The 56,701-nt window shown below is 62.6% G+C and carries 49 protein-coding genes and 3 pseudogenes (2 of these 52 only partly in view); 26 read left to right on the top strand and 26 right to left on the bottom strand.

Annotated features, from left to right (window positions below; genetic code table 11):
• Both AC3WOG_RS05510 and gluQRS read left to right on the top strand, forming a co-directional pair.
• A protein-coding gene (locus tag AC3WOG_RS05510; protein ID WP_492577049.1) for a sulfurtransferase crosses the window boundary here: on the top strand, window positions 1-88 show its end. Its footprint begins 776 nt before the window's first position; the window shows 88 of its 864 coding nt (coding positions 777-864); its start codon lies off the left edge, out of view; the stop codon is at window positions 86-88.
• Window positions 89-306: 218 nt separating this feature from the next.
• A complete protein-coding gene (gene gluQRS, locus AC3WOG_RS05505) occupies window positions 307-1,188 on the top strand; it encodes a tRNA glutamyl-Q(34) synthetase GluQRS (RefSeq protein ID WP_492577048.1) in 882 nt (293 codons plus the stop codon).
• 318 nt (window positions 1,189-1,506) lie between these two features.
• On the opposite strand, the gene AC3WOG_RS05500 is transcribed toward gluQRS, so the two are convergent.
• The 6 genes from AC3WOG_RS05500 to purT all read right to left on the bottom strand — a co-directional run bounded on the left by AC3WOG_RS05500 (window position 1,507) and on the right by purT (window position 8,832).
• Window positions 1,507-2,982 (bottom strand): DEAD/DEAH box helicase, encoded by a 1,476-nt coding sequence (locus AC3WOG_RS05500; RefSeq protein ID WP_492577047.1) that lies wholly within the window; start codon window positions 2,980-2,982, stop codon window positions 1,507-1,509.
• 428 nt (window positions 2,983-3,410) lie between these two features.
• Complete coding sequence (locus tag AC3WOG_RS05495) at window positions 3,411-4,847, bottom strand: aldehyde dehydrogenase family protein (RefSeq protein WP_492577046.1); 1,437 nt, start codon at window positions 4,845-4,847, stop codon at window positions 3,411-3,413.
• A 67-nt stretch (window positions 4,848-4,914) separates the two neighbouring features.
• Window positions 4,915-6,567 (bottom strand): acetolactate synthase large subunit, encoded by a 1,653-nt coding sequence (locus AC3WOG_RS05490; RefSeq protein ID WP_492577045.1) that lies wholly within the window; start codon window positions 6,565-6,567, stop codon window positions 4,915-4,917.
• Between the two features lie 263 nt (window positions 6,568-6,830).
• Window positions 6,831-7,199, bottom strand: coding sequence for an MliC family protein (locus tag AC3WOG_RS05485; protein WP_492577044.1), 369 nt, complete (start codon window positions 7,197-7,199; stop codon window positions 6,831-6,833).
• 81 nt (window positions 7,200-7,280) lie between these two features.
• Entirely contained in the window at window positions 7,281-7,493 is a 213-nt protein-coding gene (locus AC3WOG_RS05480; RefSeq protein WP_492577043.1) for a DUF6726 family protein, read from the bottom strand.
• Window positions 7,494-7,617: 124 nt separating this feature from the next.
• The gene (purT, locus tag AC3WOG_RS05475) at window positions 7,618-8,832 is read right to left on the bottom strand and encodes a formate-dependent phosphoribosylglycinamide formyltransferase (protein ID WP_492577042.1); all 1,215 of its coding nucleotides are present in this window, start codon (window positions 8,830-8,832) and stop codon (window positions 7,618-7,620) included.
• Between the two features lie 412 nt (window positions 8,833-9,244).
• On the opposite strand from purT, the gene AC3WOG_RS05470 reads away from it, so the two are divergent.
• Together AC3WOG_RS05470 and AC3WOG_RS05465 are read left to right on the top strand one after the other, a co-directional pair.
• On the top strand, window positions 9,245-9,790 hold the full coding sequence (locus tag AC3WOG_RS05470) for an META domain-containing protein (protein ID WP_492577041.1): 546 nt from the start codon (window positions 9,245-9,247) through the stop codon (window positions 9,788-9,790).
• 231 nt (window positions 9,791-10,021) lie between these two features.
• Window positions 10,022-13,954, top strand: coding sequence for a DNA translocase FtsK (locus AC3WOG_RS05465; RefSeq protein WP_492577040.1), 3,933 nt, complete (start codon window positions 10,022-10,024; stop codon window positions 13,952-13,954).
• A gap of 100 nt (window positions 13,955-14,054) precedes the next feature.
• Here the strand turns inward: AC3WOG_RS05465 and AC3WOG_RS05460 are convergent, their stop codons facing one another.
• The gene (locus AC3WOG_RS05460; RefSeq protein WP_492577039.1) at window positions 14,055-15,338 is read right to left on the bottom strand and encodes a lactonase family protein; all 1,284 of its coding nucleotides are present in this window, start codon (window positions 15,336-15,338) and stop codon (window positions 14,055-14,057) included.
• A 212-nt stretch (window positions 15,339-15,550) separates the two neighbouring features.
• Between AC3WOG_RS05460 and AC3WOG_RS05455 the strand changes: the two genes are divergently transcribed.
• The gene (locus AC3WOG_RS05455; RefSeq protein ID WP_115104110.1) at window positions 15,551-15,703 is read left to right on the top strand and encodes a DUF3096 domain-containing protein; all 153 of its coding nucleotides are present in this window, start codon (window positions 15,551-15,553) and stop codon (window positions 15,701-15,703) included.
• 215 nt (window positions 15,704-15,918) lie between these two features.
• Here AC3WOG_RS05455 and AC3WOG_RS05450 read toward each other — a convergent pair whose 3' ends face one another.
• A complete protein-coding gene (locus tag AC3WOG_RS05450; protein ID WP_492577038.1) occupies window positions 15,919-16,164 on the bottom strand; it encodes a hypothetical protein in 246 nt (81 codons plus the stop codon).
• A 230-nt stretch (window positions 16,165-16,394) separates the two neighbouring features.
• On the opposite strand from AC3WOG_RS05450, the gene AC3WOG_RS05445 reads away from it, so the two are divergent.
• Both AC3WOG_RS05445 and AC3WOG_RS05440 read left to right on the top strand, forming a co-directional pair.
• Window positions 16,395-18,278, top strand: a complete 1,884-nt coding sequence (locus AC3WOG_RS05445; protein WP_492577037.1) for a glycoside hydrolase family 15 protein — start codon at window positions 16,395-16,397, stop codon at window positions 18,276-18,278.
• A gap of 181 nt (window positions 18,279-18,459) precedes the next feature.
• Window positions 18,460-19,737, top strand: a complete 1,278-nt coding sequence (locus tag AC3WOG_RS05440; protein WP_492577036.1) for a polyhydroxyalkanoate depolymerase — start codon at window positions 18,460-18,462, stop codon at window positions 19,735-19,737.
• An 82-nt stretch (window positions 19,738-19,819) separates the two neighbouring features.
• Here AC3WOG_RS05440 and AC3WOG_RS05435 read toward each other — a convergent pair whose 3' ends face one another.
• Entirely contained in the window at window positions 19,820-20,452 is a 633-nt protein-coding gene (locus tag AC3WOG_RS05435; protein WP_410834448.1) for a TetR/AcrR family transcriptional regulator, read from the bottom strand.
• A gap of 383 nt (window positions 20,453-20,835) precedes the next feature.
• Here AC3WOG_RS05435 and rsxB point away from each other — a divergent pair, with 383 nt between their 5' ends.
• The 3 genes from rsxB to AC3WOG_RS05420 all read left to right on the top strand — a co-directional run bounded on the left by rsxB (window position 20,836) and on the right by AC3WOG_RS05420 (window position 22,957).
• Window positions 20,836-21,684 carry an electron transport complex subunit RsxB gene (rsxB, locus tag AC3WOG_RS05430; RefSeq protein ID WP_492579725.1) on the top strand — a complete coding sequence of 283 codons (849 nt, stop codon included), beginning with the start codon at window positions 20,836-20,838 and terminating at the stop codon, window positions 21,682-21,684.
• 19 nt (window positions 21,685-21,703) lie between these two features.
• Window positions 21,704-22,348: an endonuclease III gene (gene nth, locus AC3WOG_RS05425; RefSeq protein WP_492577035.1), complete on the top strand. Its 645-nt coding sequence runs from the start codon at window positions 21,704-21,706 to the stop codon at window positions 22,346-22,348.
• A 174-nt stretch (window positions 22,349-22,522) separates the two neighbouring features.
• The gene (locus AC3WOG_RS05420; protein ID WP_492577034.1) at window positions 22,523-22,957 is read left to right on the top strand and encodes a DUF1841 family protein; all 435 of its coding nucleotides are present in this window, start codon (window positions 22,523-22,525) and stop codon (window positions 22,955-22,957) included.
• Window positions 22,958-23,078: 121 nt separating this feature from the next.
• On the opposite strand, the gene AC3WOG_RS05415 is transcribed toward AC3WOG_RS05420, so the two are convergent.
• Both AC3WOG_RS05415 and AC3WOG_RS05410 read right to left on the bottom strand, forming a co-directional pair.
• Window positions 23,079-23,462 (bottom strand): c-type cytochrome, encoded by a 384-nt coding sequence (locus AC3WOG_RS05415; RefSeq protein ID WP_492577033.1) that lies wholly within the window; start codon window positions 23,460-23,462, stop codon window positions 23,079-23,081.
• Window positions 23,463-23,509: 47 nt separating this feature from the next.
• On the bottom strand, window positions 23,510-23,878 hold the full coding sequence (locus tag AC3WOG_RS05410) for a c-type cytochrome (protein ID WP_341312828.1): 369 nt from the start codon (window positions 23,876-23,878) through the stop codon (window positions 23,510-23,512).
• 435 nt (window positions 23,879-24,313) lie between these two features.
• Here AC3WOG_RS05410 and AC3WOG_RS05405 point away from each other — a divergent pair, with 435 nt between their 5' ends.
• From AC3WOG_RS05405 to AC3WOG_RS05385, 5 genes are all read left to right on the top strand, one after another.
• Entirely contained in the window at window positions 24,314-25,156 is an 843-nt protein-coding gene (locus AC3WOG_RS05405) for an AAA family ATPase (protein WP_492577032.1), read from the top strand.
• Between the two features lie 98 nt (window positions 25,157-25,254).
• Window positions 25,255-26,430: a vWA domain-containing protein gene (locus AC3WOG_RS05400; protein WP_492577031.1), complete on the top strand. Its 1,176-nt coding sequence runs from the start codon at window positions 25,255-25,257 to the stop codon at window positions 26,428-26,430.
• Between the two features lie 40 nt (window positions 26,431-26,470).
• A complete protein-coding gene (locus AC3WOG_RS05395) occupies window positions 26,471-27,691 on the top strand; it encodes a benzoate/H(+) symporter BenE family transporter (RefSeq protein WP_492577030.1) in 1,221 nt (406 codons plus the stop codon).
• Between the two features lie 245 nt (window positions 27,692-27,936).
• A complete protein-coding gene (gene tal, locus AC3WOG_RS05390) occupies window positions 27,937-28,890 on the top strand; it encodes a transaldolase (RefSeq protein WP_492577029.1) in 954 nt (317 codons plus the stop codon).
• Between the two features lie 234 nt (window positions 28,891-29,124).
• Complete coding sequence (locus AC3WOG_RS05385) at window positions 29,125-29,541, top strand: VOC family protein (RefSeq protein ID WP_492577028.1); 417 nt, start codon at window positions 29,125-29,127, stop codon at window positions 29,539-29,541.
• Window positions 29,542-29,579: 38 nt separating this feature from the next.
• On the opposite strand, the gene AC3WOG_RS05380 is transcribed toward AC3WOG_RS05385, so the two are convergent.
• From AC3WOG_RS05380 to AC3WOG_RS05330, 11 genes are all read right to left on the bottom strand, one after another.
• Window positions 29,580-30,704, bottom strand: a complete 1,125-nt coding sequence (locus AC3WOG_RS05380; RefSeq protein ID WP_492577027.1) for an FUSC family protein — start codon at window positions 30,702-30,704, stop codon at window positions 29,580-29,582.
• Between the two features lie 125 nt (window positions 30,705-30,829).
• On the bottom strand, window positions 30,830-32,380 hold the full coding sequence (gene mctP, locus AC3WOG_RS05375; protein WP_492577026.1) for a monocarboxylate uptake permease MctP: 1,551 nt from the start codon (window positions 32,378-32,380) through the stop codon (window positions 30,830-30,832).
• Window positions 32,380-32,619, bottom strand: a complete 240-nt coding sequence (locus tag AC3WOG_RS05370; RefSeq protein ID WP_492577025.1) for a DUF3311 domain-containing protein — start codon at window positions 32,617-32,619, stop codon at window positions 32,380-32,382. Before AC3WOG_RS05370 ends, mctP begins: the two co-directional genes overlap by 1 nt.
• A gap of 286 nt (window positions 32,620-32,905) precedes the next feature.
• Complete coding sequence (locus AC3WOG_RS05365) at window positions 32,906-33,820, bottom strand: class I SAM-dependent methyltransferase (RefSeq protein ID WP_115104149.1); 915 nt, start codon at window positions 33,818-33,820, stop codon at window positions 32,906-32,908.
• Entirely contained in the window at window positions 33,817-34,290 is a 474-nt protein-coding gene (locus AC3WOG_RS05360; protein ID WP_492577024.1) for a DNA-deoxyinosine glycosylase, read from the bottom strand. The genes AC3WOG_RS05365 and AC3WOG_RS05360 overlap by 4 nt, the downstream gene beginning before the upstream one ends.
• Window positions 34,290-34,985 carry a chorismate--pyruvate lyase family protein gene (locus AC3WOG_RS05355; RefSeq protein WP_492577023.1) on the bottom strand — a complete coding sequence of 232 codons (696 nt, stop codon included), beginning with the start codon at window positions 34,983-34,985 and terminating at the stop codon, window positions 34,290-34,292. Before AC3WOG_RS05355 ends, AC3WOG_RS05360 begins: the two co-directional genes overlap by 1 nt.
• 26 nt (window positions 34,986-35,011) lie before the next feature.
• Entirely contained in the window at window positions 35,012-35,194 is a 183-nt protein-coding gene (locus tag AC3WOG_RS05350) for a hypothetical protein (RefSeq protein ID WP_492577022.1), read from the bottom strand.
• Between the two features lie 75 nt (window positions 35,195-35,269).
• The gene (locus AC3WOG_RS05345; RefSeq protein ID WP_492577021.1) at window positions 35,270-36,406 is read right to left on the bottom strand and encodes a DUF2827 domain-containing protein; all 1,137 of its coding nucleotides are present in this window, start codon (window positions 36,404-36,406) and stop codon (window positions 35,270-35,272) included.
• Between the two features lie 36 nt (window positions 36,407-36,442).
• Window positions 36,443-37,567 carry a DUF2827 domain-containing protein gene (locus AC3WOG_RS05340; RefSeq protein ID WP_492577020.1) on the bottom strand — a complete coding sequence of 375 codons (1,125 nt, stop codon included), beginning with the start codon at window positions 37,565-37,567 and terminating at the stop codon, window positions 36,443-36,445.
• Window positions 37,561-38,706, bottom strand: coding sequence for a DUF2827 family protein (locus tag AC3WOG_RS05335; RefSeq protein ID WP_492577019.1), 1,146 nt, complete (start codon window positions 38,704-38,706; stop codon window positions 37,561-37,563). Before AC3WOG_RS05335 ends, AC3WOG_RS05340 begins: the two co-directional genes overlap by 7 nt.
• A 57-nt stretch (window positions 38,707-38,763) precedes the next feature.
• On the bottom strand, window positions 38,764-39,168 hold the full coding sequence (locus AC3WOG_RS05330) for a YadA family autotransporter adhesin (RefSeq protein WP_492579724.1): 405 nt from the start codon (window positions 39,166-39,168) through the stop codon (window positions 38,764-38,766).
• A 100-nt stretch (window positions 39,169-39,268) separates the two neighbouring features.
• Between AC3WOG_RS05330 and AC3WOG_RS05325 the strand changes: the two genes are divergently transcribed.
• The 5 genes from AC3WOG_RS05325 to AC3WOG_RS05305 are packed head-to-tail and all read left to right on the top strand — an operon-like array spanning window position 39,269 to window position 45,742.
• The gene (locus tag AC3WOG_RS05325) at window positions 39,269-39,598 is read left to right on the top strand and encodes a hypothetical protein (RefSeq protein ID WP_492579860.1); all 330 of its coding nucleotides are present in this window, start codon (window positions 39,269-39,271) and stop codon (window positions 39,596-39,598) included.
• A 15-nt stretch (window positions 39,599-39,613) separates the two neighbouring features.
• Complete coding sequence (locus tag AC3WOG_RS05320; protein WP_492579859.1) at window positions 39,614-43,447, top strand: hypothetical protein; 3,834 nt, start codon at window positions 39,614-39,616, stop codon at window positions 43,445-43,447.
• Window positions 43,448-43,456: 9 nt separating this feature from the next.
• Entirely contained in the window at window positions 43,457-44,182 is a 726-nt protein-coding gene (locus AC3WOG_RS05315; RefSeq protein ID WP_492579858.1) for a hypothetical protein, read from the top strand.
• Window positions 44,183-44,191: 9 nt separating this feature from the next.
• On the top strand, window positions 44,192-44,638 hold the full coding sequence (locus tag AC3WOG_RS05310) for a hypothetical protein (RefSeq protein ID WP_492579857.1): 447 nt from the start codon (window positions 44,192-44,194) through the stop codon (window positions 44,636-44,638).
• A 9-nt stretch (window positions 44,639-44,647) separates the two neighbouring features.
• A complete protein-coding gene (locus AC3WOG_RS05305; RefSeq protein ID WP_492579856.1) occupies window positions 44,648-45,742 on the top strand; it encodes a hypothetical protein in 1,095 nt (364 codons plus the stop codon).
• 530 nt (window positions 45,743-46,272) lie between these two features.
• Here AC3WOG_RS05305 and AC3WOG_RS05300 read toward each other — a convergent pair.
• Together AC3WOG_RS05300 and AC3WOG_RS05295 are read right to left on the bottom strand one after the other, a co-directional pair.
• A pseudogene (locus tag AC3WOG_RS05300) lies at window positions 46,273-46,404 on the bottom strand (ESPR domain-containing protein); the annotation flags it as partial.
• Window positions 46,405-46,428: 24 nt separating this feature from the next.
• A complete protein-coding gene (locus tag AC3WOG_RS05295) occupies window positions 46,429-47,970 on the bottom strand; it encodes a tetratricopeptide repeat protein (RefSeq protein WP_492577018.1) in 1,542 nt (513 codons plus the stop codon).
• 1,123 nt (window positions 47,971-49,093) lie between these two features.
• Here AC3WOG_RS05295 and AC3WOG_RS05290 point away from each other — a divergent pair.
• Complete coding sequence (locus AC3WOG_RS05290) at window positions 49,094-49,291, top strand: recombinase family protein (RefSeq protein ID WP_492577017.1); 198 nt, start codon at window positions 49,094-49,096, stop codon at window positions 49,289-49,291.
• Window positions 49,239-49,603: pseudogene (locus tag AC3WOG_RS05285) on the top strand (Tn3 family transposase); the annotation flags it as partial. The gene AC3WOG_RS05290 and the pseudogene AC3WOG_RS05285, both read left to right, overlap by 53 nt.
• 361 nt (window positions 49,604-49,964) lie before the next feature.
• Here the strand turns inward: AC3WOG_RS05285 and htpG are convergent.
• Both htpG and AC3WOG_RS05275 read right to left on the bottom strand, forming a co-directional pair.
• Window positions 49,965-51,863: a molecular chaperone HtpG gene (gene htpG, locus AC3WOG_RS05280; RefSeq protein ID WP_492577016.1), complete on the bottom strand. Its 1,899-nt coding sequence runs from the start codon at window positions 51,861-51,863 to the stop codon at window positions 49,965-49,967.
• A gap of 152 nt (window positions 51,864-52,015) precedes the next feature.
• Window positions 52,016-53,470: an aminotransferase-like domain-containing protein gene (locus AC3WOG_RS05275; protein ID WP_492577015.1), complete on the bottom strand. Its 1,455-nt coding sequence runs from the start codon at window positions 53,468-53,470 to the stop codon at window positions 52,016-52,018.
• 264 nt (window positions 53,471-53,734) lie between these two features.
• Between AC3WOG_RS05275 and AC3WOG_RS05270 the strand changes: the two genes are divergently transcribed.
• The 4 genes and pseudogenes from AC3WOG_RS05270 to AC3WOG_RS05255 form a co-directional block, all read left to right on the top strand.
• A complete protein-coding gene (locus AC3WOG_RS05270; protein ID WP_492579723.1) occupies window positions 53,735-54,424 on the top strand; it encodes a VOC family protein in 690 nt (229 codons plus the stop codon).
• Between the two features lie 75 nt (window positions 54,425-54,499).
• Window positions 54,500-55,696 carry an aminotransferase-like domain-containing protein gene (locus tag AC3WOG_RS05265; RefSeq protein ID WP_492577014.1) on the top strand — a complete coding sequence of 399 codons (1,197 nt, stop codon included), beginning with the start codon at window positions 54,500-54,502 and terminating at the stop codon, window positions 55,694-55,696.
• Between the two features lie 59 nt (window positions 55,697-55,755).
• A complete protein-coding gene (locus tag AC3WOG_RS05260; protein WP_492577013.1) occupies window positions 55,756-56,220 on the top strand; it encodes a RidA family protein in 465 nt (154 codons plus the stop codon).
• 159 nt (window positions 56,221-56,379) lie between these two features.
• A pseudogene (locus tag AC3WOG_RS05255) lies at window positions 56,380-56,701 on the top strand (PhzF family phenazine biosynthesis protein) (its annotated part continues 80 nt past the right edge of the window); the annotation flags it as partial.

The following is a 56,701-nucleotide window of genomic DNA, read 5'->3' as shown; positions in this document are numbered from 1 at the left end:
ACCGGACGCGCAGCAATCGCCGCTGTATGTAGCGGGCAAGACGTGTCCGGCATGCCATCCGGACGGCAAGGCTGCGCGCGCCGCGTGATGAGAGCAATCGCTTTCGCGCCATGGCGGCGAGGCCTGCCGGCGGTGGTCGGCACGCGGCCCGCGGAGGCGATTCCGGAAGCGATGAGCGCGGTTGTGCGTGCGACTGCGTGTCCGGATGCAGTTGCAGACGCAGACGCGCAATACGACGTCCTGCTTCCACATGGTGCACACTAAAAAGCCGCCACGCTTCGCTCGCAATAACCCAACCATCCAACCATGAACTATTGCGGACGCTTCGCGCCATCGCCTACGGGGCCGCTGCATTTCGGCTCGCTGGTGAGCGCGTTGGCAAGCTGGCTGGACGCGCGTGCGCACGGCGGCGTATGGCTCGTGCGTATCGAAGACATCGACGGCCCGCGCACGGTCCCAGGCGCCGCTGAGGATATTCTCGCGACGCTTGGGCGCTTCGGCATGCGCGCCGACGAGCCGCCGGTCTGGCAAAGCCAGCGCATCGCGCGCTATCAGCAAGCACTGGAGCAATTGAAGGCTACCGGCCTGATCTATCCATGCGGCTGCACGCGCAAGGAGATTGCCGATTCGTTATTGCATGCGCACGCGCGCAACACCACGCTCGCCTACCCCGGCACATGCCGTAACGGCCTGCACGGCAAACCGGCGCGCGCATGGCGTTTGCGCGTGCCGGACGGCGACGCCGCGGTGATCACATTCGAAGACCGTTGGCAGGGCACGCAGACACAGAACCTGGCCACCGAAGTCGGTGATTTCGTATTGAAGCGAGCGGACGGCCAGTGGGCATATCAACTGGCGGTGGTCGTCGACGACGCGGACGCGGGCATCACGCACATTGTGCGAGGCGCGGACCTGATGGATTCGACGGCGCGGCAGATTTACTTGCAACGCTGCCTCGGCGTGCCGACGCCGGCGTATTTGCACGTACCGGTCGTCACGAACGACCAGGGTGAAAAGCTCAGCAAGCAAAACGGCGCAACCGCGCTGGATGCGGACAAACCACTCGAATCGTTAAGCGCAGCCGCACGACATCTGGGACTTGCGTTGGGGAGCGCCGGGCACGCGACACTAGAAGGCTTTTATGCTGCCGCGACGTCGGCATGGGCGCAGCGAATGGGTGTGCGCTGAGGCAGCGGGGAAGCATACGCAGAAACCGATGGACCGAAAAGGCCAACGGAGAAGTACCGCTACGGCGCGCGCAGCGCCGCCGGAAGAATGACTGCTTTGTCACCAGCGCGGAATGTGCGAGAACACAGATTCCAGATGTTCCACTACCGTGATTGCGCGGGGAACCCGCTTAGCATTAGCGGTTTAAAGCCCGCTTTCTTTTGCCTACTTTTCTTTGCGGCGGCAAAGAAAAGTAGGTGCCGCCCCGCACAGGGGCAACGCTAATAAACCACAAAGAAATCAAGAAAAGGCCAAAGACCAAAGCGCAAAAACACAAGATCAGGAGGAAGACTTCCTCGGCATCCCAAACCCACCCAACAGTGCAGCCAACGGCTGCTTGGAAGAAGCCTTCTGCGGTGCCGCAGCCGAAGCAGCAGCATCCTCTACTTTCCGAATGGACGAAGGCGACGGCTCATACGGCTTGAGGAAAAAATCATCCACAGGCTGAGCGCGATGATGATGCGGCCGATCGAACGAACCCGAAGAGCCCGCCCCAGAACGCCGACGCCCCGGCCGTTCATCCCGCCCCTCGCGCCCTTCGCGAGCTTCCCGCCGTGGCGCGCGCTCTTCATGGTGATGCCGCACCGGCGCATCGACGGTCAACCGTTGCACATCCAAAGGCCGCTTGATCAGCTTCTCAATATCAGCAAGCTGCTTGCGTTCATTCGGGCTGCAAAGCGACAAAGCATCGCCGGAAGCCCCAGCACGCCCAGTGCGCCCAATCCGATGCACATAATCTTCTGCATTGAACGGCAGATCGAAATTGATAACGGCAGGCAGCTCGGCAATATCCAGCCCACGCGCCGCCACATCGGTAGCAACCAGAGCCTCGATCTCACCACGCTTGAACGCGTCCAAAGCCTGCATCCGCTCATTCTGCGTCCGGTCGCCGTGAATCGCAGTCGCGACAACCCCATCGCGTTCCAGACTGCGCGCCAGACGGCTCGCGCCAATCTTGCTGTTACAGAACACGATCACCTGCTTGAGGCCGCGCTCACGAATCAACTGAACGACCGCGCCGGTTTTATCACCCTCGGCGACTTCAAAAACGATCTGCGTCACATTAGTCGCAGTCGAATTGCTGCGTGCGACTTCGATCGTCTGCGGGTTGCGCAGATACGTGGCAGCCAGCTTCTTGATTTCGCCCGAGAACGTGGCCGAAAACAGCAGCGTCTGACGCTCCTTCGGCAACAGGTTCAGGATGCGCTGCAAGTCGGGCAAAAAGCCCATGTCGAGCATCCGGTCGGCTTCGTCGAGCACGAGGATCTGCACCTGGCCGAGGTTGGCGGTTTTCTGTTGCACGTGATCGAGCAGACGGCCCGGCGTAGCGATCAGAATTTCGACGCCGCGGCGCAGTTGCTCGGATTGCGGATTCATATCGACGCCGCCGAACACCACGGCGCTGCGCAGCGCCGTGTGTTTGGCATACGCCTGCACATTCGCGGCGACCTGGTCGGCCAGTTCGCGGGTCGGCGTGAGGATCAGCGCGCGCACCGGATGGCGCGCGGGCGATGCGCTCGTGCTGGCCTGCGGCAGCAAGCGCTGGATGATCGGCAGCGAGAAGCTCGCGGTCTTGCCGGTACCGGTTTGCGCGGCGCCCATCATGTCACGGCCAGCCAGCACGACGGGAATCGCCTGCTCCTGGATCGGCGTAGGGATGGTGTAGCCCGATTCTTTGACGGCTTTCAGGATGTCGGGCGCGAGACCGAATTGATCAAAAGTCGCAGTGCTGGGCGTGACGGCTGTGTCGGACATGGTGGCTTTCGCTAAAAATGCGCTTGGCGCGGTGCGCGCGGCAGCGGTCGGAACCGCAGAGGGCATCAGGATGAAGGCGGAGCCACGGCGTTCCGCACGGGACCCGTCAGTATTGCGGGAAACAAATGCGGCCGGCTCCGGCCGGCGGAAACACCCGCCGGAAAGGCCGGTATTGTAGCACTTCAGCAAAAACACTCATGGCGCATCTGCCGGCTTTCTGCTTACGCCTGCGAAAGCCAGTCGGGCTCCGTGGTCAACGGGCCGCCCGTGCAGGCTTTGGCAGATCCGCCACCAGGCACGGCGGCGCCTCGCTGGCAGCGTAGTTGGCGCGCGCGACAGTTGCATGACAGCAGGTTCTTCCCTGCCCTACCGCCGAAGGTCCGCAAGGCGGCAAAGACAACCTCACCGCCGCGCCGCCAAACCACTCGTCACCACGTCTCGCGCATCACCATCAACCGCATCTCGGTCATATCCTCGATCGCGTAGCGCACGCCCTCGCGTCCCAGCCCGGAATCCTTCACGCCGCCGTACGGCATATTGTCGACCCGGAACGACGGAACGTCGTTGATCACCACGCCGCCCACTTCGAGCACGTCCCACGCGCGATGCGCATGCGCGAGCGAATCGGTGAACACGCCGGCTTGCAGGCCGAAGTCGCTGTCGTTGACGGTAGCCAGCGCCGCGTCGAAATCGTCGAAACGCTCCAGTATCGCCACCGGTCCAAAGGCTTCCTTACGATACAGATCGGTATCGCGCTTCACGTCTTCGAGCAGCGTCGCCTCGAACATCGCACCCTCGACCTTGCCGCCCGCGACGATTTTCGCGCCCGCCTCCACCGCGCTCTCCATCCAGCCGGCGAGGCGCCTGGATTCCGACGCTGAGATCATCGGCCCGACGAAGGTCTTCTCGTCCCTGGGATCGCCCATCACCAGCGACTTCGTCTTCGCGACCAGCTCGTCGCGCAGCGCATCGTAGACCTTTGCATGCACCAGAATCCGCTGCACGCCAATGCAACTCTGCCCCGACTGATAGAACGCGCCGAACGCGAGCCGGTCGACCACGTAATCGAGCTTGCCGCCCTGATCGCCGTCGACGATCGCTGCTGCGTTGCCGCCCAACTCCAGAATCACCTTCTTCTTGCCGGCCTTCTTCTTCAGCTCCCAGCCGACCGCCGGCGAACCGGTGAACGACAGCAGCTTGAAGCGCTCGTCGGTGGTGAATAGATCGGCACCGTCCCGATGCGCGGGCAGGATCGAGAACGCGCCCTTCGGCAAGTCGGTTTCCGCCAGAATCTCGCCCATGATCAGTGCGCCGACCGGCGTGCGGCTCGCGGGTTTCAGCACGAACGGCGCGCCCGCCGCGATCGCTGGCGCGATCTTATGCGCGGTCAGATTCAACGGAAAATTGAACGGCGAGATGAACGAGCACGGGCCGATGGGCACGCGCTTCACATAGCCGTGATAGCCCTTCGCGCGCGGCGAAATCTCCAGATTGACGATCTCGCCGTCGATGCGCACCGACTCTTCGGCCGCCACCTTGAACGTGTCGATCAGCCGCGTGACTTCACCCTTCGAGTCGTTGATGGGCTTGCCGGCTTCGATACAGAGCGCGAGCGCCAGTTCGTCGTAACGCTCGCGAAAACGCTTCACGCAGTGCTCCAGCACGGCCTGGCGCTTGAACGGCGGAAACGCGCGCAATGCGGGCATCGCGTCGACGGCGTAGCCGATCGCTTTGTCGATCGCGGCCGCGTCCGCCATCGCGACGCGGGTCGCCACTTCGCCACTGAATTTATCGGTGACTTCGAGATCGGTGTTGGCGGCCACCGCTTCATTCGCGAGGTAGTACGGGTAAGTCTTTTGCAACATGACGGGTTCTCCTTGATCCGATGCCTGACAACAGCAACGCAGCCAGATGCCTACGCCCCGCTGCCGCTCATAGTTGCGCGGAGAGCCGCTTGATCTCGCGATTCAGCACGCGCTCGTTGTCCGAATAGTCGATCGGCAGGTCGATCACATGTACGCCGGGCGTCGCGAAACATTCGCGCAGCAACGGCGCGAACTCGGCGGCCGACTCGATGCGATGCCCCTGCGCGCCATAGCTCTGCGCATAGGCAACGAAATCGGGGTTGCGCAGCGTCATGCCGTAGTCCGGGAAATTCATGTTCTCCTGTTTCCAGCGGATCATGCCGAATGCGTCGTCGCGCAGAATCAGGATCACCAGATCGAGCTTGAGACGCACCGCCGTTTCCAGTTCCTGCGAATTCATCATGAAGCCGCCGTCGCCGCACACGGCCAACACCTTGCGATCGGGATGCACGATCCTGGCGGCGATCGCCGACGGCAAACCGGCACCCATCGAAGCAAGCGCATTGTCGAGCAGCAGCGAATTCGGTTCGTGCGCGCGGTAGTAGCGCGCGAACCAGATCTTGTACATACCGTTGTCCAGACACACGATGCCGTCCACCGGCGTCGTCTCGTAGACGTCGTTGACGATCCGCACCGGATACATCGGGAAGCGGTCGTCGTGCTGGCCTTTCACCAGGTGCTCTTCAAAGTGCTGCTTGATTTCCTTGAAGCGCGTGAAATCCCAATGCTCCTGGCGTTCCTTGAGACTTTCCTTCAGCTGCCACACCGCATTGGCGATATCGCCGACCACTTCAATCTGCGGGAAATACACCGTATCGACTTCCGCACCGAGGAAGTTCACGTGAATCACGGTCTTCTCACCCGCCTCGCCGCTGCGCATGAAGAACGGCGGCTTCTCGATCACGTCGTGGCCCACATTGATGATGCAATCCGCGTGATCGATCGCGCGATGCACGAAGTCGCCGTCGGAAAGCGTTGCGTTGCCGAGCCACATCGGATGCGATTCGTCGATCACGCCCTTGCCCATCTGCGTCGTGAAAAACGGAATGCCGATCTGATCGACGAATTCGCGCAGCATCCTGGTCGTGGTCTTGCGGTTGCCGCCTGCGCCGATCATCAGCAAAGGATGCTTCGCTTTGGTGATCGCTTCGACCGCGCGCGCCACCGCTTTTTCTTCTGCGACCGGGCGGCGGCTGTAGCTCTTCGGGATCGGGTGGCCGTCGCCCTCTTCATGCGCGACGTCCTCGGGCAATTCCAGATGCGTGGCGCCGGGCCGCTCTTCCTCGGCCTGGCGGACCGCCTCGCGCACTGCCGCCGGAATATTGGCAATCGAGACGATCTGCCGCGTGTATTTGGTGAGCGGCTCCATCATCCGCACCACGTCGACGATCTGGAAATGTCCCTGCTTGCTCGACTTGATCGGCTTTTGCCCAGTGACCATCAGCATCGGCATGCCGCCCAGTTGTGCATACGCGGCGGCGGTCACGAAATTGGTCGCGCCCGGCCCGAGGGTGGCGAGACACACGCCGGTGCGTCCGGTGAGACGCCCGTAAGTGGCGGCCATGAAACCGGCCGCCTGTTCGTGACGCGTCAGGATCAGGCGGATTTTCGACCGGCGCAGCGATTCGAGCAGATCGAGATTTTCTTCACCGGGGATACCGAACACATACTCGACACCTTCGGCTTCCAGCGATTTGACGAACAGGTCCGATGCTTTCATGGAGGGTCTCGCTTGATGAAACGACGCGGGCCATCAGCCCGCGCGATAAGGTCCGGGAACGGACGATCGAAGACGGCCACCGCCGCGCCGGCAGCGCACGGCGTAACCTGATGGGCACAGCGGAGGCACGGCGTGACGCAGCGAATGCCATGCCGGACAGCTTACTACTCGAACGGAAAAGATGCGCGCAGACGGGCAATGCCGCAAGGCAGAGGCCTGACAAGGCGGGGGGCGGCATCATGAAGGAAGCCGCCATATCGTGCTCAGCGATTGATGGTGATGCAGTCGGACAGCATCGGCGGCGCGTTTTCGCCGGCCGTTGCGTCGTACAGGTCGGCGCGCGGGCCTTTGGTCCACCACGTGTAGCTACCGGCCTGATACTTCGCGCCGGAAGCCGAGATGGTGTTGACGAACAGCAGTTGCTGGCCCTTCACAGGCACGAGCGCGAAGCTCTGGCCGTTCGCCGTGTTCCAGTACGTCACTTGCAGGATCTTGCCGGTCGCGCAGGTGTATTTGTGCGTTTGCCGGTCTCTGGTCTGCATCTCGGCGAACCGCAATGGCGCGGCCCATGCGTTGCCGTACTGCGTCGCCAGACTCACTACTGCGGTTACCGCAACAAACCATTTCTTCATCGAATGCCTCGATTGTTGTCGCACATCAAGGAGCGTGCCCGAACCGCCCACGGGTCGCGTATAGACCGCGGACAGATCGGTTTATGGATCGATCACGTCGGCGCACGCATCAGTCGGCGCGGCGGCGACGTGGCCGACCAGCGGCACGATCTTCAAACCCGCAGAAGCGATCCGGCACGGCGCGGCGGCGAGGCCGCACCCTGTCATCCCGGCACACAGCGCGAGCACCACGCCGAGTGCGCCAAGACGGCCAAACGTCACACGCCGCGTACTGTTGCGGGATTCCACGGCCATACCTACCTCTACTTCAATGATTCAGGATTCGCGCGTTGCGAGCTTGCAAGGCGCGCGGGTTAGTTCATTGCATGCCGATACGTTCCGGCACGGCTCGGTGCCCTTCAATCCGCTTCGGCGCACTTCACTTCGTGGAGACCGGATGCACCGCCGCCGCGGCCCGCTTCGCCCGCGAGCGTGCTTCGTCGATGTTCTCGCCGGTGGCGAGCGCCACGCCCATGCGGCGCTTGACGAAACTCTCCGGCTTGCCGAAGAGGCGCAGATCCGCATTCGGCACCGCCAACGCCGCCGCGACGCCTTCGAATGCAATGCCCGCTTCCTCCAGACCACCATAAATCACCGCCGACGCGCCCGGCGCGCGCAGCGATGTATCCACCGGCAAACCGAGGATCGCGCGCGCATGCAACTCAAACTCCGAAAAGCGTTGCGAGCACAGCGTGACCAGACCTGTATCGTGCGGACGCGGACTGACTTCCGAGAACCATACGTCATCGCCGCGCACGAAAAGTTCCACGCCGAACAGGCCCCTGCCGCCAAGTGCCGCCGTCACCTTGTGCGCCACTTCGCGCGAGCGTTCGAGCGCGACCGGGCTCATCGGCTGCGGCTGCCACGACTCGACGTAATCGCCCGCCACTTGCACGTGGCCGATCGGGTCGCAGAAATACGTGCTGACCTCGCCGCTCGCCGGATCGATCGCGCGCACGGTCAGCTGGGTGATTTCGTACTCGAAGTCGATAAAGCCCTCGACTATCACGCGGCCGTGATTCACGCGGCCGCCGGCCAGCGCGTATTGCCATGCGGGCTCGACGTCGGCGTCGCTCTTCAACACCGACTGCCCCTTGCCCGACGACGACATCACCGGCTTCACCACGCACGGATAGCCGACCTTGGCGATGCCCGCACGCAGTTCGTCGAGCGAATCGGCGAAAGCGTACGGCGAAGTCGGCAGACCGAGTTCTTCGGCGGCCAGACGCCGGATGCCTTCGCGGTTCATCGTCAGTTGCGTGGCGCGCGCGGTCGGGATCACTTCGGCGAGGCCGTCGGTTTCGATCGCGGCGAGCGCGTCGGTGGCGATCGCCTCGATTTCGGGGACGATCAGATGCGGGCGCTCCGCTTCGACCAGCGCGCGCAACGCGGCGCGGTCGGTCATGTCGATCACGTGCGAGCGGTGCGCGACCTGGTGACCCGGCGCGTTCGGATAGCGGTCGACCGCGATCACTTCGACGCCCAGCCGTTGCAGCGCGATGATCACTTCTTTGCCGAGCTCGCCGGCGCCGAGCAGCATGACGCGCGTGGCGGATTCAGAAAGGGGCGTGCCGATCCGTTGGCCGATCTGCATGGGGTCTCCAGATAAAAAAGTCGGATGAGGGTGGGATTGGGTAGAGCACGATGTTAACATGCGCACCCCGGTGCACACCCCAATGCGCCCCCTCGCCGTGCGTCGCTCGCCGGCCCCGCGCTACGGTCTGCGCGCAGTGCGCGCATCGGCGCTGCTGCTCCCTGAATCTGCCCTTGGCGCGCCGTTGCACTCGCGTGCGGCGAGCGTAGTGCGTTACCCTTACGCCTTCGCCAGTTTGAAGAGGAACGACGCCATGCTCCAAAGCTCCTCCGCGCGACGTGTTGCGCGCTTCATCGCAACATGTTGTGCGCCGTCGAAGGCAACGTTGCCTTCGACGTCCGCCGCCTCGTTGCCCGCAGCGTCGCGGGCCGAGTCGCAAGCCTTGCCACAGGCAAGGCCGCATCAGCCACACATGGCAGCCCGCCGCCGCGCCTTCACCTTGGCCGGCGCGCCGCTGCGTGCTTATGTGCGCACGGCGATCGCCGCGTTGAGCGTGGCCGCGCTATGCAGCGCCTGCGCGATCCCGAAACATCCCGACTCGGAAGCCGCGCCACCCGACCCGTTCAACCCGGCCGCGACGCAGCTGCTCGACGACACCAGCTGGATGCTCTCGGGCTGGAAACAGGCTGACGGCACAGCGCGCGCGATTCCGTCCGCCGATCAGGGCGCGCCGATCACGCTCGTACTCTCGACCGATAAAGGCCAGCGCCACGCCAGCGGCTTTTCCGGCTGCAACCGCTATATGGGCTCGTATGCGCTGAAAGACGGCAAGCTGAGCTTCGGCACGCTGGGCGGCACGCGCATGGCGTGCATGACGCCGGGCGGACAGATCGAAGGCGCGTATCTCAACGCGCTGACGCACATCGACCGTACCGGCGTGCAAATGCGCGAGCCGCAGCAGATGCAGCTGGTGCTCGATAACGGCGACACGCTGACGTTCGACCGCAGCGCAAAATGATCGGACAGTGCGGTTCAGACAATCCGGCGGCCTTATTGCCGCCGATGCTGTCCGCATGACGCGCATGGGTTGCTGCAGCAGCCGTTGTTTTTCACCGACGGCAGGCCGCGCGCCGGCCTGCTTTCCCACTGGACGCAAGCAAACTTGCGTCTGCCATCGAAGCATCGGGCTTCGCCGGTTTAAACTCGACGGGTTGCGCTTTTGCGCGTCCGTCATTCGTTGATGTCTAGCATGCACACGGTAGTTTTCGGCTGGTTCGGCGGGTCAGCCGTCTGGTTCATTCCTCTTTTGTGGCGTCTCGTGAAGTCGGCGCTGCCGGGCGGCGCAGGTTTGCGCGGCCCCGGCACGATCCGCCTATGGCTCGGCTTCGTCTGCGTGATGGTGGCGAGCTGCACGCTGGAGGCGTCGCTGATCGGCGCGGCCGGCGTCAACGGCTTCGGACATGCGCTGGCGGCGGGCTTCGGTCATCTGCTCGGCCATATCGGCACGCCGCTCGCTGCGCTCGCGCTGCTGGCGATCAGCTTGCCCTGGCTGATCGACTTCCGCTGGACCGATGTCGCGGTATGGGCCGACGGCGCGTTCGGCCTCGGCCTGTCGCGCGGCCTCGCCAAACGCGACGAGGAAGCGCGCCGCCATCGCAGCGTCGATGACGGTTCACCGTCGCACGTTTCGCCGTCCACCAATACGATGGCGCCCAAAACCAACGGACGTTATGCCCGCCCGACCGTCTGGCGGCCGCCGGCAAGCGGACGCGGCACGGCGGCGGGTGCAACTGCGGCGGGTGCGGCAGGTGTAGGTGCGGCTTCTCCTGCGGCAGGCAAAGACACGACGGCGCGCGGCGCCGGGTCGAGCTGGCGCGCCGGCGGCGTGAAGCAGCGCGGCCAGGCGCCGCAAACCGAGACGGTTGCGCGAACGCCGGCCGGAACGCCGCCGCGTCAGACGTCGGCGTCGAGGCAGCCGCTGAACCAGGACAAGACCGCAGCGTGGATGCCCGCCGAGCCGGTTGCGCCGGCCGGATGGTTGCGTGATCCGGCGACAGCGCCGCGCGGCCCGGCATCCGCCACTGCATCGGGGCCTCTCGCGGCCTCAGCTCGCGAAGGCGGCTCGCAGGCGGGCCGGCGCGCGGCTGGAGAGCAACGGCCAGCCGGGTCTCTGGGTGTCGGCGCTGCCGCAGCGGGCCTGGCCGGCGCAGCAGTCGCGCCGGCTGTTGCGGTGCAAGCTTCGCAAGCGATGACTGCCGTGCGGACGGTGTCAGGTGCGGCGGCTGGTGCGGCTTCAAGCGCGGCTGCAAGTTCAGCTACCGGCGCGAGCCGTCCGTCCGCCATGCCGGGCTCAGCAGGCGCGGCGCCCGCGGTGTCTTCATCTTCAGGCAGCCGGCCCACGTCCGCCGGACAACCGTTCGCGGCCGCCCCGCGCGCGAACATCGCGTCAACGCCGATTGCGCGTCGCCCGGCTGCTCCGCTCAACTCGCCGGCGCCCAGTTACACGCGGCCGATGCCGACGACGCAGCGAGTCACGCCGCCCGCCAGCGTGCAAGAAACGCTTCGCAGCATCGAGGAAAACACCGCGCGCTGGACTGATCTCGCCGGCGTAAGTCTTGCGCGCGGCACCGGGGCAGAAACCGCGAAGGTGGCGACGGTTCCGCCGGCCTCCGAGGCGCCGTTCGATGCCGGGCAACTGGCCGTCAATTCGTCGATCGCGAGCGAGATCGGACAGGCGCCTGCTGATTTGCCCATGCAAACCGCCGAGGCGCCGGCTGCACAAGTTGCTGTTACGCCCAATCCGGCTGCACAAGCGTTCGAAACCTCAACCGCACACGCGCCCGACAACGCCGCCGCGGTTTCGTCGGCACCCGCGTTTGCTCATGTCGAAGCATTCGCCGCCGCGCCGGCGTCGGGCCCGCTTGCTGAAACCGAAAGCACGGAAGCGTCGGTGCTGCACGCGAGCGTGCCTCCTTCGCCGGATAAAGTCCAAACTGCGCCCGCTCATCAATCTACCCACGCTGTCATCGAAACGCCGCGGATAGAAGTCGCGCCCGAAGTGCCCATGACGGAAAGCAGCGAGCCGGTCGTGCAATGGCCTATCGAGTCGCCGGCAAGCCACATTCCGCAGATCGCGCCCGCCCAAACTCAGGCGCAAGGGCAGGCACCTACCGTCGCGGCAGCGCCGGTCGCCGAAGTCGTCATCGATAAAACCCTGGCGCCTTGGGAAAACAGGAGCGATGCCGTTGCGTCGCTGCGCGCGGCATCGTCGGCGGGCGCGCCGCGCCTGAGCAGCACCACCGCGCCGAGCGACGCCGCGTCCACGCATCACGCCACGCCGTCGCTGCACGTCGTGAGCGCGAGCGAAGCGGCCACGCAAATCGAAGCCGACGCCGCGGACTCCCCCACCCTATCGGACGTGCCGGAAACGTCGGACATCGTGGCCGCCGTCTCGCCGCAAAGCGCATCGCACGCGTCGAACGTGGTTCGCTTCCCCGGCTTCGCGGCGCAAGCCGAACCGCCAGCAACAGCCGATTTCGCCGACGAGCTGACTACCGAACCCACCGCGCCATCGTCCGCGCAATTCACAGCTGAACCATCGGCCGAGCCTGCCGAGCCTGCCGAACCCGCCGTCGTCCCGCGCCCACCGTTGCGCGGCCACAGCCCGGCCAACGGTTTCGAATTCCGCGCGCCAGCCGCGTCGATGGTCGAATTGCCGACGCTCGATCTGCTCGCGCGCGCCGACACCGACGTCGAACCGGTCTCCGAAGAAAAGCTCGCCGAAACCGGTCAGTTGATCGAGCAGCGCCTGCAGGAGTTCAAAGTGCCGGTCACCGTGGTCGGCGCATCGGCGGGTCCGGTCATCACGCGCTTCGAAGTCGAGCCGGCGCTTGGCGTGCGCGGCAGTCAGATCGTCGGCTTGATGAAGGACTTGTCGCGCGGCCTCGGCCTCACGTCGATCCGCGTGGTCGAGACGATTCCCGGCAAGACCTGCATGGGCCTCGAATTGCCGAACGCCAGGCGTCAGACGATCCGGCTCTCCGAAATCCTCGAAGCGAACGTCTACCAGCACTCGCATTCGCAGTTGACGCTGGCGATGGGCAAGGACATCACCGGTCATCCGGTCGTCGCCGATCTGGCGAAGGCGCCGCACATGCTGGTCGCGGGCACGACCGGTTCGGGCAAGTCGGTGGCGATCAACGCGATGATCTGCTCGCTGCTCTACAAGGCGACGCCCGAAGAAGTGCGCCTGATCATGATCGATCCGAAGATGCTGGAACTGTCGGTCTACGAAGGCATTCCGCATCTGCTCGCGCCGGTCGTCACCGACATGAAGCTGGCGGCCAACGCGCTGAACTGGTGTGTCGGCGAAATGGAAAAGCGCTATCGGCTGATGTCGGCGGTCGGCGTGCGCAATCTGGCCGGCTTCAACCAGAAAATCCGCGACACCGAAGCCAACGGCAAGAAGCTCGGCAATCCCTTCTCGCTGACGCCCGAAGCGCCCGAGCCGCTCGCGCCGCTGCCGCTGATCGTGGTGGTGATCGACGAGCTGGCCGACCTGATGATGGTCGCGGGCAAGAAGATCGAAGAGCTGATCGCGCGGCTCGCGCAGAAAGCGCGCGCCGCCGGCATCCACCTGATTCTCGCGACGCAGCGGCCTTCGGTGGATGTGATCACCGGCCTCATCAAGGCGAACATTCCGACGCGGGTCGCGTTCCAGGTGTCGTCGAAGATCGACTCGCGCACGATTCTCGATCAGATGGGCGCCGAATCGCTGCTCGGCCAAGGCGACATGCTGTTCCTGCCGCCGGGCACAGGCTATCCGCAGCGCGTGCACGGCGCATTCGTCGCCGACGAGGAAGTGCACCGGATCGTCGAATATCTGAAGCAGTTCGGCGAGCCGCAATACGAGGAAGGCATTCTCGACGGCCCGGCCACCGAAGGCGCATCGCCGGATCTGTTCGGCGACACGCCGGATGCCGAAGCCGATCCGCTCTACGACGAAGCCGTCGCTTTCGTGGTGCGTACGCGGCGCGCGTCGATCTCGTCGGTGCAGCGGCAATTGCGCATCGGCTATAACCGGGCGGCGCGCCTCGTCGAGCAGATGGAGACAGCGGGCCTGGTGTCGGCGATGGGTATCAACGGCAGTCGCGAAGTGCTCGCGCCTGGGCCGGCTGAATAGACACAGTAAAGCCAACCATAAAAAAGGGCCGCTCGAAGCGGCCCGTTTTTTATCCAACGCGTGTAGTCACATCACGTCACATCACGCGCGTCACCCATCCTCACGACGGCGAAACCAGCTTGAAATCCACCGGCGAGCCGATGTCGATCCGTTTCGGATTTGCTTCGAGCAACCCGGTCTGCCGATCGCGCTTGAACACGTACACGGTATCGCTGTTCTGATTACCGACGATCAGCCAGTTGCCGGTCGGGTCGATCGCGAATTCACGCGGCGACTTGCCGAGGCTCGACTGGTGCCCGACCTTCTTCAGGCGGCCGTTGCCCGGGTCGACCGAGAAGACCACGATGTCGTTCGCATCGCCGCGATTGGATGCATACAAAAAGCGCCCATCCGGCGACAGATGGATCGCCGCGGCGCCCACCGCGCCCTTGAAACCCGGCTCCGTCAGCGACAGCGTCTGCACTTGCGCCAGCTTGCCGTCGTTGTACTCGAAGGTACTGACCGTGGCGGCCAGTTCGCTCGTCAGATACGCATGCTTGCCGTCGACGCCGAACACCAGGTGGCGCGGGCCGGTGCCTGCCTTCTCCTGCGTGTAGCGCCAGTCGGCCGGGCTGAACAGACCACGGCTGCCGTCAGACGTGTAGCGATACGAGTACAGCTTGTCGGCGCCGAGGTCTTGCGCGAACAGGTAGCGGCCGTCCGGCGAGAACACCGTCGAGTGAACGTGCGAGTTGTCCTGGCGGCCCTTCACCGGACCACCGCCTTCGTGATGCACGGTAAGCACCGAGCTACCGACCTGACCGTCCGCCTGCAACGGAAACACCGCGAAGCTGCCGCCCGGGTCGGCGGCCACCGAGTAGTTCGCGCTCAGCAGATACTTGCCGTCCGGCGACAGGCTCAGATAGCACGGATCATTGCCGTCCGACGAGACCTTGTTGAGAAAGGTCAGCTGACCGCTCGCGGCGTCGAAACGAAATGCGCTGACGCCGCCGCGCTGGGTGGCCGGGCCGTTGTCGCCGGGCATTTCGTTGACTGCGTACACGAAGCGGCGGTCGCGGCTGACCACCAGATACGACGGGTTGACCGTCTGTGCGACCGACACACGCGTCGCCTCGCCGGTCTTCGTGTCGAAGCGATAGACGTAGAGCCCTTCGCTCTTGCCGCCCGTATAAGTGCCGACCAGCAGGTCGTAGACGCCGTCGGCGGGAGCCGGGCCGGTATCTTGCGCAAACGCATGCGACGCGACAATCGAGACCATGAGCACGAAACCTTTTATTATCGAGCGGGCGGCGCGCAAAGGAACTGGCCGTCCAGCGGACCATGAAGCAGACGGTAAAGCAGAGCTTGATACCGCACGCACTGCGGCGCGGTTACTACGGAGCATAAGACCTCCAGGACATCGGTTATCTGGTTGATTCGGTTGTATCGGTGTCTCTGGTCTGCCGCGCCATCGGTCGAGCATTATCGTTATCGACGCAAGTATAAAAGCGTTGCGCCGGATCATGCTGCCAATCCGGCTACCGGCGCGCATGTGCAGCATTTGTCGCGCCTGGCGGGTCGTTTTTTCTCAATCGAATCTCACACCACGGAGTCTTCATGAACGTCACACTCAGCCTGGGCCCGCTCGTTTCGTTGATCGCCGGCATTCTGATTCTGGTCATGCCACGCCTGTTGAACTACATCGTCGCGCTCTATCTGATCATCATCGGCATCATTGGGCTCTTCGGCGTGGGGTCGTCGCACTTCTGAGCGGTGGCGGACAGCAGGATGGGATGGACGGCCGGGGGCGCAGTGCGCGCCCGGCGACCGGTCCGCATGAGCGCGGCCGGCGAAGGAATGACACGAGCAAAAGGAACGACGCGAACGACATGAACCGCACACGCGGTGACGGTTGCCGTGATGGTGAACCAGGCTGTAACGCGAAGCGGCAAACTCGCGCGGTAGAAACCCGCGGCGGCGCCCGGTCAGCCGTTCGACAGTTGATCGAGCCGCAGGCGCCCCTGCAGCGACAGCGCGCCGACGGCATAATGGCCGTCACCTTCGCGGTAATGCCGGAAGCAGGCCCGTTCGACCAGAAAGGCCGCGGCGGTCAGCATCCCGTTGCGGGACAGGCCCAGCCGGCCAGGGTCGAGCGGTAGCATCGAATCGTCGGCAAGTTCGCTGGCGGCCGAGAGAATCGTGATGCAATCGGATTTCGACGGGTTCAGCATAGCTTTTGTCCTCCGAGACGGCGTCTACACGCGCCAGGGGCAAGACCGATGCGCTATCGTGAAGGCTGGGCGCGCCGGGTTGAAATCAGAGTGTAGGCAGTGATTTGACAATTTACCAACTCGCGTTTTGCCCCATTGCGCGCTGAACCAAAACGCATCGTACGAGTCCGGTAGTAACAACGACACCAAGCGCGGCGGCCATGGCCTCGCGCACTAGAGACACGCTCCCCATGCCCGCACTCATCGAAGACTATGCGCTCATCGGCGACGGCCACACGGCCGCGCTCGTCTCCCGAGAAGGTTCCGTCGACTGGCTCTGCTGGCCGCGCTTCGACTCCGGCGCCTGCTTCGCCGCCCTACTCGGCACGCCCGAAAACGGCCGCTGGCTGATTTCGCCCGTCTCCGACACGCCGCCAAAAATCACGCGCCGTTATCGCGGCGAAACCCTGGTCCTCGAGACAGATTTCGACACGCCCGAGGGCGCGGTCACGCTGATCGATTTCATGCCGCCGGGCAACGGCTGGTCGGAGATCGTGCGGATCGTGGTCGGCAAGCGCGGCACCGTGCGCATGCGGATGGAACTGGTGCTGCGCTTCGATTACGGCTTCTCGATTCCGTGGGTCGAACGCCTGAAGCAGGACAGCGGCATCAAGGCGATCGTCGGCCCGGATACCGCCGTCCTGCGCACGCCAGTCGAATTGCGCGGCGAGAACATGAAGACCGTCGCCGATTTCACCGTGACCGAAGGCGAGCGGGTACCCTTTTCGCTGGCGTATGCGGCCTCGCATCTGCGCAATCCGCCCGCCCGCGATCCGCACACGGCCCTCGCGCGCACCGAGAATCACTGGCTCGAATGGTCGGCGCGCAGCACGGTCGAGGGCAAGTGGGCCGAGCCGATCCGCCGCTCGCTGATTACGCTGAAGGCGCTCGCGTACGAGCCGACCGGCGGCATCGTCGCGGCGCCCACCACCTCGCTGCCGGAGCAGCTCGGCGGTACGCGCAACTGGGACTACCGCTACTGCTGGCTGCGCGACGCCACCATCACGCTGCTGGCAATGATGCGCGGCGGCTACTACGACGAGGCGCGCGCGTGGCGCACCTGGCTTGGCCGCGTGATGGCAGGCGCGCCGGATCAGTTGCAGATCATGTACGGCATCGCCGGCGAACGGCGCCTGCCCGAGTTCGAAATCGACTGGCTGCCGGGCTACCAGGACGCCAAGCCGGTGCGGATCGGCAACAACGCGGTCGGCCAGCAGCAGCTGGACGTCTACGGCGAAGTGATGAACGCGCTGCATCTGGCGCGCGTCGGCGGCCTGCAGGCGGACGACACCGCGTGGAACGTGCAACGCGCGCTGCTCCGCCACCTCGACACAATCTGGCAAGAGCCCGACGAAGGCATCTGGGAAACGCGCGGCGGCCGCCAGCATTTCACCTTCTCGAAGGTGATGGCGTGGGTCGCCTTCGACCGCGCCATCAAGTCGGCCGAGAAGTTCAAGCTGGACGGCCCGCTCGACGATTGGCGCGCGACCCGCACAAAAATCCACGCGGAGGTCTGCGCAAAGAGCTGGAGTCCGACGCTCAACGCGTTCACCCAGTATTACGGCAGCGATCAGCTCGATGCGAGCGTGTTGCTGCTACCGCTGGTCGGCTTCCTGCCGCCGGACGATCCCCGCGTCAAAGGCACGGTGGCGGCGATCGAAAAAGATCTGATGCACGACGGCTTCGTGATGCGCTACCGCACCACCGAATTTGACGACGGCCTGCCGCCCGGCGAGGGCACCTTCCTCGCGTGCTCGTTCTGGATGGTGGACAACCTCGCGCTGCAAGGCCGCATCGATGAAGCCCATGCGATGTACGAACGGCTGCTCGCGCTCTGCAACGACGTCGGTCTGCTGTCAGAAGAGTACGATCCAACGGCGAAGCGCCTGGTCGGCAATTTCCCGCAGGCGTTTTCGCATGTGGCGCTGGTGCACACCGGTTTGAACCTGATGAAGCACGAGCAGCAGATGGCCGAGGCTACCGGCCAGCCGTCCGATATCGGCGCCACCGAAGCAGCAGAATTCAAAGCTGCGGCAACCCCTGATAGCGGCGCAGCAACATCGCCGGTAGCATGATTAAATGACAGCTTGCGCGTTGTCCGCGCGTAAATTGCTGCATTGCACAAGTGCGCTTTGTTCGATATGATCGACTAGACTGTCGGCCGAAAATCAATGTGCCAGCAACCAATACGGCCCGCCGCAACGCCATACGCGTGTTTGCGAAGCCCCATGCGAACCGCTTAAGAACGGAGCACCCATGCTCTACCAATTGCACGAATTCCAGCGGGCGATGTTGAGCCCCCTCACCGCCTGGGCTCAGGCCGCGTCGAAATCCTTTGCGAATCCGGCCAGTCCCCTTGCCTATGTGCCCGGCGCGACCCGCCTGTCGGCCGGCTACGAACTGCTGTACCGGCTCGGCAAAGATTACGAAAAGCCCGAGTTCAACCTTCATCAAATCGTCAAAGACGGCCATAACATCCCGATCATCGAACAAACGATCATCGAGAAGCCGTTTTGCCGCCTGATGCGCTTCAAGCGTTTCGCGGACGACAGCAGCGCTGTTACCCAATTGAAAGACGAGCCGATCGTGCTGGTGTGCGCACCGTTGTCCGGCCACCACGCCACGCTGCTGCGCGATACCGTGCGTACGTTGCTGCAGGATCACAAGGTCTACCTGACCGACTGGATCGATGCGCGCATGGTGCCGCTCGAAGAAGGCGAATTTCACCTCGACGACTACATCGCCTACATCCAGGAATTCGTCCGTCACATCGGCGCGAAGAATCTGCACGTGATCTCGGTGTGCCAGCCGACCGTGCCGGTACTCGCCGCCATCTCCTTGATGGCGAGCCGCGGCGAAGACACGCCGCGCACCATGACGATGATGGGCGGCCCGATCGACGCGCGTAAGAGCCCGACTTCGGTCAACTCGCTCGCCACGCAGCACTCGTACGAATGGTTCGAAAACAACGTGATCTTCACGGTGCCGCCGAACTATCCGGGCGTGGGCCGCAAGGTTTATCCGGGCTTCCTGCAACACACCGGCTTTGTCGCGATGAATCCGGAACGGCACGCGGCGTCGCACTGGGACTTCTACCAAAGCCTGCTGCGCGGCGACGAAGACGACGCCGAAGCGCATCGCCGCTTCTACGACGAGTACAACGCCGTGCTCGACATGGCCGCCGACTATTACCTGGACACGATCCGCGTGGTGTTCCAGGAATTCCGTCTTGCGGAAGGCACATGGGACGTCGCCGGCGAGCGGGTACGGCCGCAGGACATCAGGAAGACTGCGCTCTTCACGATCGAAGGCGAGTTGGACGATATCTCCGGCGACGGCCAGACTTTCGCCGCGCATGAGTTGTGCAGCAGCATTCCGGAGACGGAGAAGCGTCACTTCACTGCCGAGAAATGCGGCCACTACGGCATTTTCTCGGGCCGCCGCTGGCGCACCATCATCTATCCGCAGTTGCGCGACTTCATCCTCGAGCACAACAAGGCGCCGAAGGTGACAAAGGAAAAAGTCGAAGCCTGAGCACCACGCAGACAGATAGAACAACGGCCTCTTCGGAGGCCGTTGCCGTTTTTTAAGCCGCTGCGCGTCGCTGCCGTGAGGCCTATTTTCGCAACAGATAAGCGAGCAGCAATTCCGTGTTCATCTGCACGAGTTCGCTGCGTTCGCCTGCGCTGCTGAAATCGCGGCCGAGCGTCGCTTCGAGTGTGAAGCGGTTCGACACGATGTAGTAGCCCATGCCGGACAGCGTCACGTAAAAGCGCAACGGATCGACGTTGGTGCGAAACAGCCCGGCGCGCTGGCCGCGCTCAAGAATGCCGCCGAGCGTAGCGACGATCGGCGAGATCATTTCGCGGATGCGCGTCGACTTCTGCATGTAGCGTGCCTCATGCAGATTCTCGTTATTGACGAGACGCAGCAACTCGGGATGATCGCGGTAGTAATCCCAAACAAAATGCGCAAGGCGTGTAACGGCCTCGACCGGCGCGACACCGTTCAGTTCGAGCGTGCGTTCCGCTTCATTGAGCGCGCTGAATGCGTGCTCGAGTACAGCAGTGAAAAGCTGCTCCTTGCTACCGAAGTAGTAGTAGAGCATGCGTTCATTAGTTTCCGCGCGGCGGGCGATCTGATCGACGCGTGCGCCGAACAACCCACCATTTGCAAACTCTTCGGCCGCCGCAAGCAGAATGCGGCGCCGCGTGCCTTCAGGATCTCTTTTGATTTTCGGCTGATTCATGGTGGCATCGTCTTCGTGAGCCGCGTTATCCGGATCGCGCCGCCGGCCTCTCCTCGGGCCTTGCACCGACAGCACTGAACGGGCTGGTTGGGGGAACACCCTTCTGCGGTCTTTCGAAAAAGCGCTTCGATTATGGCACATGGATTGCGGATCGCAATTGGGGAAATCGGCGATAATGTGCTATTTAGTTCAAGCTTGGCGCGAGCAGACGCTTGTGTGGATTCGACTCCACGCGCGCCTCTATTTACGCCTGTATTTGCCTATATTGGCGTGTGTTAGCACGCTTTCGCCGCGCTTTTGTGTTGCCCCAGCCCGCCGCGTGTTTTCCCCAGGCCGCGTTCGGCAAGCTGTGCGACCGCGAGGCAAGCCCCAACGTCGTCACCGTGACCAATTCCATAACACTCGCAGACCGCATCGAGGATCTGCTGCCTCAAACGCAATGCACGAAGTGCGGCTATCCCGCATGCCGTCCGTACGCCGAAGCAGTCGCCAGCGGCGAGGCCAATTACAACCAATGCCCACCGGGCGGCGCCGAAGGCGTCGCGCGCCTCGCCGCGTTGCTCGGCAAGCCGGTGATTCCGCTCAATTCCGCCAACGGCGTCGAACGTCCGCGTCCTTTGGCGGTTATCGACGAACAACTTTGCATCGGCTGCACGTTGTGTATGCAGGCCTGTCCGGTCGATGCAATAGTTGGCGCACCGAAACAGATGCACACGGTAATCGCGGCACTCTGCACTGGCTGCGACTTGTGTGTGCCGCCTTGTCCGGTCGACTGCATCGCGATGCCGCCCGTCACTGGTGAAGCAACCGGCTGGGACGCTTGGAGCCAGTCCCAGGCCGACGCCGCGCGTGAACGCCACGACCGGCGCGAGGCGCGTCTTGCGCGCGAACGCGAAGCCGCCGAAGCGCGTGCTGCAGCGCGGCGAGCCGCGAGCAGCGCGCCTGCGCACGGCGCTGGAACCGGCGCTGCGGCTTCGGCCGATGCATCGCCTGCGGCGCCCGCGGCGTCTGTAACGGACGACGCCGAAGCGAAAAAACGCGCGATCATTCAGGCCGCGCTCGATCGCGCGCGCAAGAAGAAAGAAGAACTGGCCGCCAAAGGCCAAGGTCCGCTGAACACCGAGCATGTCAGCGCCGACGTCCAGGCGCAGATCGATGCCGCCGAAGCACGCCGCCGCCGTCTCGGACTCGCAATGGACGACGACACCGACACGCCTTCCACGAAGCGCTAACCGAACCTGCACGCCCCGCATGAACGCGAACAAACGCCGCGCCATCTACGAGACGCTTCAGAGTCTCAATCCGCATCCCACCACCGAACTCGAGTACACCACACCGTTCGAACTGCTGATTGCCGTGCTGCTGTCGGCGCAAGCCACCGACGTGTCGGTCAACAAGGCGATGCGCAAGATGTTCCCGGTCGCGAACACGCCGCAGCAGGTTTTCGATCTGGGCGAAGAAGGTGTCGCCGGCTACATCAGGACCATTGGCCTCTATCGGACCAAGGCGAAGAATGTGATTGCGACGTGCCGCATTCTGCTCGACCGGTACGGCGGCGAAGTGCCGGAAGATCGCGAAGCGCTCGAGAGTCTGCCCGGCGTCGGCCGAAAAACGGCGAACGTGATTCTGAACACGGCGTTCGGTCATCCGAGCATCGCCGTCGATACGCACATCTTTCGGGTTGCCAATCGAACCGGTCTCGCGCCGGGAAAAGATGTGCGCGCGGTCGAACAGGCGCTGGAGAAATTCACGCCGGCCGAATTCAAGCAGGATGCGCATCACTGGCTGATCCTGCACGGCCGTTATGTATGCAAGGCGCGCCGGCCGGAATGCTGGCATTGCGTGATCGAGCCGCTGTGCGAGTTCCGGCCGAAGACGCCGCCGCCGGATCTCTGAACACGGCGCGGTTGGGCGAACCTATGAGAAAGCGCCGTGTCGCCGCAACCGCGCGGTGCGGTCCGTGCGTTCGGGGCGCTCTAGCAGCTTGCGGCCCTCGCCAGCGAGCCGCCCCGCCCCGGCGTAAAATGGCGCCCTGCACGCCCGCCTCACACTCAACGCACCGATCCCACGATGTTCAATCCTAGCCGCGACGAAGTCCGCCACTTTTTCACCGACACCTGGCGCAAACAGCGTCAAGGCGAAATCCTGACACCGCTCGAGGCAATCGCCGCGGACTGGATCGTCGAGCATCCCGAGTACCACGCCGATCTGGCCGATAGCGAAGGCGCGGCAATCCAGGACTACTCGCCCGAACGCGGGCAGACCAACCCGTTCCTGCATCTGTCGATGCATCTGGCGATCACCGAACAATTGTCGATCGACCAGCCGCCGGGCATTCGCGCGGCGCACGAGCGCCTCGCCGCCCGCCTCGGCTCGACCCATGAAGCGCAGCACGCGATCATGGATTGCCTCGGCGAAACCATCTGGGAAGCGCAGCGCACCGGCACGCCGCCGGATACGGACGCGTATTTGCAGCGCATCGAGCGGCGCGCCACGCGGGACTAAGCGGCAAGCACGCCCGGCCGGCGCCGTCGCGCAACCAACCGCGCGCGGCTCCAAAAGCACGACACCCCGCCGAAGCAGGGTGTCGTTCAATCAGAAACTGTGCGAAAAGAGCGCCGCGCGCTTATTTCTTCTGCACCAGATCGCCGTCCAGCGATTCGACGTAGGCCGCGATGTCTTTCATATCGCCAATCGACAGGCTTTGCACCTGCGCCTGCATGATCGCGTTGTTGCGACCGAGGTGCGGGTTGCCGTTGCCCATCTGATACTGGCGCAACGCCCAGTAGACGTAGTCGGAGTGCTGACCGGCGAGCTTCGGATATTCCGGGCTCACCGGCTTGTTCAGGTTGACACCGTGGCAAGCCGCGCAGTTGTGGCTGTCGGCCAGCACCTTGCCATTGCCGGCGTCAGCGGCGTGCGCGACGTTCGCTGCAACCAGACCGATCAATGCCGCCGACGCGCATGCAGCCTTGAACACCGTATGGAGTGCCTGTTGGGGCTTATTCATGAATTCTCCTATCCCGCGAATATAAATAACCGAGTGACCGACGCCGATCACTTGTCGGGATTGTTCTTCGAAGAGGAATTTTGCGCTGCGTAGTAGGCGGAGATATCGGCGATGTCCTGATCCGACAGCGACACGGTGATCGCGTGCATCGTTTCGAAATGGCGGTCGCCCTTCTTGTAGCCGCGCAGCGCGTTCTCGAGGTACGCCTGATTCTGGCCGCCGAGCATCGGCACGCGGTAGACCTCAGGGTAAGCGGTGCGGTATTCAGGGATGCCGTGGCAGCCAATACACATCGCGACCTTGCCTTGGCCCGCCTTCGCGTTGCCGACGACATCCGCTGCCTGCGCACTGGCCGCATAGCCCGCGAGCACCGACAGCGCTGCGATCACGACGTGTTTGCCGACGAATTTATTCATAGCATGTAACCTGGCTTGAGGGGAAACGGGCGCCCAAAAAGGCAACGGCCCGCGCCGTTATTCTTATAGGGTAGCCACGCAGGCCAAAAAAATCGGGCTAATTGTACCGCGACGCCGCGCCGAACGTCCACCGCGCGGGGCAGCGGCGCATTTTCCCGCCGCAAAGCCGCGGCTAGCGCCGCTTTGCGCCGTCCGTGCCTGCTTCGCGCGACTTCGCGCCAACCGCCGCGATCCGAGCGGTTTTGCCGGGCGCGCCCGGTGTGCCCGACACGCCCGCCCACCGGGCGCGCCGGGCATGCATACGGGCCGCCCGCGCTCGCCGCGTGAGCGCCCGGATAGGCGCCGACACCGCGGGTGGAACCATACGCGAGCCCGTTTCAGCCCAACAGGCCTTCTGACTTATACTGGAATTTTTCCCAAAAAGAGCATCTCGCCATGCGTTTCGAAGGCTCATCGCAATACGTCGCCACCGACGACCTCAAGCTCGCGGTCAACGCCGCGATGACGCTGAAACGCCCGTTGCTGATCAAGGGCGAACCCGGCACCGGCAAAACCATGCTGGCCGAAGAGGTCGCCGCTGCCCTCGGCATGCCGCTCCTGCAGTGGCATATCAAGTCCACCACCAAGGCGCAGCAGGGTCTGTACGAGTACGACGCGGTGTCGCGCCTGCGCGATTCGCAGCTCGGCGACGAACGCGTCAAGGACATTGGCAACTACATCGTCAAGGGCGTGCTGTGGCAGGCGTTCGAGTCGGAAGAGCAAACGGTGCTGCTGATCGACGAGATCGACAAGGCCGACATCGAATTCCCGAACGACCTGCTGCGCGAACTCGACCGCATGGAGTTCTACGTGTACGAAACGCACGAGCTGATTCGCGCCAAACAGCGCCCGCTCGTGATCATCACGTCGAATAACGAGAAGGAACTGCCCGACGCGTTCCTGCGCCGCTGCTTCTTCCACTACATCAAGTTCCCCGATCCGGTGACGATGCAGCAGATCGTCGAGGTGCATTACCCCGGCATCAAAAAGGAACTGCTGAGCGCGGCCATGCAGAGCTTTTTCGAATTGCGCAACGTGTCGGGGCTGAAGAAGAAGCCGTCGACGTCGGAACTGCTCGACTGGCTGAAGCTGCTGCTTGCCGAAGACATTCCGCCCGAGGCGCTCCGCTCATCCGACCAGAAGCAGATCATCCCGCCGCTGCACGGCGCACTGCTGAAGAACGAGCAGGACGTGAGCCTGTTCGAGCGGCTGATCTTCATGAACCGCAATAATCGCTGAAACCGCTGAAACCCGGGTCTTGACCCGGGTCGATACCCCGTTGGTGCGCGCGCAGTACCGCAGCCCAGCCGCACGCCAGCCGCCGTAGAGGAAACAGCATGCTGATCGACTTCTTTTATTCGCTGCGCGCGGCCAAACTGCCGGTGTCGGTGAAGGAATACCTGACGCTGCTCGAGGCGCTGAAAGCCAACGTGATCGCACCGTCGCTCGACGACTTCTACTATCTCGCGCGTATCACGCTGGTCAAGGACGAACAGTACTTCGACAAGTTCGACCAGGCGTTCGGCGCGTATTTCAACGGCGTCGCACAAACCTCGGCGCTCGCCTTCGACGTCCCGCTCGACTGGCTGAAGAAGAAGCTGCAACGCGATCTGTCGCCCGAGGAGAAAGCGCAAATCGAAGCGATGGGCGGCCTCGACAAGTTGATGGAGCGCCTCAAGGAACTGTTCGACGAACAGAAAGAGCGCCACGAAGGCGGCAGCAAATGGATCGGCACGGGCGGCACGTCGCCGTTCGGCAACGGCGGCTATAACCCGGAGGGCGTGCGCATCGGCGGCGATGCGGCGGGCAATCGCACTGCGGTCAAGGTGTGGGAAGCGCGCGCCTACCGCGATTACGACGACCAGGTCGAAATCGGCACGCGCAACATCAAGATCGCGCTGCGCCGCCTGCGCCGTTTCGCGCGCGAAGGCGCCGCCGAAGAGCTCGATCTGCCCGACACGATCCGCAGCACCGCCGCGAACGCCGGCTGGCTCGACCTGAAGATGGTGCCGGAGCGGCACAACAAGGTGAAAGTGCTGATGCTGCTCGACGTGGGCGGCTCGATGGACGATCACATCAAACGCACCGAGGAACTGTTTTCGGCGGCCAAGGCCGAGTTCAAGCACCTCGAGTTCTACTATTTCCACAACTGCGTGTACGACTTTCTGTGGAAGAACAATCGCCGCCGCCACGCCGAGCGGATGCCGACGTGGGACGTGCTGCACAAGTTCACGCCGGATTACAAGCTGATCTTCGTCGGCGATGCAACGATGAGTCCGTACGAAGTGCTGCAACCGGGCGGCTCGGTCGAATACAACAACCCCGAAGCCGGCGCCGTGTGGCTGCGGCGCCTCGCGGATCATTTCCCGCATCATGCGTGGCTGAATCCGGAGCCGGAGGGTTTGTGGGCGTACCGTCAGTCGGTCAGCGCCATCCGCGAAGTGCTCGGCCACCGCATGTATCCGCTCACGCTCGCCGGCCTCGAAACGGCCATGCGCATGCTGAGCAAATAATCGGGTCGCGCTTTATCCTCAACTATAAGAAAACTTCTGCATGAGTCCGTCTTCATCGCCCGATTTGTCCCCTGCCACCGTATCGCCCGGGCGTCTCAGACCATTCGCCGACACCTCGCTGTCAGCCGTCGTCGCCGGCTTCGTCGCGATGATGACCGGCTACACCAGTTCGCTGGTGCTGATGTTCCAGGCGGGCCAGGCCGCGCATCTGACCGATGCGCAGATTTCGTCGTGGATCTGGGCGTTGTCGATCGGTATGGCCGTCGGCACGATCGGCCTCTCGCTGCGTTTTCGCGCGCCGATCGTGATCGCATGGTCGACGCCGGGCGCGGCGCTGCTGGTGTCGTCGCTGCCGCATGTGGCTTACGCGGAGGCGATCGGCGCGTTTATCGTCTGCGCGGTGCTGCTGACCGTGGTCGGCCTGACCGGCTGGTTCGATACACTGATGAAGAAAATCCCGGCGGGCATCGCATCGGCTTTGCTGGCGGGCATTCTGTTCGAAATCGGCATCGAGATTTTCCGCGCCGCGCAGTTCCAGACCGCGCTCGTGCTGACGATGTTCTTCACGTACCTGATCGTCAAACGTCTCGCACCGCGCTACGCGATCGTGACGACGCTGATCGTCGGCACGGCCGCCGCCGGCGGCCTCGGCTTGCTCGATTTCAGCCGCTTTCAGGTCGCGCTCGCCCATCCGGTGTTCACCATGCCGGCGTTCTCGGTGGCCGCGAGCATCAGCATCGGGATTCCGCTGTTCGTCGTCGCGATGGCGTCGCAGAACGTGCCGGGCATTGCGGTGCTGCGCGCCGACGGTTACACGACGCCGTCCGCGCCGCTGATTTCGACGACCGGCATCGTCTCGCTGTTGCTCACGCCGTTCGGCTCGCACGGCATCAATCTTGCTGCGATCACGGCGGCGATCTGCACCGGCCCCGAGGCGCACGAGAACCGCGACAAGCGTTACACCGCGGCGGTCTGGTGCGGCATTTTCTATCTGATCGCCGGGATCTTCGGCGCCACCATCGCCGCGCTGTTCGCGGCCTTGCCGAAGGCGCTGGTGGTTTCCGTCGCCGCGCTGGCGCTGTTCGGCTCGATCATGAGCGGCCTGGCCAACGCGATGCACGACTCCAAACAGCGGGAGGCGGCGCTGGTGACGTTCATGGTGACGGCCTCGGGCCTCACCCTGCTGTCGATCGGCTCAGCCTTCTGGGGACTGGTCGCGGGCGTGCTGACGCAACTGGTGCTGAACGCGCGCCGCGGCTGAATCGTCGACGAAAAACGGTGGCTGAAATCCGTGTGAACGGTTCGCCGGGGGCAAGTGTCAATACTGCATCAGGCGATCCGCCATAGAATAGAAGTATCCGGCAGCGTTTCCCGGCAAGATGGCGGGCACACATGCTGCAGCGTGACCCGCGGCCGTCAGGGCTTTTGGTATTTTTGGTACTTTTTGTCCGGCGGCGACCTCATTTCTCCTGAACCACGGCGCACCGACGCCCTGAAGGCTCGAACATGACAACCGCACTCGACCAACTCAAGCAATACACCACCGTCGTGGCCGATACCGGCGACTTCCAGCAGCTCGCCCAATACAAGCCGCAGGACGCGACCACCAATCCGTCGCTGATTCTGAAGGCCGTGCAGAAGGACGATTACCGTCCGCTGCTCGAAAAGACCGTGAAAGAGCACGCGTCGAAGCCGGTCGGCACGATCATCGATCATCTGCTGATCGCGTTCGGCAGCGAAATCCTCAAGATCATTCCGGGCCGCGTGTCGACCGAAGTGGACGCGCGCCTGTCGTTCGACACGCAAGCGTCGATCGCCAAGGGCCGCGAACTGATCGGCCTGTACCAGCAAAAGGGCATCGGCCGTGAACGCGTGCTGATCAAGCTGGCCTCCACCTGGGAAGGCATCCGCGCCGCCGAAGTGCTGCAGAAAGAAGGCATCCACTGCAACATGACGCTGCTGTTCTCGCTCGCGCAGGCGGCCGCCTGTGCCGAAGCGGGTGCGCAGCTGATTTCGCCGTTCGTCGGCCGCATCTACGACTGGTACAAGAAGAACGCCGGCAGCGCGTGGGACGAAGCGAAAGACGGCGGCGCCAACGATCCGGGCGTCAAATCGGTGCGCCGCATCTACGCGTACTACAAGAAGTTCGGCTACAAAACGGAAGTGATGGGCGCGAGCTTCCGCACGCCGGGTCAGATTCTCGAACTGGCCGGCTGCGATCTGCTGACCATTAGCCCGGATCTGCTGCAAAAGCTGCAGGAGAGCACCGAGAAGGTCGAGCGCAAGCTGTCGCCGGAGATTGCCACAGGTGCCGACATCGCACGCGTGCCGGTCGACGAATCGTCGTTCCGTTTCCTCGTCAACGACGAAGCAATGGCGACGGAAAAGCTCGCCGAAGGCATTCGCGCATTCGCCGCGGACGCCGTCAAGCTGGAAAAGCTGATCGAAGCGCTGCGTTAAACCCGCCTGCTTCGCTTCAGCGCGCGGCCCTGAGCCTTCCGGTTCAGGGCCGCGCGCCGTTTCCGGCGGCGTTTCTGGCAGCGTTTTATTGGGTCCACGTCAAGCTCACCGCCCTGCCAGCACAAAGTCACAATTGCTGCCACAACGGACGACTACAATCGTCTGCACGCCCACTCCTCCTGGCCGTTGGCCGAAGGAGCGCGGCGCCGCTGACCCACATTCCGGGAGACGATCATGTATGTTCAGCCTTACGTATTTTTCAACGGCCGCTGCGAAGAAGCGCTGAAGTTTTACGGCGAAGCAATCGGCGCCGAAGTGTTATTCCAGATGCGCTTTAAGGAGGCACCGCCTGACGCTCAGAGCCAGATGCGCGCTGGCACGGAGGACAAGATCATGCACGCGAGCATCAAAACCGGTTCGACGACCTGGATGGCGTCCGACGGCCACTGCGACCCCGATGTCGGTCCGATGAACGGTTTCAGCCTGTCGCTGACGGCCGACGACGCAGCATCGGCCGAAAAATATTTCAATGCACTGGCCGACGGCGGAAAGATCACGATGCCGTGGCAAGCGACCTTCTGGAGCAAAGGCTTCGGGATGGTAGTGGACCGCTTCGGCCTCGGCTGGATGGTGACGGTGCCGGAGGAGTAAGGCCGTCACGCGAGCCGGCCGCGGCGGACTGTGCCGCTTTATGCATTCAGCAAGGTCCGCGTGTGCCGTTCGATGTTCCAGTTCGGCTCGGTTTCCAGCAGCAAGGCGCGCAGCCGGTCGACCTGTTCAGCCAGCCGCTGCCCGAGCCAATAGGGCCCCTGCAAATCGGGCGGCAGCTTCAACGCCGCGTCGGGCCGCGCTTGCGCGAGCGGCGACGCCGGCGGAATCCTGAAATGCGTCGCACGGCCAAATCGCAGGCCGCGCGCCGTTGCCAGCAGGATGCCTCGCACGGCGCGCACCTCGATCCCGCACTCCTGTGCAAACGCGGCGCGCGCCACGGCGTCGGCGCGCATCAGCGGGCCGGTCGCCAGCAGTTCCAGCGAACTGAGCACCGAGCGATGCAGACGCTGGATTTCTTCGAGCCGTGCCTGCGGCACATCGATCTCCTTGGCCACCGAGGGCATCAACGAGCGCAACTGCACCAGCCGCTTGTTGATCCGCAGAAAGCTTTTGACCTGCTCGTCTTCGCTAATCGTTTCGCCTAGTAGCAACCGCGCGTAGATCCGCGCGCATTCGCGCAGATTGTCGGCGAGGCCGTAGCGCCACGAATAGGTTGCGTGCAGCGGCAGTGCGAACGAAAAGGCCAGCGCGATCACGATGCCGATCAGCACGTTCAGCGTGCGCCACAGGCCGACGTCGATCAGATTGTCGCCATGGCCGGCGACGATGCACATCGTGATCGCCGTCAACAGACCGATATAGCCGGACGAGCCGATCGCGAACCACGCGCAGATCGCGGCGACGATCGACATCAGTACATAGGTGAGCGGCAGCGAGCCGATCAGATCCTGTTGCAGGATCAGCACCAAACCGATCGACGCGCCGAGTAAAGTCCCCGCCGCCCGTTCCGCCGCCTTTTTGCGGATATTGCCGTGATGCTGCAAACCGCCGATCACCACCAGCAAGGTCACCGACGACCAGATGCCATGCGGGATATCGATGCCGGTCGTGGCGAGAATCGACACCAGCATCGCGAGGCCGACGCGCAAGCTATGCAACACCCTCGCGTGGCGATAGCGGTAATACGGCGACGCGACCGCGCGCACCATGCGGCTGATGGCCGAACGGCGGGCAATCACGGTGTGAGAATCGGCAGGGGCCATGGCAGCGCGACGGACGCTTTGAAGAACGGTTCCGCCATCGTGCACCAGAGTGCCCCGGAAAGACAAACGCCCGCAAACTTTCGTTTGCGGGCGGCTGCGCCTCGAAGCGAGGCAAAGCGCCTTGCTTAGCTTTCGACCACGTCCAGATAGTCTTCCGGACGGGTGCGGTCTTCGGCGCGCTGCATGCCGAGCACACGCACCAGAATACTCACCACCACCGCCACCACCAGGTTCACGACCAGCGACCACACTGCCGCGTAGCCCGGAATCGCGAAACCGAACAGGTGAATCGAGAAGATCGAACTCGCCAGCTTCAGCGAAATCGCCATCCACGTCCCGGTTGCAATGCCGGCCGCCCAGCCGAGCAGCAAACCACGATAGTCGAGCATGCGCGTATACAGACCCAGCACGATCGCCGGCAGCGTCTGGATGATCCAGATGCCGCCCAGCAACTGCAACTGGATCGCGTAGGTGAGCGGCAGTCCCAGAATGAACGCCACCGCGCCGACCTTGACGATCAGCGACACCAGCTTCGCGACATTGGTCTCCTGCTCATGCGACATGTTGCGGTTGACGAACTCCTTGTGGATGTTGCGCGTGTACAGGTTCGCTGCCGCAATCGACATGATCGCGGCCGGCACCAGCGCGCCGATGCCGATCGCCGCGAACGCGACGCCGACGAACCACGACGGGAAGAAGTGCAGGAACAGCGCCGGCACCGCGAAGTTCGGGCCGAACGCCTTGAAGTACGGCGCGAATTCCGGCATGTCCTTCACGCCCGCTGCGAGCGCCATGAAGCCGAGCAGCGCGAGCAGACCGAGCACCAGTGAGTAAGCCGGCAGCATCGCCATATTGCGGCGGATCGTGTTACCCGAATTCGACGACAGGATGGCCGTGATCGAGTGCGGATACAGGAACAGCGCAAGGGCCGAGCCGATAGCGAGCGTCGCATACGCGCTGTAGCCGTTCAGGCTCGACACGTCCGGCGCCTTCAGCAGCAGCTTGGCCGGCGGCACCACGCCGAAGATATGCCCGAAGCCGCCGAGTTGCGGCGGAATCACGATGATCGCCGCGGCGATCGTGATGTAGATCAGCACGTCCTTGACGACCGCGATCATCGCCGGCGCGCGCAGGCCCGACGTGTAGGTGTACGCCGCCAGAATCGCGAACGCGATGATCAGCGGCAGATCGCCGACGAAGCCCGTGGTGTCGAAACCCAGCGCGCCGATCACCACTTCGATACCGACCAGTTGCAGCGCGATATACGGCATCGTCGCGAGGATACCGGTCACCGCAACCGCGAGCGCCAGCATCCGGCTGCCATAACGGGCGGATACGAAGTCGGCCGATGTCACGTAGCCCTGACGTTTGGCGATGCTCCACAGTTTCGGGAACACGACGAACGCGAACGGATAGATCATGATCGTGTACGGCAGCGCGAAGAAGCCGGTGGCGCCCGCGCCGAACACCAGCGCCGGCACGGCGATGAAGGTGTAGGCGGTGTACAGGTCGCCGCCGAGCAGGAACCAGGTGACGATGGTGCCGAAGCGCCGCCCGCCGAGACCCCACTCTTCCAGATGGGCGAGATCGCCGCGCCGCCAGTGGGCCGCGATAAAGCCCAGAATGGTGACGCCGACGAAGAACAGTACGAAGACGAATGTCGCGGTGGCGTTCATTATTGCGCGCCCCCTTGTGGACGGCCCGTCGAACGGGTCTTGGTCTTGAAGTACACGAGCGCTGTGATGATCGCGCTGATCAGCACCCACAGGAGCTGATACCAGTAGAAGAACGGAAAGTCGAACAGTTGCGGTTCGACTTTGTTATATGACGGCACCCAGACCATTGCGATCCAGGGCAGCAACAGCAACCAGAGCCAGCGCTTGCTGGTTTTGTTCGCGTCGGCGTCGTGAGCCATGACGTCTCCTCCTACCTATTATTGAAATGTTGGCCCGTGTTTTGACGGGTGGTGGATCCCGCAGCGGGGAGCCGCCCCGCGGATAAGCGACGGGCGCCCCGAAAGCATCGAAAGAGTATAGGAGCCGCGAACATGCGGTCAAGCAGGGACGACCCGAGGCGGGACGGTGCTGGCGAAGCGGGACGAGCGCGGCTTGGGTGCCCCCGGCCGCATAAACCGTGCGGCGGCGGGCGTTGCGTCTGAGAGCAGTCGAGCCGGCTTGCCCGGCCCGGCTGCTTGTCGATCGTCAGACCGAGAACGAGTTGCCCGTCTGCCCGGTCGATTCCTGCAGACCTTTGATCCACTTGCGCGCCGGCAGGCCGAGTTCGGCTTCGATCAGCCTGGCGCGCGCTTGCAACGCCGTGAACGGCACGTCGAGCGCCGGGCCCGAGAAGGCGATCGCGATGCGGTTGCCGTCATGCACTTCCGGCAGTGCGACGACGCGGCCGTCGAACGCTTCATTCAGCCGCTTCATGTTGCGCACGAAGCTCGGGTGATCGCCGAACAGGTTCACCGTTACCACGCCCGCGCCGGTCAGACACGCGCGCACGGCACGGTAGAAGGCGACGCTGTCGAGCACCGGGCCGCGCGCGGTCGCATCGTAGACGTCGACTTGCAGCGCGCCGATCGTGCCGTGATTGGCGCGGTCGTTGACGAAGTCCCACGCGTCGGTTTCGTGCACGGTCAGGCGCGCATCGTCGTGCGGCAGTTCGAACATCGTCCGAGCGGCGACGACGACCGCCGGATTCAACTCGACCGCCTCGACCTTCGCGCGCTTCAGGAAGCGGTGGGCGAACTTGGTCAGCGCCGCGGCGCCCAGACCGAGCTGGACGATGCGCTTGGGCGTTTCGATGAACAACAGCCAGGCCATCATCTGCTGCGCGTATTCGAGTTCGATGTGATCCGGCTTGCGCAGACGCATCGCACCTTGCACCCATTCCGTGCCGAAATGCAGGAAGCGCACGCCGCCCTCTTCCGAGAACGTGACAGGAGCGAAACGCGGCTTGCGCGGTGCTTCGATTTGCGGCGCGTCGTGCAGATCGTCGCCGTGTTGCGCGCGCCTGTTATTGCGCACTGCTTTCTGTTTGCCGCCCGCGGCGTCAGCGTCTTGATGGCGGAAAGCACGCGCTTCAGCCGAAGCGCGCTTGATTAATTTCGTCATGTAAGGATGTCGCGCCAAAGGCGCAATTTTTGGTCGAACGAGAGCATAGCATTCGCCGGACTCGACGAAGGCAATACGAGGGTGGCGTAGCCGGCCTCGCCGATCACCGGCGCGAAGCGGCCCGCCGTCTTGCCGTTGAAGCAGACTTTGCGCAGCAGCGGCGCGTGCTCGCGCAGCGACGCGAAGTCATTCGGTTGCGCGTTGCGGATCGCCGCATCCAGGCTCCCCTCGCGATGGCAAGCCGCAAGCACGTCCCATACGCCGATGCCATGCGCGAGCACGCGTTTGAGACGTTCTTCGTAAGCGAAATCGGCCAGCGGCTCGCCGAGCACCGTGCCGAGCAGACGCCAGAACTGGTTGCGCGGATGCGCGTAATACTGCGTCGCGGCGAGCGACGCTTCGCCGGGAAAGCTGCCTAGAATCAGCGTATGCGTACCGGCGGCGACGACGGGTGGAAAGCCGCGCAACATCAGCGGCTCGCCTCGCCTGGCGCGCGAACCGCAGGATGCGCGGGGTGCGCTCGCGATGCGGTGCGCTCGAGCGAGCGCCCATGTTCACGCGAACGCGGATGCGTCGCGTGCGGTGCAAGCGCGGACGACTCGCACGCCGACGAAGCCAGATGCGCCCACAGCGCGGGCAACACGCATTCGGTCACCATCAGCGGCGCACCGTGGCGCTCGAATACCGAGCGGCGCGCGACCAGCGCATGCGGCGGCGCGCCGTCGATCTCATACGCAGCCAGTCGGTACAGCGGATGACGCGCCGTCAGCCTGCGGCTCACTAGCGACGAACGCGCGACGCTGCTATCGCTGTACAGCAACTCGGCGAGCGGACGGGTGCGCAGCCGCCGGGTCGCCTGCCATACGCCGACGCTCGCCGCGAGAGGCGCCACGCTATGCGCGGCGACGAACGGCACGCCGTCGACCGACAACACCACCTCCCGAACCCACGCGGGTGCGCGCGGCGCGAGACCGAGCGCGGCGTACTCGTCGGCCCACGGCAGCGCAACGGCTTCGCGCGTGACGCGCACCGCGACCGCGCCAAGCGTGCGCAGATGCGCGGTCAGCGAACCACCGCGGGTCAGCCAGTCTTTCTGGGCAGCGCTAAAGCCGGGCAAGGGAGCGACGCGCCAGTGGGCGTCGGCGGCATCGAAACGGATAGGCATGGTGTCGGATTATAACGGCGACGCTGTCAGACGATCGCCAGACCTGCCCCCTCCTCCCGTCGGGACGCGCGGTAAGCTATCGCGATCTTGCCAGCGCCAGCGAACGCGCCATCACGCGCTCGACCACCGGCGCCCACTCTCCCCTGCGGCTGCCTGAACAACTCGACGGAGTCGTACCACGGCTGCGCTTCCTCACTATTGAAAATCATCTAGCGGGGCCTCCCACCGTCGCCGCCCAAATCCTTACGCCTACCCCAATAGTCCTCTCCGACCGCGATATGCGATTACGCAATTGCGGCGGTCGAGATCATCAGTTCGTCGAGCAACCTGTCATAGGCCTCGACCAGCGCGCGATTTTCCGGCGTGAAACGGGAGATCAGTTCCCTCTGCCGGTTCATGTAACCGTTCCAGTTCCTGTCGTGATGATGGACCGCCTCGAGGACCCTACGGGCACCCTCCTTCACATCATTTGCGTCGTAGAAGTAACCAAGATCGCTGCACAGGTGCGCGTTATGCACCAGCGGATAGCCCTTCCAGCACACATCGAAATAGAAATAGTTGAGCGCCAGCCCCCACTGATGGGAAATGACGATGTCCGTGTGCTCCGCAAGAAACTTCGGCGTCTCGTATCGCCCGACAAAACTGACCTTGCGCCCTTTCACCAGATCGAGGTAATGCATCGTCCCGGCAAACTCTACGTTCTGGCTTGCAAGGTGATCGGCATTCGTCACGTGCACGTATGCGACACTGTCCGGTTCCGCACGGTATGCCTCTTCGGCGATCAGGATCGGATAGAGGCAGAATTTGAGAACATCGATATTCGGCTCCATGATGGATATCCGTTTTGATTCTCCCCGGGGCCGATACTCGCCGTTGTGAGAAAAACCGGCCGTGCTGGTATCGATGAACATCGGATCCCAAACAAAGGGGACTTCTCTTACGGAGCAGCGCCGCAGCGTTCCAAGGTAATGCTTGCTTGTCTCCGCCACCTGGGGAATGGCCCAAATCTCATCGTATTGTTGATTGATGAAAACGGAGTTCCCGAGTCCCCGCCCGAATATCATCGCTTCCATGCGCTGCACATATTCAGGCCCACAGCAATAGCTCACAAGCCTTGTTCCACGGTCCCGGATGTATCTTGTCTGACCCTCGCTAATCTGACCGCCAAGTTCGATGAGCACATCAAGATTGTCCTTGGCTTCCTCGAATGTTCTTGCCGGGTATTGCGTGGTGTCCCACGGTAGCCGCGGTGTGATGGGCACTGGCGTCGTATTGACCAGCGTGACCTCATGGTGGCGTGCCGAGCGCTGAAAGAGTTTCGCGAGATACAAAGCATTTTGCTTGATCCCGTTGACCCACAAGCTTTCCGCCTCCTCTCTCAGGCCAATGGTTATTCCAATGCGCAACGGCCGCTCAGTCATAGTTTTATCCTCTCTCATGTCGCCTGGCCTCCCCCGTTACCGATAGAGCTCTGCGATCGCCGCGGTGTATTGCTCGACATTGCGCTCGGCAAGCGGATCGAGAGTCTTCAAGAATCTGCGCGCGGCCCGCCTGTAGTCATCCAGACGGCCGTCGTGTTCCGCAAACGCCTGACGCAGAGCCAAAGCTCCCTCCTGGGGATCAAAGTCCGGATATCGATATCCACAGTCCTCAAGCAGCGCCGAATTGTGGATAAGCGGATATCCGCCATGTAGCGCCTCGTAATACAGGTAATTCTGCGCATTCTCCCAATGGTGAGAAATAATCGCGTCAGCCTGCATAGTCATGATTTCGTACGTGGGAAAGCGCGCCTCGAACGAGGCAAGCCCGTGGCGCACGAGATCAAGGCTTGTCGCGAACCCGAAAAACAGCGGGTCGCTTTTCAGGTGAAGCGAGTTGAAGACACGCAGGACCTCTATAAAACCAGGCGATCGACGATGTGCGACATCCGCAATCAGCATCGAAATATGACTGGTCTTTACCATGCAGATGTTTGGTTCGAGGATGGCGAGACGCCACTGTGAACGGCCGGGTGTGTAGCCGAATGGCCGAGCCCCTGCGCTCATGCCTGCCGCACGCTCAAGCAGTACCGGGCTCCAGATATGCTGCATGGTCCGCACTGGGGCACGCAACGCTGCTTCGTAATAGGCAGCGCAGGTCTTTTCGAAGGCAGGCAATGTCCAGATCGTGTCGTATCCGGTGCCGGAGACCAGCATGCCATGAGGACGACCAAATATCATGCGTTCGACATCGATTGCGTAATCGTTGGCCACGCGCATGCCGATGACACGCCCGCCGTGGGACTGGAAGTCACGCGCCCATTCCGGATCGAGTTGCGCGCTCAACTCGATGATGACATCAAGCTGCGTGCGCGCCGTTTGCAGGTCGATCACCTTCACCGGTGCATCGGCCAGAAATTCGCATGCATCCTCGACCCGGCCATCGCCCCCGTTGACCAGAAATACTGTCTCGATGAGCGGCGATCGCGCGAGCAGCATGGTCAGGAAGAAACAGTTCTGAAAAATTCCGTTTTCCCACAGCGATTGCTGACCTGCGCGCACGAAGATCGTTACGCCTACCTTGAGCCGCCTTCCGTTCAGCATGTCGTTCCCCGTTCGCGTGATGATGTCAACCGCAACAAGCTGCGGGCATACGCAGTCTGATTCATCGTGTGAAGTGGACTCAGCGCGGCCAGAAACTCCCTTGCCGAGTGCCGATAGGAATCGAAATTCTCATCATGGTTTCGGGAAGCTTCAATAAGCTGACATGCGCCGTTCGGTATGTCGGAATCCGGGTAGTAGTACCCTACCGAACCCAGCCACTTCGAGTTATGGATTAACGGGTATCCCCCGTAAAGCGCATCCAGATAGAGAGTGTTCTGATCGTTCTGCCACTGATGCGCGACAACGGCGTCGCCGAACTGGCTCATGTAGCCGGCGAAGTCATGCCGTTTCTCGAAGCGGACTTTCCCGTTCTTCGTCAAATCCAGCGAATTGGCCAGATGCACGAACGTCGGATGATCTTTCATCTGAATCGTGTTGAGCAGATGCAGTTCCGCAACGGTATCCTCATTCGCCCGGAAAGCCGAATCGCAGATCAGCATTGGAATAGTGCACGCCTTGATAACAGAGATGTCCGGCTCCAATACCGCAACCCTGAGTGCGCGAAACGTATATTCTTTACGCGCCTGGGGGCGATATCCGAATTCGATGGCATGATCCCTGTGCAGCACTGCGGCGCGCCGGTCGAGAAATGCAGACTCCCACAAATAGGGCACGTCGTACACCGGGCATCGGTAAAGCGATTCGAGCATTCGGTGAAAGCACCGGTCTTTTGGCAAGGTCCAGATTTCATCACAGCGCTCAAAACGAGAACAATAGCCTGCCGTGCCGAAGATTGTGGGCTCGATCAGCGCTGTATAGGGCTGTCCGCAGCAGTGGTAGACCACCTTCTTTCCCTTCGCGCGCAAATGGTCAAGCCAGCTGACGTCGAGCCCGCCTGCCATTTCGATCGCCACGTCAATCAAGTCCGTTGCATCTCGCGGCGCTATAAGCCGAAAGCCGGCGCCGTCCTGCTCCACATCATCCGGCAGGCACGACTGATCTCCACAATTGAGAAGTAACACTTCTTCGACGAACGGCAAAGCGCGCAACAAATGAGCCAGATAGAAGACGTTCTGGCCCAAGCCGTTTTCCCAGACGCTCTGGCCGGCGTGCGTGAGAATTGAAATTCCAATACGCATGACTATTTCCCCTTCCCTGCTGCCGGCATGAACCTGTCAATCGGTGGTATACATTACTTACCACTGGTACGAGGCACCAGCTCCGACCGAGTTGCCTCCTGCACCGTTAACGGCTACCCCCCCCTTGACCTTTAGGTTGTTTGTTATTCGAGCGCTGAAGCCGATGGCCATTGCATGATATCCCTGGTAGCCGGCCGTCCCTATACCGACCGCGAGCGTTTTGCCGGGATCGACTTCAGGAATCATCGAGAGCGCGGCGGCGCCCGCTATTCCGGAATATGCCAGCCTTGCCACCTGGTTCATATTCGATTGCACGGCTGCCAACTGCGACACGTTGACCGCGTCAGTCGGGTTCACGCCGGGCGCCACATTCGTGATCGTGCGCTCGTTGCCTGGCGAACCCACCGACACCGAATTCGCCTCGGTCGCTATCGAGTTCGCTCCTAGCGCGACCGAGTTCATCGCTGTCGCAGTCGCTCCCGCACCGAGCGCAACCGAGTTGTTCCCTGAGGCTAGCGAGTTCGCGCCCACGGCGGCCCCATTTGTCGACGCACTATATGAGATGGACGAAGCGCTCGGAATTTGCGCGGCGGCAACCGCCACCAGGCTCGTCGACAGCGAGGGCGAACTGGTAGACAGAGAAGCCGACCCCGTCGATGTGGAGCTTTGCACGGTACTGGTACTAGTTGTGGTCGATGTCGAGGGCGAGGCGGTCGCAGTAGACGTACTCGTACTGGGCGATGAGCCTTTCCCGAACCCTGGGGACGATACCTGCGTGGACAGGGAGGCCAGCCCGGTTGATAGCGATGTGACCGTGGTACTCAACTGCGCCACGTTACTGTTTGTCGTCCTCAAACCGGTCGAGAGAGACGTAACGCCTGTGAAGAGCTGAACCACGCTGGTCGACGTGGAAAAGCTCAATGTCGAAAGGTTATTGTTGACCGTGCTCAGACTGTTGAGCCAGGTCGCAATCGAGCCGGAATACGAGCTCGACAACGAAGCCAGATTGCTGTTCGTCGTCGACAGGCCGGTGGACAGCGAAGTCACACCGCTCACCGCCCCACTGATCGCCGTCGAGGCCGAAGTGCTCAGACCTGCCAGGTTGCTATTGGTCGTCGAAAGGCCGGTGGACAACGAATGCACATTGCTACTGACCGTTGACAGCCCTGTTGAGAGCGACGTCACGCCGCTTTGCGCCGTGTTAATACCCGTCGAGGCCGAGGTCGACAGCGAACTGAGGTTGCTGTTCGTCGTGGTCAAGCCCGTCGAGAGCGAATTCACGCCACTCACCGCCGCGCTGATGCCCGTCGAGGCCGAAGTCGAAAGGCTCGTCACTTTATTGTTGGTCGTGCTCAAGCCCGTCGACAGTGAACTGACATTGCTGTTCGTCGTATTCAAGCCCGTCGAGAGCGAATTCACGCCGCTCACCGCCGCGCTGATGCCCGTCGAGGCCGACGTCGAAAGGCCCGTCACGTTATTGTTGGTCGTGCTCAAGCCCGTCGACAGTGAGCTCACGCCGCTCACCGCGGCGCTGATCCCGGTCGAGGCCGACGTCGACAGGCTCGTCACGTTGCTGTTCGTCGTGTTCAGGCTCGTCGAGAGCGAATTCACGCCGCTCACCGCCGCGCTGATGCCTGTCGAGGCCGAAGTCGAAAGGCCCGTCACGTTATTGTTGGTCGTGCTCAAGCCCGTCGACAGCGAATTCACGCCGCTTACCGCCGCGCTGATGCCCGTCGAGGCCGAAGCCGAAAGGCTCGTCACGTTATTGTTGGTCGTGCTCAAGCCCGTCGACAGCGAATTCACGCCGCTCACCGCCGCGCTGATGCCCGTCGAGGCCGAAGTCGAAAGGCTCGTCACGTTATTGTTGGTCGTGCTCAAGCCCGTCGACAGTGAGCTCACGCCGCTCACCGCGGCGCTGATCCCGGTCGAGGCCGACGTCGACAGGCTCGTCACGTTGCTGTTCGTCGTGTTCAGGCTCGTCGAGAGCGAATTCACGCCGCTCACCGCCGCGCTGATGCCTGTCGAGGCCGAAGTCGAAAGGCCCGTCACGTTATTGTTGGTCGTGCTCAAGCCCGTCGACAGCGAATTCACGCCGCTTACCGCCGCGCTGATGCCCGTCGAGGCCGAAGCCGAAAGGCTCGTCACGTTATTGTTGGTCGTGCTCAAGCCCGTCGACAGCGAATTCACGCCGCTTACCGCCGCGCTGATGCCCGTCGAGGCCGAAGCCGAAAGGCTCGTCACGTTATTGTTGGTCGTGCTCAAGCCCGTCGACAGCGAATTCACGCCGCTCACCGCCGCGCTGATGCCCGTCGAGGCCGACGTCGAAAGGCCCGTCACGTTATTGTTGGTTGTGCTCAAGCCCGTCGACAGTGAACTGACATTGCTGTTCGTCGCAGTCAGGCTCGTCGAGAGCGAACTCACGCCGCTCACCGCCGCGCTGATGCCCGTTGAAGCCGAAGTCGAAAGGCTCGTCACGTTATTGTTGGTCGTGCTCAAACCCGACGACAGTGAACTGACATTGCTGTTCGTCGTGGTCAGACTCGTCGACAGCGAGCCCACGTCCGTCGACTCCTGGGTCGACAGCGAACCGAGGTTGCTGTTCGTCGTGTTCAGGCCCGTCGAGAGTGAGCTCACGCCGCTCACCGCCGCGCTGATACCCGTCGAGGCCGAGGTCGACAGGCTCGTCACGTTATTGTTGGTCGTGTTCAGGCTTGTCGACAGCGAACCCACATCCGTCGACTCCTGCGTCGACAGCGTACCGAGGTTGCTGTTGGTCGTGTTCAGGCCCGTCGAGAGCGAACTGACATTGCTGTTGGTCGTGGTCAGGCTTGTCGACAGTGCACCCACGTCCGCCGATTCCTGGGTCGACAGCGAACCGAGGTTGCTGTTCGTCGCAGTCAGGCTCGTCGAGAGTGAGCTCACGCCGCTCACCGCCGCGCTGATACCCGTCGAGGCCGAGGTCGACAGGCTCGTCACGTTATTGTTGGTCGTGTTCAGGCTTGTCGACAGCGAACCCACATCCGTCGACTCCTGCGTCGACAGCGAACCGAGGTTGCTGTTGGTCGTGTTCAGGCCCGTCGAGAGCGAACTGACATTGCTGTTGGTCGTGGTCAGGCTTGTCGACAGTGCACCCACGTCCGCCGATTCCTGGGTCGACAGCGAACCGAGGTTGCTGTTCGTCGCAGTCAGGCTCGTCGAGAGTGAGCTCACGCCGCTCACCGCCGCGCTGATACCCGTCGAGGCCGAGGTCGACAGGCTCGTCACGTTATTGTTGGTCGTGCTCAGGCTTGTCGACAGCGAACCCACATCCGTCGACTCCTGCGTCGACAGCGTACCGAGGTTGCTGTTGGTCGTGTTCAGGCCCGTCGAGAGCGAACTGACATTGCTGTTGGTCGTGGTCAGGCTCGTCGAGAGCGCACCCACGTCCGTCGATTCCTGCGTCGACAGCGAACCCAGGTTGCTGTTCGTCGCAGTCAGGCTCGTCGAGAGCGAACTCACGCCGCTCACCGCCGCGCTGATGCCCGTTGAAGCCGAAGTCGAAAGGCTCGTCACGTTATTGTTGGTCGTGCTCAAACCCGACGACAGTGAACTGACATTGCTGTTCGTCGTGCTCAGACTCGTCGACAGCGCACCCACGTCCGTCGACTCCTGGGTCGACAGCGAACCCAGGTTGCTGTTCGTCGCAGTCAGGCTCGTCGAGAGTGAGCTCACGCCGCTCACCGCCGCGCTGATACCCGTCGAGGCCGAGGTCGACAGGCTCGTCACGTTATTGTTGGTCGTGTTCAGGCTTGTCGACAGCGAACCCACATCCGTCGATTCCTGCGTCGACAGCGTACCGAGGTTGCTGTTGGTCGTGTTCAGGCCCGTCGAGAGCGAACTGACATTGCTGTTGGTCGTGGTCAGGCTCGTCGAGAGCGAACTGACGTTGCTGTTGGTCGTATTCAGGCCGGTCGACAATGAACCCACGTCGGTCGCTTCCTGCGTCGACAGCGAACCGAGGTTGCTGTTGGTCGTGTTCAGGCCCGTCGAGAGCGAACTGACATTGCTGTTGGTCGTGGTCAGGCTCGTCGACAGCGCACCCACGTCCGTCGACTCCTGGGTCGACAGCGAACCGAGGTTGCTGTTGGTCGTGTTCAGGCCCGTCGAGAGCGAACTGACATTGCTGTTGGTCGTCGTCAGGCTCGTCGACAGCGCACCCACGTCCGCCGACTCCTGCGTCGACAGCGAACCGAGGTTGCTGTTGGTCGTGTTCAGGCCCGTCGAGAGCGAACTGACGTTGCTGTTGGTCGTATTCAGGCCGGTCGACAATGAACCCACGTCGGTCGCTTCCTGCGTCGACAGCGAACCGAGGTTGCTGTTCGTCGTGTTCAGGCCCGTCGAGAGCGAACTGACATTGCTGTTGGTCGTGGTCAGGCTTGTCGACAGCGCACCCACGTCCGCCGATTCCTGGGTCGACAGCGAACCGAGGTTGCTGTTCGTCGCAGTCAGGCTCGTCGAGAGTGAACTCACGCCGCTCACCGCCGCGCTGATACCCGTCGAGGCCGACGTCGACAGGCTCGTCACGTTATCGGTGAGCGAGCTGAGATTGCTGTTCGTCGTGCTGAGGTTGCTGTTCGTCGTGATCAGGCCCGAGGACAGTGAGCTGACATTGGTGTTGGTCGTGTCTAAGCTGCTGGACAGCGAACTGACGTTGCTGTTCGTCGTATTCAGGCTCGTCGACAACGAGGTCACGCCGCTTTGAGCGGTGCTGATGCCCGCCGCAGACACGGTCGACAGGCTCGTCACGTTATCGGTGAGCGAGCTGAGATTGCTGTTCGTCGTGGTCAGGCCCGTCGACAGCGAACTGACGTTGCTGTTGGTCGTATTCAGGCCGGTCGACAATGAACCCACGTCCGCCGCTTCCTGCGTCGATAGCGTACCGAGGTTGCTGTTCGTCGTGTTCAGGCTCGTCGACAGTGAGCTCACGCCACTCACCGCGGCACTGATCCCGGTTGAGGCCGAGGTCGACAGGCTCGTCACATTACTGTTGGTGGTGGCCAGGCTTGTCGACAACGAACCCACGTCGGTCACTTCCTGCGTCGACAGCGAACCGAGGTTGCTGTTGGTCGTGTTCAGGCCCGTCGAGAGCGAACTGACATTGCTGTTGGTCGTCGTCAGGCTCGTCGACAGCGCACCCACGTCCGTCGACTCCTGCGTCGACAGCGAACCCAGGTTGCTGTTCGTCGCAGTCAGGCTCGTCGAGAGTGAGCTCACGCCGCTCACCGTCGCGCTGATACCCGTCGAGGCGGAAGTCGACAGGCTCGTCACGTTATTGTTGGTCGTGCTCAGGCTTGTCGACAGCGCACCCACGTCTGTCGACTCCTGCGTCGACAGCGAACCGAGGTTGCTGTTCGTTGTGGTCAAGCCCGAGGACAGTGAGCTGACATTGGTGTTCGTCGTATTCAGGCTCGTCGACAGCGAGGTCACGCCGCTTTGAGCGGTGCTGATGCCCGCCGCAGACACGGTCGACAGGCTCGTCACGTTGTCGGTGAGCGAGCTGAGATTGCTGTTCGTCGTGCTGAGGTTGCTGTTCGTCGTGCTGAGGTTGCTGTTCGTCGTGCTGAGGTTGCTGTTCGTCGTGGTCAGGCTAGTCGAGAGTGAGCTCACGCCGCTCTGTGCCGTGCTGATACCCGTCGAGGCCGACGTCGACAGGCTCGTCACGTTATCGGTGAGCGAGCTGACATTGCTGTTGGTCGTCGTCAGGCCCGTCGACAGCGAACTGACGTTGCTGTTGGTCGTATTCAGGCCGGTCGACAATGAACCCACGTCGGTCGCTTCCTGCGTCGACAGCGAACCGAGGTTGCTGTTCGTTGTGGTCAAGCCCGAGGACAGTGAGCTGACATTGGTGTTCGTCGTATTCAGGCTCGTCGACAGCGAGGTCACGCCGCTTTGAGCGGTGCTGATGCCCGCCGCAGACACGGTCGACAGGCTCGTCACGTTGTCGGTGAGCGAGCTGAGATTGCTGTTCGTCGTGCTGAGGTTGCTGTTCGTCGTGGTCAGGCCCGAGGACAGTGAGCTGACATTGGTGTTGGTCATGTCTAAGCTGCTGGACAGCGAACCGAGGTTGCTGTTGGTCGTGGTCAGGCCCGTCGAGAGCGAACTAACATTGCTGTTCGTCGTGGTCAAGCCCGTCGAGAGCGAATTCACGCCGCTCACCGCCGCGCTGATGCCCGTCGAGGCCGAAGTCGAAAGGCTCGTCACGTTATTGTTGGTCGTGCTCAAGCCCGTCGACAGTGAGTTCACGCCGCTCACCGCGGCGCTGATCCCGGTCGAGGCCGACGTCGACAGGCTCGTCACATTGCTGTTCGTCGTGTTCAAGCCCGTCGACAACGAACTGACATTGCTGTTGGTCGTGGTCAGGCTCGTCGAGAGCGCACCCACATCCGTCGACTCCTGCGTCGACAGCGAACCGAGCTTGCTGTTCGTTGTGGTCAGGCCCGAGGACAGTGAGCTGACATTGGTGTTCGTCGTATTCAGGCTCGTCGACAGCGAGGTCACGCCGCTCTGTGCGGTGCTGATGCCCGCCGCGGACACGGTCGACAGGCTCGTCACGTTACTGTTGGTCGTGTTCAAGCTCGTCGACAGCGAGTTCACGCCGCTTTGTGCTGTGCTGATGCCCGCCGCGGCCGAACTCGACAGGCTCGTCACGTTACTGTTCGTCGTGCTGAGGTTGCTGTTCGTCGCGGTCAGGCTCGTGGACAGCGAGCTCACGCCGCTTTGTGCCGTGCTAATGCCCGCCGCGGCCGAACTCGACAGGCTCGTCACGTTACTGTTGGTCGTGTTCAAGCTCGTCGACAGCGAGCTCACGCCGCTTTGCGCTGTGCTGATGCCCGCCGCGGCCGAGCTCGACAGGCTCGTCACGTTACTGTTCGTCGTATTCAGGCTCGTCGACAGCGAGCTCACGCCGCTCTGTGCCGTGCTGATGCCCGCCGCCGCCGAGGTCGACAAGCTCGTCACGTTACTGTTCGTCGTACTGAGGCTCGTGCTCACCGAATAAAGCTGACCGCCGTTGACCGCATCCGTCGAGCCCGATGCCACGTTCCCATTCGCCACATTGATGATCTTGCGCTCGTTGCCTGACGATCCCACCGACACCGAGTTCGCCTGCGCCTGGGTCACTACCGAGTTCGCTCCCAGCGCAACGGAGTTCAACCCCGTGGCCGTCGCCATATAGCCAATCGCCGTGGTGTTAGTGATGTTCAGGGGACTCCCGCTGCTGCCCGCCCCTGCGGACACGCCCACCGCCACATTCCCACTTCCATTCACGTACTGCCCAGCGTTCGCTCCGATTGCCGAGTTGTTGCTGCCACTTACATATGCGCCCGCATTGAATCCATATTCCGTGTTGTCGTTGCCCGAGACCCAGGCGTTTGTGCCGCTCCCAGCCCCGTAGAACGTGTCTTCATTTCCTGTGGCCGAGGAGTACCCCGAATTGGTGCCGCAAACAGAGTTGGTACCGCCGCAAGCATGATCCGCCGCCCATACCAACTGCGGCAAAGTCATACAGGTGCCGGCCGCCAACGCTGCAGCAGCCACGGCCCGCACCCGCCGCACAGCCCGGGTTCGCCCGCCCGACTTCCCCTGTCCCGCCACGCTCTCCCCGACAACAACCATCTGATTCAGTCTGCGGCTGAAAATGCACTTATAGATCTTGTTCACGACTTCCCCCGTTCTCTATCATCGCTAGTTCATCGAAAGCGCTTGCAGGCAGGTTCCCCAGTCGGAACGCCTCTGTTGTCTGTACGTCACCACATCTGGATACCACGAGGTATCCGAATACCACCGCCAATCAGCATGTTTTTGCAGCAATACACGCGTCCTCAGACCCAGCGCACCGGCAAGATTGGCGCTCGACGTGCACACCGATACGACTTCATCCATGCACTGCATCGCAGCCGCAGTCCGGCTGAAGTCGGTTAAAAAGAAGGAAAGATCGGTAACAGGCAAATCCGGCACGCCTGCTACAGCCGCACGATGTTCTGCGGGCATCAGCGAATAGAAGCGCACGCCGCTAATGTCTTTGAGATACGCGTTCAGCAGGTCGGACGGCACACTGCGCGCACGCCGGTTCGACGCCGTTGAGACGGGATTGGCAGACCACACAATTCCGATATGCCGACACCCATCGCCTGATCGTGACGGCGCGACTAGCTTCCGAGCAGCGGTCTGATCTTCGGGTGCAGGCTTCAGATAAATCGCCGGTGCAGGCTTCTCCACCCACAACGGTAAGTGGCCGATCGGGCTGTGCCATATACGTGAGGACTGTTTAACGATCTCACGAAGATCAGGCTCTTGCGTGACCATCCCCCCCAACACGTACGCTGACTGAAAGCTCGCGCGGAAAAGCCGCACCAGAGCGGGCCGACACACCACCACCACCCGCATTCCCGCCGAACGTGCCCGCGCCAGCAGCGAAGGCAGAAACGCCGCAAACAGGATCTCGTCACCGGCGCCCTGTTCGCCGGAAACGATCAACGTCGAGCCGGCTTCGAACTGCCCGCCCCATGCTGGATACGGAAAATTCATACCCTTGAGGCTGATCCTCTCTCCTGCATCGAAACGCTTCGCATAATGTGGCCAGGCATCGTCGAACCGGCCCCTTCCTAGCAGAAAATGCGAGTATTCCCAGTGCGTGAGCGGATCGTCGCCTTCGGCGATTTGCATCTCAAACAGGGCCTGCGCACGTTCATCCAATCCCAAATAGGCGCAGCACACAGCCATCCGGTGTGCAGCCTTGTCGCGCAATCTGCCCTCGAGGCGAACCAGCCGATCAAAGCATTCGAGCGCCTTTTCGAAATGCTCCCGGAGTCGGAGAAGCTCGCCGTAGTTCCACAACGAATTGGTAAAATCCGGATCCATTTCCAGGCAGGCGCGATACTCATACATCGCGAGTTCTTCCTCTCCGGACTCCTGCAAAGCAACGGCCAAGTTATAGCGAATCTGCGGATCATGAGGTGCGAGCACTGCCGCCCGCTTGAGCTCATCGAGCGCCTCGCGTCGTTGGCCGGCTTTGTTCAATGCCACGCCCAGAAGCAGACGCGCGAAGCCACTGCCCGGATCAGCGGATACGGCCTGCCGCGCGCACGCTGCGCTTTGCTCGAAGTCCCCGCCATTCAACAGTCGGCACGCCCGCTGCGAAAGCGTGGCAGCGCTCGTCGGGATTCCCGGTCGGAAGTCCCCTGGCGCTCCCGGAAGCGGTTCGCTATGAGTTGTAATCGAATTCATTTTTGGTTTGCATCAAGATATGTGACGACTGCTCGCGTGCGAATTTGACTCAAATCAATGTCGCTGACATAGCCTGCGAACACATACAATTTAGCTATTCAGGATTGCGTGATATCGACCACTGCGTTTGCCGCCGCCCCCTTCCAAACGTCCCCCACCTCATCCGCGCTGTCACTGCCATGTGACAGTCCAAGCAGGCGTTGTCGTTTCGGAATGACTGCGACGACGCGATGCTGGCGTCATGCCGGTCCTCAGCAGAGGTCTCGGCTCTCACCCAAAGGCATTGCAACGTCGCGCAGCGCCGCTCCCGATTGCAGGCTGTAAGGCGTCGCACATGACGCGAGAGACTAGGTGACAAGGACCATACAGAGCACGCGCTTCGTATTTCCGTTTCCCGTCCTCGTGGAAATGCGAATGCAACGTTGAAAACGTTGCCGATCTGATGGCGCGTTTCACACAGAGCGTCATCGAACGGGTTCGTTGCGCCTATGGTCGAACGGAACGACAAGCCGATGGCAGGGCCGCCCGGACGGCGGTCGAAGTGTGTTGGCATGGTTTTCCCCGATTCGCGTATTGCTTTTCTGCTGCTTGTGCCTGCTGTATTGAATTTGCTTGACGCAGCGACTTAATGGTCTACGGCATGCTCACGCAAATAGCGGGCCACCCTTGATTTCACCAAGGCCGGTATTTGAGACGGAGGCGCTGCGAATGTTTCAAAGGTCCGGATCGTCAAAAAACGTTTCAATCCTGTGACTCGTTTGAGCGAAAACGGCGGTGACAAAGTGGCCGACTCGGGTGCTTAAATGAAGCGGATTGACTTGCGCAGAGGGCCTGAAAAGGGTTTTAGTGCGTAGCATGGACACGAGCGACGCGAATGTTGCAAAACCAAGAATGTCTACGGCCGCGAACGTTGATCCCCTGATGCGGCCCGGTGATTGCAATCCAGGAGCGATTCATGAAGGTCAGCCAAATTCTGAAGCGCCAAACTGCGTCTCGCTCTGATCCCCGACAGCCAGGATAGATGGCCAAATAGGCGCTAGCCAATTAACATCGGATTTCGACGTTATTGGCTATCTGGTTTTGGACTGGCCAATTGGCGTGTACTCATCCTGGCTACCGTCACATGAAAGTCGCTCGCCTATATCTGCGCGTTAGCACTGATGAACAGGACCTCACTCGCCAGGCCGACATCGAGCAGAGCACGCGGGCGGCTGGCTACTATATTGCCGGGGTTTACCGCGAGAAAGCCTCAGGTGCTCGCATCGACAGCGAAACGCCGGGGCACTTTGACGCAGTTCAACCGCGGCGAAGGTCGCCATAGCGTCGCGCGCGCCGTCTTCCACGGCAAGCGCGGTGAGCTGCGTCAGAATTACCGTGAGGGTCAGGAAGACCAGTTAGGGGCACTCGCCTGATGCTCAATATGATCGTGTTGTGGAATACGATCTATATCGAGGCCGCCTTGAACCAGTTACGGACGGAAGGCTATGCGATAAGGGACGCGGACGCAGCGCGACTGTCACCGCTGATGCACGAGCACATCAACATGCTCGGGCGGTGTTCGTTCTCGGTGCCGGATGCAGTGGCCAAGGGCGAACTACGGTCCTTACGTGATCCGGCAGACAGCGACTCATGAAAATGCTTAACCCGGTTTTCCGTTCCACTGCGCCTCAAACCCATCTCACAAACCAATCTCGAAAGAGGGCCTTCGAATAGCCTTAATGAGCTAACCAGAGAAATTTTTCCAGACGGCGAAGGTATTGGCGGATCACCACGCCTGCCTCGAGGCGAAGGAACTGGCCGGCTCCGTCCTGTCGCAAGTGCGTCATTTAAACGGACAGGCGCCCACGCATCAAGCTGCCGCCGTTGTCCACCTGAACCCGCGCAAAACCGCGCGCCGGGCAAAAAAAAATGCGCTGCCGAAGCAGCGCATTTTTCAATCACGAGCGTCAACGCGACGCTTAGTCAAACTCAACTCGCAAACTCAACTCGCGAGTTCATCCCGCACGCGCGAGCAACAACGCGTTAGTCCGCTTCACGAAGCTCGCCGGATCTTCCAGCGCGCCGCCTTCGGCGAGCAGGGCCTGATCGAACAGCAGATGGCACCAGTCGTCGAAGTTCGCGCTGTCCGCATGCAAGCCCTTCACCAGCGCGTGCTCCGGATTCACTTCGAGAATCGGATGGAACGACGGCGCTTGCTGACCCGCGGCCTTCAGCATACGTTGCAGATAACCGCTCATTTCGCCGTCGTCGGCGACGAGGCAGGACGGCGAATCAGTCAGGCGGAACGTCAGGCGCACGTCCTTCGCCTTGTCCTTCAGCGCTTCCTTCATCTTGTCGACGAGCGGCTTGAACGCTTCGCCGACCTTTTCCTGCGCCTGTTTTTCTTCGTCGTTCAACGCACCCAGATCGAGATCGCCGCGCGCGACGCTTTGCAACGGCTTGCCGTCGAATTCGTTCAGGAACGACAGCATCCATTCATCGACGCGATCGGTCAGCAACAGCACTTCCACGCCCTTCTTGCGGAACACTTCAAGATGCGGACTGTGGGTCGCGGCCTGCCAGGTGTCGGCCGTCACGTAGTAGATCTTGCTCTGCTCGGGCTTCATCCGTGCGACGTAATCGGCGAGCGAAACGGTTTGCTCGGGCGAATCCGTATGCGTCGACGCAAAGCGCACCAGCTTGGCGACGCGCTCGCGATTGGCGAAATCCTCGCCGATGCCTTCCTTCAGCACCTGGCCGAATTCCTTCCAGAAACCGGCGTACTTTTCCTTGTCGGCGTCGTTCTCGGAGTTGGCCAATTCTTCCAGCATCGACAGCGAACGCTTGGTCACGCCTTCGCGGATCGCCTTCACGTCGCGGCTTTCCTGCAGGATTTCACGCGATACGTTCAGCGGCAGATCGCTCGAATCGACCACGCCCTTCACGAAGCGCAGATATGCGGGCAGCAGTTGCTCGGCGTCGTCCATGATGAACACGCGCTTCACGTACAGCTTCAGGCCGCCACGATGATCGCGATTCCACATGTCGAACGGCGCGTGGGTGGGCACATACAGCAGTTGCGTGTACTCGCTGCGGCCTTCGACGCGGTTATGCGTCCACCTCAGCGGGTCCTGATGATCGTGCGCGAGATGCTGGTAGAACTGCTTGTACTGATCTTCGGTGATGTCGTTCTTCGAACGGGTCCACAGCGCGCTGGCCTGGTTGACGGTCTCGTCCTCGTCCTTCGTGACCATCTCGCTCTTTTCCGCGTCCCACTCTTCCTTCTGCATCAGGATCGGCAGCGCGACATGATCCGAATACTTCTGGATGATCGACTTCAGACGATGCAACGACAGCAGGTCGTCTTCATCGGCGCGCAGATGCAGCGTGATCGTCGTGCCGCGTTGGGCGCGCTCGATCGTCTCCACGGCAAAATCGCCCTCGCCCGCGCTTTCCCAGCGCACGCCTTCGGACGCCGGCAAACCGGCACGGCGCGTTTCGACCGTAATGCGATCGGCGACGATGAAGCCCGAGTAGAAGCCCACGCCGAACTGGCCGATCAGCGCCGCATCTTTCTGCTGGTCGCCGGAGAGTTTGCCGAAAAACTCCTTGGTGCCCGAACGCGCGATCGTGCCGAGATGCGAGATCGTCTCGTCGCGGCTCATGCCGATGCCGTTGTCGTCGATGATGACGGTGCGCGCGGCCTTGTCGTACGACACGCGAATCCGCAGATTCGGATCGTTTTCGTACAGCGCGCTATTTTCGATCGCTTCGAAGCGCAGCTTGTCGGCCGCGTCGGACGCGTTCGAAATCAGCTCGCGCAGAAAGATTTCCTTGTTGCTGTACAGCGAATGGATCATCAGGTGCAGAAGCTGTTTCACTTCTGCCTGAAAGCTCATGGTTTCTTGTGCCATGGTCGGACTTCCTCTCTGTTGCGAATGGGGTTCAAGTCAGGCGTGACGCTGGACGGCTGGCGGGCCGCGCCCGCCGGAGCGCCGGAGCGCCGGAGCGCCGGAGCGCCGGAGCGCCGGATTGTCCGCCTAGCTGGGGACGATCCGGCGCAGTTTCAAGAGGCGCGCCGCGCGACGCTGTCGAGATAGCGGCACAGGAACGCCGACAGCTCCGGATCGCCGCAGTTGGCGATATTGAAGCGCATCCACGTGGTCGGCGATTGGTGCGGCGAAAAGAGGCTCCCAGGCGTCAGCAGAAAGCCGTCTTCATGGCCGGCGGCCGCCAGCGCGTCCGCGTCGACGCCGGTGTCGGCCCACAGGAACATGCCCGCCGTAGGCGTCAAAAACAGCTTCATGCCGGTCTTCTCGATCATCCGCACGGACTTTTCTCGTACGCCGTCCAGCCGCGCGCGCAGCCGCTCGACATGTCGACGGTAATGGCCTTCGGTGAGAATCTTGTAGAGCACGCGCTCGTTCAGTTCCGGGCTCGTCATGCCGACCAGCATTTTCTGATCGCTGACGGCCGTGGCCACTTCCGGCGCGCAGGCGATGAAACCCACCCGCAGATTGGGCGCGAGCGTCTTCGAAAAGCTGCCGAGGTAGATCACGCGCTTCAACTGGTCGAGGCTCGCGAGGCGCGTGCCCGGATAGCTCGGCGGACACAGATCGCCGTAAATGTCGTCTTCGACCACGATGAAGTCGTAGGCTTCGGCAAGTCGCAGGATGCGGAACGCCTGCGCGGCCGTGAGCGAGGTGCCGGTGGGGTTCTGCAGCACCGAATTGATCACCAGCATTTTCGGCCGCCACGTCTGCACCAGCGATTCGAGCGCGTCGAGGTCGGGACCGTCCGGCGTATACGGCATGCCGACCAGCCGTGCGCCTTGCGACGCAAAGCGTCCGAACATCTGAAACCAGGCCGGATCGCCGACGATCACCGCATCGCCCGGCTTGACGTAAATGCGCGAAATCAGGTCGATCGCCTGGGTAATGCCGGAGACCATCACGATCTGCTCGGGCGACGCGCCGATTTCCAGCTCCTCCAGCCGCGTCTGCAACTGCTGGCGCAGCGGCAAAAAACCCAGCGGCGTGCCGATCCCGAGCATCTGCGCGCCGCTTTGCCGGCCAAGCGTGCGCAGCGCGTTGGTGATCAGATCGCCGTCGAGCCAGCGGCCCGGCAGGTAGCCCAGCCCCGGACTGCGCTCGGGGCGCGCGCCCGTATGCAGCATATTGCGCAGCAACCAGACGACGTCGATCGTGGCCGGCGCGGGCGCGGCTTCGGCGATCGCGTGGACCTCGCCCGAGGCTGCGCCGCCGAGCCGCTCGCGCACATAGAAGCCCGAGCCGCGCCGCGACTCCAGGTAGCCTTGCGCCACCAGCCGTTCATACGCTTCGACCACCGTGAAGCGCGACACGCCCTTGTCGAGCGCCAGCTTGCGGATCGACGGCATGCGCATGCCCGGGCGGAACACCCGCTCCTCGATGCGGCGGCGCGCCCACTGGACAAGCTGTTCGACCAGCGTCAGCGACGCCGTATCGTGCGGGGCGGGAATCTGGGCAAGCGGGACGGACATAACGGGCTCCAACTGTACCGAACAGTATCGAATTGATTGTACCGTTACTGTGCCGGTCGCCGCCGCTACATTTGAGACACGCAGCGGATCATGGAGGCGCCCGACACGGCGCCGAGCCACGAATTGAAGATACCGGCGCAATCCTCGCCGCGGCCGGCCTCGCCTGCCGATCCGGCGAACGGTTATGCTTACGACCCCGGCCACGTCGCCGCCACACTCGGCGCACGCTCCGGTTCACCGCAGAAACCGTTTCTTCGATCCGCCATGACCGCTCATTTGCTTCGTCTCGATCACCTCGTGATTTCCGCCCGTACCCTCGACGAGGGCACGCAGTACGTCGCCGACACGCTCGGCGTCGCACCGGCCGGCGGCGGCGCGCATCCGCTGATGCGCACGCACAACCGCCTGCTGAACCTGTGGGACGGCGTGTATCTGGAGGTGATCGCGATCGATCCGCAGGCCGTCGCGCCGGCGGACGGCGGCGCGACGCGCGCACGGCTGTTCGCCCTCGACGACCCGGCGACCCAAGCGCGGCTCGAAAAAGGGCCGTATCTGTCGCATTGGGTCGCACGCGTCGAACGGCCGAAACGCCTCGCGACGTGGCAAACGCAGTATCCGCAGCGCATCGCGCCGATCGTGCCGATGACGCGCGGCGATTTCACGTGGAGCCTGTCCGTGCCCGACGACGGTGCATTTCCCGCCTGGCAAGGCGCGGGCGACGGCGTACTGCCGTCGCTGATTCAGTGGGACACGCCGCGGCATCCGTCGGCGGTATTGCCGGAGACGGGCCTGGCGCTGAAAACGCTGAAAGCTGTCCATCCGCAGGCTGACGCGATAGCGGCGCAATTGCAGTGGCTGGGCGCGGCGCACCTGATTGCGCTGGAGCCGACGGAAGGCGCAGCGGCGCTCACCGCCGAGTTTGAAACGCCCGACGGTCTACGGACCCTTAAATAAGCAGCGCGCGCGGGTCGCCGACTCGCGCGATAATGGAAGTTTTGACCGGTTCCAGACACACCAGACGAGGAGACCATGGACCAAAGCGACTTGAAAGCCCCCACGTGGCAACTGTCCGAACGCGCGCGCAAGCTCACGAGCTCCGCGATCCGCGAGATCCTGAAGGTCACGGAGCGGCCGGAAGTCATTTCATTCGCGGGCGGTTTGCCGTCGCCGGCCACCTTCCCCGCCGAGCGCATGCGCGAAGCGTCCGACCGCATTCTGCGCGACGCGCCCGCTGCGGCGTTGCAATACAGCGCGACCGAAGGCTATCTGCCGCTGCGTGAATGGATTGCACAGCGCTATTCGGTGAACGGCGCGCAGATTCGCCCCACCCAGGTGCTGATCACGACCGGCTCGCAACAGGCGCTCGACCTCCTCGGCAAAGTGCTGGTGTGCCCGGACAGCCCGGTGCTGGTCGAAACCCCGACCTACCTCGGCGCACTGCAATCGTTCTCGATGTACGAGCCGCGCTATGTGCAAGTGCCGACCGACGAGCAAGGCCTGATTCCCGAAGCGCTCACGCCCGAGCTGACCGCCGGCGCGCGCCTGTTGTATGCACAGCCGAATTTTCAGAATCCGACTGGCCGCCGCCTGCCGGTCGAACGCCGCCGCGCTCTCGCCGCGTTTGCGAAGACCGCACCGTTCCCGGTGATCGAGGACGATCCGTACGGCGCACTCGACTACGCGGGCGAACCGCTGCCCACCATGCTGTCGATGTCGCCGGATCACATCGTCCACCTGGGCTCGTTCTCGAAGGTGCTGGCGCCGGGCCTGCGGGTCGGCTACATCATTGCGCCCGAAGAACTGATTTTCAAGCTCGTGCAGGCCAAGCAGGCCACCGATCTGCACACGCCGAGCTTCACGCAGCGCATCGTGTATGAAGTGGTCAAGGACGGTTTCCTCGACACGCACGTGCCGACCATCCGCGCGCTGTATCGCGATCAATGCGCGGCGATGCTTGCCTCGCTCGAACGCTATATGCCCGAAGGCGTGAGCTGGAACCGTCCGGAAGGCGGCATGTTCGTGTGGGTGAATCTGCCCGCGCAGATCGACAGCATGAAGCTGCTCGAAGAGGCCGTCGCGCAGAATGTCGCGTTCGTGCCGGGCGGTCCGTTCTTCGCGGACGAAGCGCAGCACAATACACTGCGTCTGTCGTTCGTCACGGTGCCGCCGGCCAGGATCGACGAAGGCGTAGCGCGTCTCGCGGCGCTGATTCGAGCGAAGGTTTAAGCGGCCTTCGCCCGTCCCGCCCCCGTCACCGAATTTTCACTACCGACCAAGGACACGATATGGCTCAAACGAATGTTTACGACAAGCTCAAGGAACTGGGCATCGAACTGCCGGGCGCGGGCGCTCCGGCCGCCGCTTATGTGATGAGCGCGCAAAGCGGCAACACGGTGTACCTGTCCGGCCACATCGCGAAGAAGGACGGCAAGGTGTGGGCCGGCAAGCTCGGCGCCACGCTCACCACCGAAGAAGGCAAGGCGGCCGCGCGTTCGATCGCGATCGACCTGCTCGCCACCCTGCACGCGCATGTGGGCGATCTGAATCGCGTCACGCGCATCGTCAAGCTGATGAGCCTCGTCAACTCGACGCTCGAGTTCACCGAGCAGCATCTGGTGACCAACGGCGCGTCCGAACTGATCGCCGATGTGTTCGGCGAGCGTGGCAAGCATGCGCGCTCGGCGTTCGGCGTGGCGCAGATTCCGCTCGGCGCATGCGTCGAGATCGAGATGATTGCCGAAGTCGAATAAGACGGGCTGCCGGCCTGGCCGGCACACGTTGTACTAAACGCGTCGCGAGGTGTCGATCACTCGCGGCGCGTTTCGCATTTGTGGCAAGGTAGATCGATCTCTCACCACCGGATAGAATCCGCCAACCACGCCAACCTGCTGGATTCGCCGGACCCGCCGATGCTCGCCAACACTGTTCGTTTTAAACAAGTCGACGTGTTCACGTCGGTGCCGTTCAAGGGCAATCCGCTCGCGGTCGTGTTCGATGCCGACGCGCTCGATGCGAATCAGATGCAGGCCATCGCGCACTGGACCAATCTCTCCGAAACAACCTTCCTGCTGAAGCCGACCGATCCGGCCGCCGACTATCGCGTGCGCATCTTCACGACGCAGGGCGAATTACCGTTCGCCAGCCATCCGACGCTCGGCACCGCGCATGCGCTGCTCGAAAGCGGCTACCAGCCGAAGCAGGCCGGCAGGCTGGTGCAGCAATGCGGCGTGG

Source organism: Paraburkholderia sp. FW306-02-B (genome assembly GCF_058782725.1).
This window is presented reverse-complemented; position numbering and strand designations above follow the sequence as displayed.

Excerpts from the sequence above, each read along its gene's own strand:
- gluQRS (WP_492577048.1), top strand. The coding sequence starts at position 307 with ATGAACTATTGCGGACGCTTCGCGCCATCGCCTACGGGGCCGCTGCAT.
- AC3WOG_RS05500 (WP_492577047.1), bottom strand. The coding sequence starts at position 2,982 with ATGTCCGACACAGCCGTCACGCCCAGCACTGCGACTTTTGATCAATTC.
- AC3WOG_RS05495 (WP_492577046.1), bottom strand. The coding sequence starts at position 4,847 with ATGTTGCAAAAGACTTACCCGTACTACCTCGCGAATGAAGCGGTGGCC.
- AC3WOG_RS05490 (WP_492577045.1), bottom strand. The coding sequence starts at position 6,567 with ATGAAAGCATCGGACCTGTTCGTCAAATCGCTGGAAGCCGAAGGTGTC.
- AC3WOG_RS05485 (WP_492577044.1), bottom strand. The coding sequence starts at position 7,199 with ATGAAGAAATGGTTTGTTGCGGTAACCGCAGTAGTGAGTCTGGCGACG.
- AC3WOG_RS05480 (WP_492577043.1), bottom strand. The coding sequence starts at position 7,493 with ATGGCCGTGGAATCCCGCAACAGTACGCGGCGTGTGACGTTTGGCCGT.
- purT (WP_492577042.1), bottom strand. The coding sequence starts at position 8,832 with ATGCAGATCGGCCAACGGATCGGCACGCCCCTTTCTGAATCCGCCACG.
- AC3WOG_RS05470 (WP_492577041.1), top strand. The coding sequence starts at position 9,245 with ATGGCAGCCCGCCGCCGCGCCTTCACCTTGGCCGGCGCGCCGCTGCGT.
- AC3WOG_RS05465 (WP_492577040.1), top strand. The coding sequence starts at position 10,022 with ATGCACACGGTAGTTTTCGGCTGGTTCGGCGGGTCAGCCGTCTGGTTC.
- AC3WOG_RS05460 (WP_492577039.1), bottom strand. The coding sequence starts at position 15,338 with ATGCTCCGTAGTAACCGCGCCGCAGTGCGTGCGGTATCAAGCTCTGCT.
- AC3WOG_RS05455 (WP_115104110.1), top strand. The coding sequence starts at position 15,551 with ATGAACGTCACACTCAGCCTGGGCCCGCTCGTTTCGTTGATCGCCGGC.
- AC3WOG_RS05450 (WP_492577038.1), bottom strand. The coding sequence starts at position 16,164 with ATGCTGAACCCGTCGAAATCCGATTGCATCACGATTCTCTCGGCCGCC.
- AC3WOG_RS05445 (WP_492577037.1), top strand. The coding sequence starts at position 16,395 with ATGCCCGCACTCATCGAAGACTATGCGCTCATCGGCGACGGCCACACG.
- AC3WOG_RS05440 (WP_492577036.1), top strand. The coding sequence starts at position 18,460 with ATGCTCTACCAATTGCACGAATTCCAGCGGGCGATGTTGAGCCCCCTC.
- AC3WOG_RS05435 (WP_410834448.1), bottom strand. The coding sequence starts at position 20,452 with ATGAATCAGCCGAAAATCAAAAGAGATCCTGAAGGCACGCGGCGCCGC.
- nth (WP_492577035.1), top strand. The coding sequence starts at position 21,704 with ATGAACGCGAACAAACGCCGCGCCATCTACGAGACGCTTCAGAGTCTC.
- AC3WOG_RS05420 (WP_492577034.1), top strand. The coding sequence starts at position 22,523 with ATGTTCAATCCTAGCCGCGACGAAGTCCGCCACTTTTTCACCGACACC.
- AC3WOG_RS05415 (WP_492577033.1), bottom strand. The coding sequence starts at position 23,462 with ATGAATAAGCCCCAACAGGCACTCCATACGGTGTTCAAGGCTGCATGC.
- AC3WOG_RS05410 (WP_341312828.1), bottom strand. The coding sequence starts at position 23,878 with ATGAATAAATTCGTCGGCAAACACGTCGTGATCGCAGCGCTGTCGGTG.
- AC3WOG_RS05405 (WP_492577032.1), top strand. The coding sequence starts at position 24,314 with ATGCGTTTCGAAGGCTCATCGCAATACGTCGCCACCGACGACCTCAAG.
- AC3WOG_RS05400 (WP_492577031.1), top strand. The coding sequence starts at position 25,255 with ATGCTGATCGACTTCTTTTATTCGCTGCGCGCGGCCAAACTGCCGGTG.
- AC3WOG_RS05395 (WP_492577030.1), top strand. The coding sequence starts at position 26,471 with ATGAGTCCGTCTTCATCGCCCGATTTGTCCCCTGCCACCGTATCGCCC.
- tal (WP_492577029.1), top strand. The coding sequence starts at position 27,937 with ATGACAACCGCACTCGACCAACTCAAGCAATACACCACCGTCGTGGCC.
- AC3WOG_RS05385 (WP_492577028.1), top strand. The coding sequence starts at position 29,125 with ATGTATGTTCAGCCTTACGTATTTTTCAACGGCCGCTGCGAAGAAGCG.
- AC3WOG_RS05380 (WP_492577027.1), bottom strand. The coding sequence starts at position 30,704 with ATGGCCCCTGCCGATTCTCACACCGTGATTGCCCGCCGTTCGGCCATC.
- mctP (WP_492577026.1), bottom strand. The coding sequence starts at position 32,380 with ATGAACGCCACCGCGACATTCGTCTTCGTACTGTTCTTCGTCGGCGTC.
- AC3WOG_RS05370 (WP_492577025.1), bottom strand. The coding sequence starts at position 32,619 with ATGGCTCACGACGCCGACGCGAACAAAACCAGCAAGCGCTGGCTCTGG.
- AC3WOG_RS05365 (WP_115104149.1), bottom strand. The coding sequence starts at position 33,820 with ATGACGAAATTAATCAAGCGCGCTTCGGCTGAAGCGCGTGCTTTCCGC.
- AC3WOG_RS05360 (WP_492577024.1), bottom strand. The coding sequence starts at position 34,290 with ATGTTGCGCGGCTTTCCACCCGTCGTCGCCGCCGGTACGCATACGCTG.
- AC3WOG_RS05355 (WP_492577023.1), bottom strand. The coding sequence starts at position 34,985 with ATGCCTATCCGTTTCGATGCCGCCGACGCCCACTGGCGCGTCGCTCCC.
- AC3WOG_RS05350 (WP_492577022.1), bottom strand. The coding sequence starts at position 35,194 with ATGATTTTCAATAGTGAGGAAGCGCAGCCGTGGTACGACTCCGTCGAG.
- AC3WOG_RS05345 (WP_492577021.1), bottom strand. The coding sequence starts at position 36,406 with ATGACTGAGCGGCCGTTGCGCATTGGAATAACCATTGGCCTGAGAGAG.
- AC3WOG_RS05340 (WP_492577020.1), bottom strand. The coding sequence starts at position 37,567 with ATGCTGAACGGAAGGCGGCTCAAGGTAGGCGTAACGATCTTCGTGCGC.
- AC3WOG_RS05335 (WP_492577019.1), bottom strand. The coding sequence starts at position 38,706 with ATGCGTATTGGAATTTCAATTCTCACGCACGCCGGCCAGAGCGTCTGG.
- AC3WOG_RS05330 (WP_492579724.1), bottom strand. The coding sequence starts at position 39,168 with ATGAACTCGGTCGCGCTAGGAGCGAACTCGATAGCGACCGAGGCGAAT.
- AC3WOG_RS05325 (WP_492579860.1), top strand. The coding sequence starts at position 39,269 with ATGGACGAAGCGCTCGGAATTTGCGCGGCGGCAACCGCCACCAGGCTC.
- AC3WOG_RS05315 (WP_492579858.1), top strand. The coding sequence starts at position 43,457 with ATGCCCGCCGCAGACACGGTCGACAGGCTCGTCACGTTATCGGTGAGC.
- AC3WOG_RS05310 (WP_492579857.1), top strand. The coding sequence starts at position 44,192 with ATGCCCGCCGCAGACACGGTCGACAGGCTCGTCACGTTGTCGGTGAGC.
- AC3WOG_RS05305 (WP_492579856.1), top strand. The coding sequence starts at position 44,648 with ATGCCCGCCGCAGACACGGTCGACAGGCTCGTCACGTTGTCGGTGAGC.
- AC3WOG_RS05295 (WP_492577018.1), bottom strand. The coding sequence starts at position 47,970 with ATGAATTCGATTACAACTCATAGCGAACCGCTTCCGGGAGCGCCAGGG.
- AC3WOG_RS05290 (WP_492577017.1), top strand. The coding sequence starts at position 49,094 with ATGAAAGTCGCTCGCCTATATCTGCGCGTTAGCACTGATGAACAGGAC.
- htpG (WP_492577016.1), bottom strand. The coding sequence starts at position 51,863 with ATGGCACAAGAAACCATGAGCTTTCAGGCAGAAGTGAAACAGCTTCTG.
- AC3WOG_RS05275 (WP_492577015.1), bottom strand. The coding sequence starts at position 53,470 with ATGTCCGTCCCGCTTGCCCAGATTCCCGCCCCGCACGATACGGCGTCG.
- AC3WOG_RS05270 (WP_492579723.1), top strand. The coding sequence starts at position 53,735 with ATGACCGCTCATTTGCTTCGTCTCGATCACCTCGTGATTTCCGCCCGT.
- AC3WOG_RS05265 (WP_492577014.1), top strand. The coding sequence starts at position 54,500 with ATGGACCAAAGCGACTTGAAAGCCCCCACGTGGCAACTGTCCGAACGC.
- AC3WOG_RS05260 (WP_492577013.1), top strand. The coding sequence starts at position 55,756 with ATGGCTCAAACGAATGTTTACGACAAGCTCAAGGAACTGGGCATCGAA.